Raw genomic sequence first — 42,339 nt, forward strand, 5'->3', positions numbered from 1 at the left:
ATGGTGCGCCCGAGAGGATTCGAACCTCTGACCACCTGGTTCGTAGCCAGGTACTCTATCCAGCTGAGCTACGGGCGCAAAATGGCGGAGAAGGGGGGATTCGAACCCCCGATGCGGGTATAAGCCGCATACTCCCTTAGCAGGGGAGCGCCTTCAGCCTCTCGGCCACCTCTCCGTTTGCGGGGCTGATAATACTTCACAGGGATTTTTAGTCAAACACTTTTTTGGAGAAAACAGAGCGTTCGCTCAGCATTTGGCCAAAGAGTGGAATATTCAAGCAATATCGACACTTACCCAGTAGTTACGCGCTCTGCAGGCCGATTTGCAGGCCCCTGAAAAACAAAAGGCGACATCCGGGATGTCGCCTTCAGGCAGCCATGAAATGGCTTAGAAATTCGGTTGGCCCGGGACTTTCTCGGCCTGTATCCGCATGTAGATCTCTTCGCGGTGTACGGAAACCTCTTTCGGTGCATTCACACCGATACGAACCTGGTTCCCTTTTACGCCCAGTACGGTAACGGTTACTTCGTCACCAATCATCAGGGTTTCCCCTACACGACGAGTCAAAATAAGCATTCGCTTGCTCCTGTATCCTGTTTTGTATTTATATCGATATGCGCCATTATCTTACAAAGATACCGATATGGTAAATGGTTGAAACTAAATCAATCAGGGATTGTTTCCCAAGGGCTGCTCATGAGGCTCTTGATCCAACCCGAACGCCGAGTGCAACGAACGCACGGCCAGCTCCAGGTACTTCTCGTCAATCACCACGGATATCTTGATTTCAGAGGTGGAGATCAGCTGCATGTTGATCCCTTCCTCACCCAATACCTTGAACATGGTGCGCGCTACACCAGGATGATTCCACATGCCGACCCCGACGATGGAGACCTTGGCGATCTCTCCGTTGCCCTGCACGCAGGCGGCCCCCAGCTCGCTGGCGGTCTCCTCCAGCAAGGCGCGGGCCCGGCGATAATCATCGCGATTCACCGTGAAGGTGAAGTCGGCGGTACCATCCCCCATGGTGTTCTGCACTATCATGTCGACATCTATGTTGGCGTCGCTGATCGGATTCAGGATCTGCGCGGCCACGGTCGGCCTGTCCGGCACACCCAGAATGGTCAGGCTGGCCTCGTTGCGATTGAACGCAATGCCGGATACCAGGGGGGCTTCCATCCTCTCACCTCCATATGTGATTAAGGTTCCCTCTCCGTCGACGAAACTCGACAGCACCCTTAGCGGCACGCGGTACTTGCCCGCGAACTCGACCGAACGGATCTGCAACACCTTGGCACCGAGACTCGCCATCTCGAGCATCTCCTCGAAGGTGATGGTATCGAGGCGACGCGCCTTGGGCTCGATGCGCGGATCCGTGGTATACACCCCGTCCACATCGGTAAAGATCTGGCACTCATCGGCCTTGATGGCCGCAGCCACGGCCACGGCGGTGGTATCCGAACCCCCTCGGCCCAGGGTAGTGATGGCATTGTGCTCATCGCGCCCCTGGAAACCGGCAATCACCACCACCTTGCCGGCACCGAGTGCGGCTTCCACCTGCTCGGTGTCGATACGGGTGATGCGCGCCTTGCCATAGGCGGAGTCGGTGTGGATGCGGACCTGATCACCGGTCATCGAGACTGCGGGGCAACCGCGCTTGTTGAGCGCAATCGCCAGCAGTGCAATAGTGACCTGCTCACCGGTGGAGATCAGCACATCCATCTCGCGCCGGTTGGCATCCTGGTCCAGCTGCTGGGCCATGCCCAGCAACCGGTTGGTTTCGCCCGACATGGCGGAGACCACCACCACCACGTCATGTCCCTGGGCACGGGTCAGTTGAACCCGCTCAGCAACTGCCTCGATCCGCTCCAGAGTGCCGACCGAGGTGCCACCGTACTTCTGTACATAGAGTGCCACAGATCACCTCGCCCGCTTACAGGCGCTCTTCCAGCCAGGAGTGAACGGATTGCAGCGCCGCCGGCACCGCCTCAGGCTGGGTACCACCCGCCTGTGCCATGTCGGGACGACCACCGCCCTTGCCACCCACCTGCTGGGCCACCAGATTGACCAGCTCACCAGCTTTGACCTTGCCGGTCAGGTCATTGGTCACGCCCGCGATCAGGTTGACCTTGCCATCACTGCTGGTTGCCAGCAGCACGACACCGGATTTCATCTGGTTCTTCAGCTCGTCCAGCATGCCGCGCAGGGATTTGGGGTCGACCCCTTCCAGGGCGGCAACCAGCACCTTCTGGCCATTGATGTCGATGACCTGACTCAGCAGGTCGTTACCCGCCTGCGCCGCCAGCTTGGCCTTGAGCTGTTCCAGCTCGCGCTCCATCATCTTGGCCTTGTCCAGTACCTGGCGAACCTTGTCGGCGATGGAGAACTGATCGCCCTTCACCAGCGCGGCGGCCTCTTCGATCTGTTCACCCAGCTGGTGCATCAGATCGATGGCGCTCTTGCCGGTGACCGCTTCGATACGACGCACGCCAGCCGCGATGCCGCTCTCGGCAATGATCTTGAAGAAGCCGATGTCACCGGTGCGCTTGGCGTGAGTACCGCCGCACAGCTCGGTGGAGTAGTCGCCCATGCGTACCACACGCACATCGTCTTCATATTTCTCGCCAAACAGCGCCATGGCACCGGCTGACTTGGCCTCTTCCAGCCCCATCAGCTGGGTGGCCACCTCGTGGTTGGCACGGATCTGGGCGTTGACGAGCTCCTCGATCCGGCGAATAGTCGCCATAGTCAGCCCTTCGAAGTGGGAGAAGTCGAAGCGCATGCGCTCGGCGCCCACCAGGGATCCTTTCTGGGTCACGTGCTCACCCAGCGCCTGGCGCAAGGCCGCGTGCAGCAGGTGAGTCACGGAGTGGTTAAGGGCGATGGCCTGACGACGGTCGCCATCGACCACGGCCTCGACCTCGGCTCCCTTCTCCAGGGTACCCAGTTCCAGATAGCCCTTGTGGATGATCGCCTTGCCCGCTTTCTGGGTGTCGGTGACGGCGAAGATGCCGTCATCCACCTTGAGGATGCCGCTGTCACCCACCTGACCGCCGGACTCCGCATAGAAGGGGGTCTCCGCCAGCACGATCACGGCCTCTTCACCAGCGATGAGGCCATTGACCTCGACACCATCCTTGTAGATACCGACCACCTGGGTGTTCTGGCTCAGCTGTTTGTAACCGGTAAAGGGGGTCTCGAAATCGAGCTTCAGCACGTCGTTGTAGTTCACGCCGAAACTGGAAGCCTCTTTCGCGCGGGCGCGTTGCTTCTCCATCTCGGCCTTGAAGCCCTCTTCGTCGATGCCGATCTCGCGCTCGCGCACCACATCGGCGGTCAGGTCGGCCGGGAAGCCGTAAGTGTCATAGAGCTTGAACACCACTTCACCCGGGATCACCTTGGCATCACCGAGGTTGGCCAGGGCGTCTTCCAACAGCAGCAGACCTCTGTCCAGCGTGCGGACGAACTGCTCCTCCTCGATGCGCAACACTCGCTCGACCAGCGGCAGCTGGGCGATCAGTTCCGCCGCCACATCCTTCATCTGCACGGCCAGCTCGGCAGCCAGCTTGTAGAAGAAGACGTCGGTAGCACCCAGCTTGCGGCCGTGACGCACGGCGCGGCGGATGATGCGGCGCAGCACGTAGCCGCGACCTTCATTGGAGGGCATGACACCGTCAGCCACCAGGAAGGCGCAGGAACGGATGTGGTCCGCGATGACGCGCAAGGACTGGTTGCTCAGATCCGTGGTGCCGACGATCTCGGCCGCCTTCTTGATCAACGCCTGGAAGATGTCGATCTCATAGTTGGAGTGCACTCCCTGCATGATGGCGGAGATACGCTCCAGACCCATGCCGGTATCCACGGACGGACGGGGCAGCGGCTCCATGGTGCCGTCAGCCTGACGGTTGAACTGCATGAAGACCACGTTCCAGATCTCGATGAAGCGGTCGCCATCCTCGTCCGGTGAACCGGGAGGGCCACCCCAGATGTGATCGCCGTGGTCGTAGAAGATCTCGGTGCAGGGACCACATGGGCCGGTATCACCCATGGCCCAGAAGTTGTCGGATGCATAAGGAGCACCCTTGTTGTCACCGATGCGCACGATGCGATCGGCCGGCACGCCGACCTCTTTTTCCCAGATGTCGAAGGCTTCGTCGTCAGTCGCGTAGACGGTCACCAGCAGGCGCTCTTTGGGCAGCTTGAGGGTACCGGTCAGGAATTCCCATGCAAACCGGATGGCGTCCTGTTTGAAGTAGTCACCGAAGCTGAAGTTGCCCAGCATCTCGAAGAAGGTGTGGTGACGGGCGGTATAGCCGACGTTTTCCAGGTCATTGTGCTTGCCGCCAGCCCGCACGCAACGCTGGGCCGTGGTGGCACGGTGATAGGCACGCTTGTCGGCGCCAAGGAACACGTCCTTGAACTGGTTCATCCCTGCGTTGGTGAACAGCAGGGTCGGATCGTTGTGCGGTACCAGCGAGCTGGAAGAGACAACCTGGTGTCCCTGGGTGCGGAAATACTCGAGAAACGCAGCGCGAATCTCTGACGTGGACATGTACATGGAAAATCCTGCTTGATTCGAATACGGACTTTTAACCGCATTAATGTAAGTTTTCTGCAGGGTAAAGTAAAACGTGGGAACCCTTGGCGGGTGAAATAGCCCCCAAGGGGCCAGCGTTTAGCAGCAGCACCCGCAAGGACGTCACAACAGGGGGGCTTCAGGATGCCTCGCTCGACCACAGGGCCGCCATCGACAGACCCGGCGAAGGGCTGATATTCCCCACCAGCCGTACCGCACGCCAGTTGCTATAGGTGTTCAACCTCGGCGCGCCACTATTGCTCACCTTGCATGGCTGAGAGGGCGTAACGGGCTTGTTCCTGGGTAAAACCACGCCCCATCAGATATTTGAGCCACTTCATGCGCAGTTTGAAGTCGGCAAGGTCGGTCGCCTTTGCCCGACGCGACAACAACGCAAGCGCCAGTTCGAACCAATCAAGCTCGGGTTGATCCAGGGCAGCCTCGATCTGGGTGTCATCCAGCCCCTTGCGGCGCAGGTCGAAGCGGATCCTGAGCGGACCATGGCCTTTGGCCGCACCGGCCCGCACCGCCATGGCACCGTAACGATCGTCATTGACCCAGCCATAGCCACGGCAATGCTCGAGTACAACGGCGACCACCTCCTCCTCGAATCCCTTCTGACGCAGGCGTCTGGCCAGCTCGGACTCCGCACTTTCGCGGCGGGCAAGACTACGCATGGCAAAGGCGCGGGCGGCGACGACCAGCTCTTCAAAGGTCAATTCGACGGGCTCGCCCGGCTCGTTCACTGATTCATCCACCATAAACAACAAGGCCGGGTATCAACCCGGCCTTTCCTCATTCCTTATTCGAACTCTTGTTCGTTTTCGGCTTCAAACTCGGCGTATTCGGCAGCCGTGGCCTTCTCCTCCACCGGCGCGGCGCCGGAGAGCAGCAGCTCGCGCAGCTTCACTTCCACCTCGGCAGCCAGTGCCTTGTTTTCGGAGAAGAGCTTCATCACGTTGGCTTTGCCCTGGCCGATCTTCTCGCCGTTGTAGCTATACCAGGCCCCCGCCTTGTCGATCAGCTTGTGCTTGACGCCGAGATCCACCAGCTCGCCCTCCTTGGAGATGCCGGCACCATAGAAGATCTGGAATTCGGCCTGCTTGAAGGGAGGAGCCACCTTGTTCTTCACTACCTTGACGCGGGTTTCGTTGCCGACCACCTCGTCCCCTTCCTTGATGGCGCCGGTACGACGGATGTCCAGGCGCACGGAGGCGTAAAACTTCAGAGCGTTACCACCGGTGGTGGTCTCCGGGCTGCCGAACATGACACCAATCTTCATCCGGATCTGGTTGATGAAGATGCACAGGCAGTTGGCGTTCTTGATGTTGGCGGTCAATTTACGCAGCGCCTGGGACATCAGTCGGGCCTGCAGGCCGACGTGGGAGTCACCCATTTCGCCTTCGATTTCCGCTTTCGGGGTCAGGGCCGCCACGGAGTCGACGATGATGACGTCGACGGCATTGGAGCGCACCAGCATGTCGCAAATCTCCAGTGCCTGTTCACCGGTATCCGGCTGGGAGATGAGCAGGTCGTCGACGTTGACGCCCAGCTTGGCGGCATAGATAGGATCCAGTGCGTGCTCCGCATCGACGAAGGCACAGGTTTTGCCCTTCTTCTGGGCTTCGGCGATCACCTGCAGGGTCAGCGTAGTTTTACCGGACGATTCCGGACCGTAGATCTCGACGATACGACCGCACGGCAGACCACCGATCCCCAGCGCCACGTCCAGAGAGAGAGAGCCAGTGGAGATGGCTTCGATATCCATGGTCTTGCTGTCGCCCAGACGCATGATGGAGCCTTTGCCAAACTGCTTTTCGATCTGGCCCAGCGCAGCCGCCAGTGCCTTCTGTTTGTTCTGATCCATGCCAATCTCCGCTGGGAATCGTGAGTAAGAAGTGAAGTTGGGCTAAGTATACTGTTTATGCATACAGTATCAAGCCCAATTTATTTGAGCAGTGCCAGGAGTCCGGACAAGGCCTGTCTGACCGCCTGCTGGCGCACCTGATGGCGATCCCCATCGAAACGGGCAAGCAGGGAGTGGTGACGACCGGTACGATCTGCCCAGGCAAACCAGACAGTGCCGACCGGTTTCTCCTCGCTGCCACCACCAGGCCCGGCGATACCGCTGATGGCCACGCAGATACCCGCATCGGAGCGGGCCAGGCAGCCCCGGGTCATCTCCAGCACCACGGGTTCGCTGACGGCGCCGTGGCGCAACAGGCTGTCGATGCTGACGCCGAGCATCTGTTGTTTGGCTTCGTTGGTGTAGGTCACGAAACCGCGATCGAACCAGGCAGAACTGCCGGCAGTATCCGTGATGGCAGTGGCAACCCCGCCGCCGGTGCAGGATTCCGCCGTGGCGGCCAGCCAGCCTCTGGCCAGCAGTGCCTCGCCCAGTTCCCGGGATAAGCGGGAGATCTCTGCTTCAAGTCCCATCATCGCCTCCTCTTCCAGCCTTTTCCAGGCGAAATATGGCGCTCATTATGCAGTTGCCCCGCCCCTCGGGCAACCGACCCCGGGGCCACTGCGTCAGCAAGTTGTCGTCGCTTAAGCTCCAGTACATGGCTGCTCGTTATCATGTTCCAACACCGCCATGCATGCGGTTTCCATCCCATCAGACCAAGGAGAAAGCCGGATGATGCATCCGTTCAACGTCGCCATGACAGCCCTCGCAATGTGTATCGCCACCCATGCCTTTGCCACCGAGGGCACCGCCGAGCTGCAGAGCGAGACCACCCTGACCCAGGAGCTGAACCTCTCCAGCGCCCAGGCGGAGCAGATCAAGGGGCTGCGCGAGCAGGTCACCAGGGAGCTGGGCTCTATCAAGCTCGACGCAATCGGCCAGGATGTCATCGTCAACATGATCAAGTCCGGCAAGTGGGATGAAGTGGCGGCGAGAAAGCAGTTGCAGACCATCAGCGACGTACAGGCCGAGGCCCGCTACCATCGCGCCCACTACCTCTTCGAGGTGAGCCGGGTGCTGACGCCCGAGCAGAAAGCCAAGCTGCACGAGATGCTGAGCGGCGACGAAGCCATGTACTGAGGGCGACACTCTCCCCGCTCTCCCATCCCCGCATCCGTGCGGGGATGCTATTTCTCCTCCCCCGTGCCTCTTCTTGGCCAGGCTCCATCCCAGGCCACTCTGGCCAGCATCAGCCGGATGCACAGATCCGCGACGGGACGCCAGCTTTGCCCCCAAGACGGAGATTCCTCCTCACCATCTTGCCTCGAGCATGTAGAATGGCCCCCAGATTCAGACCCATGACGGCAGACGTTTGCCCGCAAGAGCACCTTCTGGAATAGCACATGACAGCACAATACCAAGCGCCAGGCGCCAACTTGAGCGCCCACACCCCCATGATGCAGCAGTATCTGACTCTCAAGGCCGAAAACCCGGAGATCCTGCTGTTTTATCGCATGGGTGACTTCTACGAGCTCTTCTACGACGACGCCCGCAAGGCCTCCCAGCTGCTCGACATCTCCCTGACCAAGCGCGGCCAGTCGGCCGGCAGCCCCATCCCGATGGCCGGGGTGCCCTATCACGCCATCGAGGGGTATCTCGCCAAGCTGGTACAGCTCGGCGAATCGGCCGCCATCTGCGAGCAGGTGGGGGATCCCGCCACCAGCAAGGGGCCGGTGGAGCGCAAGGTCATTCGCATCATCACCCCGGGCACCGTCTCCGACGAGGCGCTGCTCAGCGAGCGGCAGGACAACCTGATCGCCGCCGTCTACCACGATGGCCGCCGCTTCGGTTACGGCACCATGGACATCGGCTCCGGACGCTTCTTCATCAACCAGTTCGAGAAAGAAGAGACCCTGCTGGCGGAGCTGCAACGCACCAATCCGGCGGAGCTGCTCTACCCCGAATCGTTCGCCTTCCTGCACCATGTCGAGGGTCGCCGCGGTCTGCGCTGCCGCCCGGAGTGGGAGTTCGAGCTGGGCACTGCCCGCAAGCTCTTGTGCCAACAGTTCGGCACCCAGGATCTGGTGGGCTTTGGGGTTGAGCAGAGCGAGACCGCCCTGTGCGCCGCCGGCTGCCTGATGCAGTACGTGAAAGACACCCAGCGCACCGCCCTGCCCCACATTCGCAGCGTGCGCCTGGAGCAGCCCGATCATGCGGTCATCATGGATGCCGCCACCCGCCGCAATCTGGAGCTGACCCAGAATCTGGCCGGCGGTCACGACAACACCCTCTCCGCCGTGCTCGATTGCACCGCCACGCCGATGGGCAGCCGTCTGCTCAAGCGCTGGATCCACCAGCCGATCCGCGATCGGGTGATCCTCAAAGGTCGCCAGAGCACCATCAAGGAGCTCATCGAGCAGAACCTCTATGACGAGCTGGGGAGCCTGCTGCGCCAGGTCGGCGACGTGGAGCGGGTGCTGGCGCGCCTCGCCCTGCGCTCGGCCCGCCCGCGCGATCTGACCCGGCTGCGGCAGGCTTTTGCTCAGCTGCCCGAGTTGCAGCGTCTGCTGGCGGAGAGCGAGCACGAGGCGGTGCAGCAGCTGCGCGAGCGGGCAAGTACCTTCCCCGAGCTGTTCGACCTGCTGGAGCGTGCCGTGATGGAGGTGCCGCCGGTGCTCATCCGCGATGGCGGCGTCATCCGTGAAGGGTTCAATCAGGAGCTGGACGAGCTGCGGGATCTGGCCAATGGCGCCACCGCCAGCCTGGCCCGCATCGAGGAGCGGGAGAAGGCGCTCACCGGCATCAACACCCTCAAGGTGGGCTACAACAAGGTGCACGGCTTCTACATCGAGGTGAGCCGTGCCAACAGCCACCTGGTGCCGGCCCACTACATCCGCCGCCAGACGCTGAAAAACAACGAGCGCTACATCATCGATGAGCTGAAGAAGTACGAGGACAAAGTGCTCACCGCCCAGGCCCAGGCGCTGGCGCTGGAAAAACGTCTCTACGAAGAGCTGCTCGACGCCCTGCTGCCCCACCTCGGCGATCTGCAGGAGTCTGCTGCCGCACTGGCGGAGCTGGACGTGCTGGCCAACCTGGCCGAGCGGGCAGAGACCCTCGACTATCGCTGCCCCACCCTCATCGACGAGGATCAGATCATCATCGAGGCGGGCCGCCATCCCGTGGTGGAGCAGGTGATGACCGACCCCTTTATCGCCAACCCGATACGACTGGAGCGGGAGCGGCGGATGCTGATCATCACCGGCCCCAACATGGGCGGTAAGTCCACCTACATGCGCCAGACCGCGCTCATCGTGCTGCTGGCCCATATCGGCGCCTTCGTGCCCGCCGACAGCGCCCGCATCGGCCCCATCGACCGCATCTTCACCCGCATCGGGGCGTCGGATGATCTCGCCTCCGGCCGCTCCACCTTTATGGTGGAGATGACCGAAACCGCCAATATCCTCAACAACGCCACCGCCCGCAGTCTGGTGCTGATGGACGAGATTGGCCGCGGCACCAGCACCTACGACGGCCTCTCCCTGGCCTGGGCCTGCGCCGAGCAGCTGGCAAGCAAGATTGGCGCCTACACCCTGTTCGCCACCCACTACTTCGAGCTGACCCGCCTGCCCGAGCTGATGAGCGGGCTGGCCAACGTCCACCTGGATGCGGTGGAGCACGGCGACACCATCGCCTTCATGCACGCGGTGCAGGAAGGTGCGGCCAGCCGATCCTACGGCCTGCAGGTAGCGGCGCTGGCCGGGGTGCCGAAATCGGTGATCCACCAGGCCCGCCACAAGCTGCATGAGCTGGAGAGTGCCACTCCGGTGGCCGCCGGCGAAAGCCGTCCGGCTCCGGTCACTCTCGCCCCGCAACCCCATCCTGTGGTGGAGGAGCTGGCAGCAGTACGCCCGGACGAGCTGACCCCGCGACAGGCCCTTGACCTGCTCTATCGACTCAAGCAGATGCTGTAACTACCGACCGCCGAACAGGCATGAAAAGGGGAACCGCGAGGTTCCCCTTTCGTTTGACCGAACCTGTCATCAGCCCGGACCGATGCGATCCATCAGGCTAAGATTGACCGACCCCGGATGGCGCTTGAGCTTCTGCCTGTATTCGAACTGGTGCTGGCTCTCCTGTTTGAGCCCCTGCATCAGGGAGTAGCACATGGCCAGCATGATGACCGAGAAGGGCAGCGCGGCGATGATGCTGGCGGCCTGCAGGGCGGCAAGCCCGCCGGAGACCAGCAGAATGGCCGCGACCAGCCCCTGCCCCAGCCCCCAGATGGCGCGGTGCAGCACCGGGGGATCCTGATCGCCGATGGAGAGCAGCGTCGTAATCACAAGCGTGCCCGAATCGCTGGAGGTGATGAAGTAGGTGCAGATAAGCAGGGTCAGCACCCCCTTGGCAATCCAGCCGAAGGTCTCCCAGTGCAGCAGTTCCACCGTCTTGTAGAGCGCCATGGTGACATCCTGATTGACCGCTTCCACCACGCCGCCGCCACCGAACAGCTCCAGGTTCATGGCAGTCCCGCCGAACACGGTGAGCCAGAGCATGCCGAGCAGGGAGGGCACCAGCAGGACACCGAGCACGAATTCACGAATCGTGCGGCCCTTGGAGATGCGGGCGATGAACATGCCGACAAAGGGTGCCCACGCAATCCACCAGCCCCAGTAGAACGCGGTCCAGCTAGACTGCCAGGCCGAGGTACCGTTGGCTTCGGTATTGGTCCAGAAGCTCAGCTTGACGATGTTCTGCAGGTAATCACCGATGTTCTGCACATAGGCGTTGAGTATGTAGGTGGTCGGCCCCAGCACCAGGAAGAGGCCCAGCACGAACACGCTCAACCAGATATTGAGTTCGGAGAGGATCTTCACCCCGCGCCCAACACCGGAGATGGCCGACAGGGTGGCAATCAGGCTGATGCCACCGATGAGCCAGAGCTGGTTCGCTTGTGACACGCCCATGCCGAAGATCTGGTTGAGGCCGGTGTTCATCTGGGAGACGCCCAGCCCAAGGGAGGTCGCCACCCCGAACACGGTACCGAACACCGCCAGCACGTCGGCGGCATGGCCCCAGAAGCCGTAGATGCGATCGCCAAGAATGGGATAGAGCACGGAGCGGATGGCCAGCGGCAACTTGCGCCGGTAGCTGAAGAAGGCCAGCGACAGGCCGACGATCACATAGATGGCCCAGGGGTGCAGACCCCAGTGGAAGAAGGTGAGGCGCATGGCGATCTGGGCCGCTTCCGGCGTCATGCCTTCGGTGATGAAGGGGTTGCCCTGCAGGTGATACATGGGCTCGGCGATGCTCCAGAACACCAGGCCTATGCCCATGCCTGCGCTGAACAGCATGGAGAACCATGCAAAGTAGCCAAACTCCGGTACCTGGTCGTCGTCGCCCAGCCGGATGCTGCCAAAGCGGCTGAACATCAGGTAGACGGCGAAGAACAGGAACAGGGCGACCACCAGGATGTAATACCACTTGAAGCCAGCAATGATGGTGTCCTTGGCCCCGGTAAACCAGGTGCCTGCGGTATCCGGATCAAAGACGCCGAACAGCAGGAAGAGGGTCACGACAGTGAGCGCCGTCATGGCCATGGTGGGATTGAGGCCTTTCAAAAGGCGCTGTCCCAATTACATGTTGAAAGGCTAACCTTGAAGTAGGTCATCACCCTGAGGGCCTCCATCATGGATACCCAAGCCTTTCAACATCTACTGTCTCTCTTTCCACAGCTCACCATGCGCCAGCGTCGCCTCGCGCAACATGAACTCACTACCCCTCACCCAATCACCTCGCTGGCCGCTCAACTCCCCGCTTGTCGATGTTGCCCTCACTGTCAGGCCGAGGCTACGCAGTTGGCTCCCTGGGGTTGGAGTCGAGGGCTGCGTCGTTATCGCTGCAAGCAGTGTCTGCGCACCAGTTCCGTTCTCACCAAGACGCCTCTGGCTCGACTTCGCAAGGCACAATGCTGGGAAGACTACGCCCAGGCCCTCATCGACGGTCTGACCGTCCGACAGGCTGCCGTCCGCTGCGGAGTCTGTAAAAATACCGCCTTCTTGTGGCGTCACCGCTTCCTGAAAGCCATGGCGAGTCACCAGGCGGCACGGGAAGGGGGTATCGTCGAGGTTGATGAGACCTTCTTCTTGGAGTCGTTTAAAGGGCAACGTGGTTTGCCCCGCCCGGCCCGCCACCGTGGGGGCAAAGGCCGTACCCGAGGCACAGGGCCGGATTACATCCCGGTGATGGTGGTTCAGGACCGGGCTGGTCACCATGCGGATTTTCAGTTGGAGAAAATGAATGCCGAGACGGTGATAGCTGTTTTGACACCCCTTGTCTCGTCAGATGCGGTGTTGTGTAGCGACGGCGCCGGGGTGTATGCCAGTTTCAGCAAAGCGCAGGGAGTGACCCATCAGGTCGTGCGCAATCGCCAAGGCGAGCGTGTGGTTGGCGCGTACCATATCCTGCATGTAAACGGATATCACCGTCGGTTGAAAGAGTGGATGGAGCGGTTCCATGGGGTAGCGACCCACTATCTGAGAAATTATCTGGGTTGGCGAAGGATGTTGGAGCGCTACGGGCGGGAAGTGAATGTACCACGTTGCTTGCATGAGGCGCTGGGGCGCCCCATGCAACACGTAATTGGGACATAGCCTTTCAAAAGCCCTTTGGTTGCTCGCATCGGGCCTCCTTAGTCGTTGTTGAAAAAGTCTTCACCCACGTGATCGCCGGCACCGCCGATGGCGCGATAGGCCAGACGACCTGCCACCTGCTCACGGTGATCCACCAGGGTCACCGACGGCTGACCGTTCACTGCGTGGCGTTTGCCAAGGAAGATAGCCATGGGCACCCCCAGATTGGAGACACCGCTGGTGATCCAAAGGCGGTTGAAGTCATAGGAGCCACCGATGAACTCCAGCTGTGCCAGTCCATTGTCCAGACCCGCCAGATAAAAGTTCATGGCACTCTCGTCGGGGAAGAGGTGAACCAGCACATAGGCATAGCGCAACTCATTGACCAACTCCTTTAGACTAAAAGAACCTGTGTTGCTGCAAGAGAGCGGCAGCTCGCCATCGTAGTGGTGTACCTTGAGGTTGTTGGGGTCCTCGTCATAAGCAGGTTGATAACGCACAAACGCCGCGGTATCAGGCAATTCATAGCGAACTCTGACCACACGCAGGTCGGCAACCAGGGACTTGATATCCAGGTCGTCATGCATGATTTCACTCCTCAAATATCGGGTTGGAATGGGGCAATTGTCCGATAACCTAACACAATATTCATTAGAGCTAAAACCATTACATCAAAAACCATATTGACCTTGTTATGGATTAGGCGGAGAATTTCGCGCCTCTCCACAGCCCTGCGATGACCCAGACCCCATGGAAAAACATGATGAAGTGCTGATCGCCCTGCGCCAGATCATCCGTGCCATCGACATGCACTCCAAGCGCTTGATCAAGGAGGCCGGCCTGACCTCGCCCCAGCTCCTGCTGCTCAAGGGTATCGACGAGCTTGGCCAGATCTCCATGCGCCAGTTGGCGGATCACACCAACATGAGCCAGGCCACCGCCACCACCATCATGGACCGGCTGGAGAGCCGCCAGCTGGTGCAGCGCATTCGCAGCGAAACCGACAAACGCAAGGTGCATGCGACGCTCACTGACGCGGGACGCGCCCTGCTTGCCCAGGCTCCGACCCCCTTGCAGGAGAGTTTCATTCAACGCTTTCAGGCGCTGGAGAACTGGGAGCAGGGGTTGTTGCTCTCTTCCCTGCAACGCATCTCCGCCATGATGAATGCCGACGGTATCGATGCTGCCCCCGTGCTGAGTGTCAGCCCCCTGACCGAAGAGCGGGCCTGAAATCCTGAAGTCCGTTTACATGTTTTCAGTTAACTTCTGGCACTCAGAACCCGATGTACCGCATCGGGGATTCTGCATTGCGAGGCCTAATGCGATCATTCTAGGTTATAACTACCCACCACCTTATGCACCATCTTCCTCGTCTACACCAGGTCCTACGGGCTTTGCTACAGCAACTCTCCTTTCAGTATCCCGTTCACCCGCTCTGCCAGCGCATTCTGATAACAGTCATACCCATCAGTCATCGAGTACTGTACTCCGTACCGTTCATACAGCGTCTGATTCAAGCCTGAGCAATACTGCACCCTGCCGTCCGAGTGATAGATAAACTCCCCGCTGCCACGCCGTTGCTTCAGTGCTCTGCGCCATCACAACCAACTCAGCATGCATCCCTGCGTGCACGTGATGCCCCGCTATCTTACGCGAGAAGGCATCCGTCACCAGGCTCAGGTAGAGTGGCCCGCTCTTTGCCGGCAGGTAAGTGATGTCGGCAACCAAGACCTGCCCTGGCGCCACCGCAGTGATTTTCACCGGGCCGGGTTTGAGCAAGTTGGGATGGCGATAGAAACGCTGAAAACTGTGGAGCGTCTTGTGATAGGCCCGTTTGGGCTGCACCAACAGACGGTGCTCGGCCAATATCCTAAACAGTCTGTCCCACCAGACCGTCAGCCCAGCATCGTCTTGGCCCTGCAGCAGATAATGCTACTTGTGGATGCCCACCCGTAGTGAACTTTGCGCACAAAGCTCACTACCTGCTGCCCTTGTGCATGACGCAGGTCGGCGACCCGATTGCGATTGTAGTCAGCCTAACGGTTTATTCCGAGGAACCAGCAAGCACTGAAGATGGTCAGCTTTTCGACATACCGCTGCGAGAGAGCTTACCAGGTCGTTTTTTACGATTGAGGCGCCTTCAAAGAACTGAGCCTCCAGGCTCATCAGCGCCAGCTACTCGAGCTCCTTGATACGCTGTTCAGACATTTGGTTGTCGGGATCAGGCATGATGTGATCCTGCCAGCTCTAATCGATGCTCCCTGGCTCCAACCCTGCAGACCATGCTTATGCAACCATACCAGAATGGTCGAATTGCCCTGAATGCCATATTGGAATTGTGTCTACTGGTAGGTGAGTTCACCTTTTTCAATCTGCTCGACCAGGGACAATTTAAACCTCAGTGAGTAATCGCGCTGTGTGCGTTTCACACCTTGTCCCATCGAGATCTCCATCTATTCGGGGAAGAAGGTATAAGCCATATTCAGGACGGGGACAATGGGAAAAGAAAAAGCCCAGCATTGCTGCTGGGCTTTTTATTTGGCTCCTCCTGCTGGGCTCGAACCAGCGACCTGCGGATTAACAGTCCGTCGCTCTACCGACTGAGCTAAGGAGGAATTATTCGTGGTGCCCAGAGACGGAATCGAACCGCCGACACGGGGATTTTCAATCCCCTGCTCTACCGACTGAGCTATCTGGGCAAATGGTGCCGGCTACCGGAATCGAACTGGTGACCTACTGATTACAAGTCAGTTGCTCTACCTACTGAGCTAAGCCGGCACACTTCAAACCATTGTGCATGAACACGTTTTTATTTCATGGCACTAAAATATGGTGCCCAGAGACGGAATCGAACCGCCGACACGGGGATTTTCAATCCCCTGCTCTACCGACTGAGCTATCTGGGCGTGGGCGCTATTAAACGGATTTTAGGGCAGGTGGTCAACGGGAAATTTCACTTTTCGTCTCGTTCGTCTCTTTTTTGCGCAGCATCATCCATTTTCATCACTTCTGCTGGCGGGACCGCTCCCCGGCGCCCCCAGAGGCGGGACTCCTCCCCCTTGAGCAGGCGGGTAATGTTCTCGTGATGACGGATCAGGATGAGACAGGAGAGCAGGGAGACCGGCAACGTGTATTCCGGTTTGAGCAGATAGGTAAAGAGCGGAGTCAGCAACACGGTCACGATGGACGCCAGTGACGAATAGCCGCTCACCAGCAGCACCAGCAGCCAGGTGGTGATGACGGCGCCCCCCATGGCAAAGCCGATGGGCAGCATGGTACCGAGGGCGGTGGCGACGCCCTTGCCGCCACGGAAGTGGAAGAAGAGGGGGTACATGTGGCCCAGACAGGCGGCCACCCCGATAAAGCCGAGGTAGACGGGCTTGATCTGCAGATACCAGGCGAGGTAGACGGGGGCCATCCCCTTGAGCACGTCGAGAAGCAGTACGATCAGCGCCGCCATCCGGCCGCCGAGGCGCAACACATTGGTCGCCCCCGGGTTGTGGGAACCATGGTCACGGGGATCCGGCAGACCCGTGATGCGGGAAACCAGCACGGCACTGGACAGCGAGCCGCCCAGATAGGCCAGAATAATCATCAAAATCGTCAGGGCCGTCATCTTGGTCGTTTTTACCACGATATGAATGGGGTATGATGCGGGCCACATTCCCAGGCCCGGGCTTGCCCGAAAGCGTGTCGCCCAAACCGGCCGCCAGCGGCAATCTGCTTGCCGGGCCTGCATCCCTGCGCTGTTTTCACAGCCCATCAAGAGTAAAGAAGAAGTACTGTCATGGACAAGGTGTTTATTCGCGGACTCGAGGTTTTGACCACCATAGGGGTATATGAGTGGGAGAAGGGCATTCGCCAGAAGCTCTGTTTCGACCTCGAGATGGGGTTTGACAACCGCCCAGCCGCCGCAACCGACGATATCAATCTGGCGCTGGATTACGCCACCCTCTCTCGCAAGATCTGTGATCACGCCCAGGGCAAGATAGTGGAGCTGGTCGAGACCATGGCCGAGCAGGTCGCCGCCCTGGTGCTGGAAGACGAGCGGGTACAGTGGGTCAAGGTGACCCTGACCAAACCGGGTGCCGTGCCCAATGCGGCAGGCGTCGGGGTCGAGATCCTGCGCCATCGCACGCCGGCTGCGAGCGCCAACTGATGACCCGCATCTATATCAGTCTGGGATCCAACATCGAACGGGAACGCCATATCCGCGCCGGCCTCGATGCCCTGCACGCCGAATTCGGCGAGTTGCAGGTCTCCCGGGTATTCGAGAGCGAGGCAGTGGGCTTCAACGGCCGCCCCTTCTACAACCTGGTGGTGGGTGCCGATACCGAGCTGCCCCTGGCGACCCTGTGCCAGCGGCTACGCGCCATGGAGTTCGCTCACGGCCGCGAGCCGGATGCCAAGAAGTTCGCCCCGCGCACCCTGGATCTCGATCTGCTGCTCTACGGCGAGCTGGTCTGCGAGACGCCGCTGGTGCTGCCGCGCGGCGAGATCCTCACCAACGCCTTCGTGCTCTGGCCGCTGGCGGAGCTGGCTCCCACATTCCGCCACCCCATCGATGGTCGCACCATCGGTGAGCTGTGGGCAGGTTACGACAAAGCCTCCCAGCGCCTTGACCCCATTCCCTTCCACTGGAAAGCGGGCGAATTGCAGCATCACTGAACAACAAGGGCACCCTCGGGTGCCCTTGTTGATGACTCCGCTGATGATGGATAAGAAACGGTGATTGGGCCTGCGCCGGTGCAAGTGGCAGGATGACCGCCATCACAGGAGAACCCCATGCCACTCGATGCCATTCACGACTTCAACCGTCAGTTGCTCACCGACCTGCCCCACCAGCGCTTCGAGCACGAACCCATCCTCGATTACGCCACCGACGAGCGGGTCAAGGCTCGCCTCGGCTGGCAGGCCGAGTTCAGCAAGACCCTTTTCCTCAAATTCAAGGATGGTCGCTTCGCCCTGCTGCTGACCCACAGAGACGGCCGGCTCGACAGCAAGGCGGTCAAGGCGGCGCTCGGTGCCAAACCCTCCATCTGCACCGCTGACGAGATGCAGACCGAGATTGGCTGCCTGCCGGGAGCCGTCTGCCCCTTCCTGCCCCGCGCCGACATCCCCCTGCTGGTGGATCCCGTGCTCATGAATCACCATGCCTTTACCTGGACGCCGGGCCACCCCGAGCAGACTTTCCTGCTGGAGACCACCCACCTGGCCGGACTGCTGGCCCGATTACCCTGCGACGTGAGCTACCTGCCCGCCCCCTGAGCCTGGGACTCAGCGCTTTTCCCGCGCCAGCTGGGCGAAGATCAGCGCCGCCAGCATGGACATCAGGCCGATGCACAGATAGGTGAGGTGGAACCCCTCCAGCCAGTGGCCACTCTCCTCGGGCTGGCCGATGGAGAAGAGTCCCAGCAGGCTGGCGGCGATGGCCACCCCCAGGCTCATGGAGAGCTGCATCACCACCGACAGCAGACCGTTGCCGCTGCTGGCGTGCTCGCTGCTGAGATCCTGCAGGGTCAGGGTGTTCATGGCGGAAAATTGCAGGGAGTTGATGGCGCCAAAGACCGCCAGCCACACCAGCAGTACGCCGTGGGGCACCTGGTTGTCGATGAAATAGAAGCTCGCGATCATGGCCCCGAGCGCCAGGGTGTTGCCGATCAGGATGCGGCGATAACCGATGCGCGGAATGAGCTTGTTCACCAGCGTCTTGGTCAGCATGGCGCCGATCACCGTGGGGATCATGGTCATCCCCGCCTTGCTCGGGGAGAAGCCGAGCCCCAGTTGCAGGAAGAGCGGGGTGAGAAACGGCATGGCGCCGCTGCCGAGGCGGGCAAACAGATTGCCCCAGATACCGATGGCGAAGGTGGACGTCTTGAACAGCGCCAGACTGAACAGGGGCTGCTCCGCCGTGGCGGCATAGAGCCAGTAGCTCGCCATGGCGGCCAGACCGAACAATACCGCAAACAGGGCCCAGCCGGTTGAGATGCTGTGCTCCCCCAGGCCTTGCAGACCGACGGATACCAGCACCATGCCGACACTGAACAGCACAAACCCCTGCCAGTCAAACCTGGCGGTGTGCTGGCGAAGGTCGGGCATGAAGTGCCAGCTCGCCACGAAGCCGAGCAGGCCCACCGGCAGGTTGATGAGGAAGACCCAGTGCCAGCTCGCCACCTCCACCAGCCAGCCCCCCAGAGCCGGGCCGATGAGGGGGCCGAGCAGACCGGGGATGGTGACGAACGACATCACCCTCAGCAGCTCATGCTTGCTGTAGACCCGCAGCACCGCCAGACGCCCGATGGGCATCAGCAAGGCCCCCCCGACCCCTTGCAACACCCGGGCGATCACCAGCATGGGCAGGGTGTTGGCGATGGCACAGGCCAGGGAACCCAGGGTAAACAGCAGGATGGCGACCAGATAGACCCGGCGGGTGCCGAATCTGTCCGCCAGCCAGCCGGAGGCGGGAATGAGCAGGGCCACCGTCAGCATGTAGGCGATGATGACGGACTGCATCTGCAGCGGACTCTCGCCCAGGGCCTCGGCCATGCTGGGCAGGGCAGTGTTGAGGATGGTGCCATCCAGGGTCTGCATGAAAAAACCGACCGCTGTCAGCCAGGGCAGCCATTTGCGCTGGGCGGGCGTCACCATCGGGGAGCTGTCAGGCATGGTTCTGTCTCTCCTCATCACATAAGACCCGCACGAGCGCGGGTCATATCAGCATATCAGGCATCCGGCTGGCCGAGCATGGCCTTGAGGTGCTCTTCCAGGCTGGGTTCGGGGGCCTTGAGGGTTGAGAGGAACAACTGCTCTATGCCTACCCTGTCCTGGCTCTTCACGATGAACACCAGCCGGGACTGGGCCTTGCCTTCGGGCCACTCCCCCAGCGCCTGCAACGGATAGAGCTGGCCGTGCACGCCGTGGATCACCACGGGCTGGCTCTCCCCTTCCAGTTGCAATATCCCCTTGAGACGCAGCAGGGCATCACCGTATTGCGCCTGCACCGCATCGATGGCGGCCAGCAGGCGGGAGGGCTTGAGCGGCTCGCCGATGCGCAGGGAGAAACTTTCGATATTGCCGTGCTCGAAGCGGGTGGGCGCGGCCGTCCCCACCTTGGCGGCAAACGGCGTCATCTTCGGCTGCATGGGCGAAGCCAGCCCCTGTTTCGGGGATTCGGTACGCAGCCAGGCCAGCAACTGGCGCACGTCGCGCCCCGCTGCCTCGTTGTAGGCGCCGAGTTTCTCCAGCACCGCAGGTGAGAGCACCCCATTGCTGACCCGCTGGATGGGGGCTGCCGGATTGAGGGCCGCCAGTTGGGCTTCCACCCGAGCAAGGGTCTCTTCATCCACCAGATCGCCCTTGCTCACCACCAGCAGATCCGCCAGCGCCACCTGTTTGACCGCCTCATATTGAGCGGCCAGCTGCTGCTCGATATGACCGGCATCCACCACGGTGACGGTGCCGTCGAAGCGGTAGCGCTGGGCGATAAAGCCCTCTTCCCTCAACGTGAACAGCACAGGGGCCGGATCGGCCAGACCAGTGGTTTCGATGATCAGCCGTTTGAAGGGTTTGATTTTGCGCTGGATGGCCTTCATGAAAAGCCCCTGCAGCGCCTCCACCAGGGAGCCCTGCACCGAGCAGCAGATGCAGCCGGAATCGAGCAGCACCACCTGCTCGTCCACCTGCTGTACCAGATGGTGATCCAGCCCCACGGAGCCGAACTCGTTGATGAGCACGGCGCACTCCCCGAGCTCGGGCTGCTTGACCCAGTGGTTGAGCAAGGTGGTCTTGCCGCTGCCGAGAAAACCGGTCAGCAGGGTCACGGGGATGCGGGTGTCTTGCATGTCTGTCATCGGGTTGCCCCCCCTCTGATCGGCAGGAGGATGAGTAAGCGAGTGTCTTGCATATCGGTCATGTCAGATCCTTACCGGTTGGCGAACAGGTCGCCGAGCCAGCGGTTTTCGAAACGGCCATGGGGGTCAAGCTCCCGCTTCAGGGCCAGGAAGTCGTGCCAGCGCGGCAACAGGGCCGGGAAGTCGTAGAGGTCCATCGCCAGGTGCTTGCCGAAATGGGGAATACCGCCGAGCGGCACCAGCAGTTGCTGCAACTCGCGCATCTGCTCCATGGAGCCCCCGACGAAGGTCCCGTCTGCCGCCAGATAGACCAGAAAACCTATCCAGCACACCGACTTGTCATGGGCGGCACTGAGCCAGGCCACGGAGGGACCGGTGCAGCGCAGGATGAAGGGGTAGTGCAGCACGCCGGGGTTCGCCTCCTGCCATGCCTGCAGGACTGCAAGGGCCTCCCCCATGCGTTCGAGGGGCACGGCCACCTCGCAGTTGATCTGGGGCGCCGGGATCCCCTTGCAGAGGATCTGGTAGACGTTGCCCACCAGATCCGAGGCGTCCTTGAAGCGGCGCACCGTCTCGAAGTGCTCGCCTGCCCTGGCCTCGTCCTTGGTGTCTCTGGCCATCTTCTGCAGGGTCGCGTCTATGGTGGCATTGAGCGCCAGGTTCATGCGCTCGTCCATGTCTCCCTCCAGCACCAGCGGCTCGCTGCCCCCGGCCCGGTAGCGGGCCACCTCGTCATCGGAGGCGGGATCCACCAGCCAGATGTGGCTCTCGCCGGTCCAGGCGAACCACCAGCTCTTCACGAAGGCGTGTTCCCGGTTGAGGCGCTCGTTGTGTTCCAGCAGGAAGGGGTAGTCGGTGGTGAACTTGGTGCAGCGCATGATGCGGTTGGGCACAGTGTTGAGGGTCACATCCAGCAGGATGCCGAGCATCCCCATGCCCATCACGAAGGCGCCGAAGCGCGGATCGGTGCGATCCACACGGATGATGTCGCCGCTCGCCAGCATCACGGTCAGGGCAGCCACCGCATCGCACAGGGCGGACTGGTGCAATCCCTGCCCATGGGTGCCGGTGCTGAGCGCACCGCCCAGGGTCTGGATGCCGATGACGCCGGGGGATGCCGGCAGCATGCGATCCATGGCGATGAGGTCGGCATAGACGGTATCAAGCGGCGTCCCCGCCAGGTAGGTCACCGTATCGGCAGTCTTGTCGAGCTGGCCGCGCAGGTGGTGCAGGTCCACCAGCAGCGCCTGGCTGCCTTCCGCGTAGACGCTGTGGATGGGTTCGAAAGAGAGGCCGGAGCCGATGAGCCGCAGCTTGCGCTCGGGGTATTCCCGCAGCAATTGCTGCAGCTCGTCACGGGTCGTCGGGCGCCACACCTGATCAAGGGCGCCGAGGGGGTTGGTTCTGGACCAGTTGAACAGCACCTCCCGATTGCCAATCGCCTTGATGCTGTGAAATGCCTGGAACCTGACCGTCATACCGCGCCTCATCTGACTTCAAAATGAGCGCCAATTCTACCGAAAAGTGGCTGCCAAGGCATGAAAAACAAGACCCTACAGTCGGGGGTGGATAGGGGGAGCGCCCCTCCCCGCCTCAGCGCGTCTGCTGGGTCAATGCCAGCAACATGCCGAATCCCACCAGCAGCCCCCCGAACACCCGATCGATCCAGTGGCGTACCGCCAGCAGTCGGTCCCGCACCGCAGGGGTGGAGAAGAAGAGCGCCACCGCACCAAACCAGAGGGCGTGCGCCAGCGCGATGAAGGCGCCATAGCCGATCTGGACCGCCAGCGGCGTCTGCGGCTGCACCACCTGCATGAAGAGACTGACAATGAAGATGGTCGTCTTGGGATTGAGCACATTGGTCAGAAATCCGGTGCGCAGCGCCCCCAGGCTGGAGAGGGCAGGCTGACAGATGCTCTCTTCATCGGCAGCCGGTTTGGCCCGCAGCATCTTGATGCCGAGGAAGATGAGATAGGCGGCCCCTGCCAGCTTGATGAGGTTGAACAGCCAGAGGGATTGCTGGATCAGCAGGCCCACCCCCAGCAGGGTGTAGGCCACGTGCACGCAGACCCCGGCCGCGATGCCGATCGCCGTCAGCACGCCGGTGCGGCGCGAGAGCAGTAGGCTGTTGCGCGACACCATGGCAAAGTCGGGCCCGGGGCTGATGACGGCAAAGAGGGTAATGGCGACAACGGCTAACAGTTCGGTCATGAAAAGAGTCCTGATTAGAGAGGATATCGGCTATTTTATTTACCAACAACACCAATAACGAACGATGATTTCTGACATGAATGGTGAAAAAAACTCACAAAAAGCCCTCTCGCTTCCCTCCCTTACCGCCCTGCGCTGTTTCGAGGTGGCTGCCCGCACCGAGCATTTCGGCCGCGCCGCCGATGAACTGCATCTCACCCATGGCGCCATCAGCCGGGCGGTACGACTGCTCGAGGAGGATCTGGGGGTCATGCTGTTCGAGCGGCGCCAGCGCCGGGTCTTTCTGACCGACGCGGGTGAACGGTTCTATCAGGCGGTCAGGGAGGGGCTGGGCAGCATCCGCCAGACGGCGCAGGCCCTGCGCCAGCAGAGCCGTCCCCAGTCGCTGGTGCTCTCCTGCGAACCCACCCTCCTGATGCGCTGGCTGATCCCGCGCTGGCCCGCCTTCCAGGCTCTGCACCCGGAGCTGGACGTACACCTGATGGCGGGCGGCGGCGCCCTCAGCTTTGGCAGCGGCATCGATCTCGCCATCCGGCGCAACGACTTTCACTGGCCTGCCGAGCTCTACAGCCAGTTGCTTTTCGAAGAGCGGACCGGCCCTGTCTGCCCGCCGGGCAAGGTGGCGCACTTTTTTGAACCCAGGGGGGATGTGCAGGCCCTCAGGCCAACGGCCCCCCGTCTGCACACCAAGACCCGTCCGGGCGCCTGGCTGGAGTGGCAGCAGCACGCAGGTATGTCCGCCGACGAGGAGGTGCCGGGTCAGACCTTCGAGCACTTCTATTTCAGCCTGCAGGCGGCAGTCGCCGGGCTGGGAGTCGCCATCGGCCCTTACCGGCAGGTGTGCGACGATATCGAGGCCGGCCTGCTGGTGGCACCGCTCGGCTTCGTCCCCGACGGCACCGGCTATCACCTGCTCGCCCCCGCGCCACCCGAACCCGGCAGCCCCCACGACATCCTGGTGAACTGGCTGCACAGCCTGGTGGGCGCGGCCTAGCCCTGGGCGGTGCGCCCGGCGGCGACCTGTATCTCTCCCGCCGTCAGCTCCCGGCAGAACTGGCGTATCGGCATGGGGCGGGCAAACAGGTATCCCTGCAGATACTGGACCCCCTTGCCTCTCAGATAGGCGGCCTGCTGCTCCGTCTCCACCCCTTCGGCCACCAGGGACAACCCCAGCCGTCCCCCAAGGTCGATGACGTTGTCCACGATGTGCTCGGAGAGGGACTCCGTCCCGATACGGCCGATGAAGGAGCGGTCGATCTTGAGATAGTCCACGTGGAATTGCTGCAGATAGATGAGGCTGGAGTGGCCGGTGCCAAAGTCATCGATGGCGAGCTGCACCCCCATCTCGTCGAGCTGGCGAAACAGGGAGAGGGTCTGCGGGCTGGTCACCAGCAGCTCCCGCTCCGTGAGCTCCAGCACCAGCACCACCCGTCCCGGAACGAAATGGCCGAGGAAGTCGCGGCACTCCGCCACCAAGGAGAGGTCCCGGCAGTGGATGGCACTGATGTTGAAGCTGATGTGAAATGCCTCGGGCAACTGCTCCTGTACCGGGTGGAGTGTCTTGGCCACCGTCTTCATCAGGTTGACCGTCATGGGCACGATCAGGCCAGACTCTTCCGCCTGGGGGATGAAGAGATCGGGGCGGATCAGCCCCTCGGTGGCATGTTGCCAGCGCATCAGTACCTCGGCTCCCACCATCTTGCCGCCCTTGCTGGCGATCAGCGGTTGCAGATAGGGGACAAACTCCCTGGCTCGCAGCCCGCGTCTCAGCTCGTCCGTCAGGGCCCCCGGCCGCCCAAGCAGCCACCACACCAGCAGTGAGAGCACCAGCGAACTGGCTCCCAGCCAGATCAGCTGCAGATGGCGAGCCTCCCACAGGGCACGCCAGTAGATCGGCATGGCATAACCGGCGTGGATGGTGAAGGGGTAACGCTGGGAGGCGAGTATCAGGGCAAACTTGCTGTGCAGTTTCGGCGGATCGCTTTGGAAGTGGCCGGACTCATCGAGCCAGGCGGACCCCACCTGCAAGAACAGCTCGCTGGGATCGCTGCTCAGGGTAAGCATGAAACTGAGCTGACTGCTGTCAATGGCGCTCAGTGCCGCATCACGCCCCCGCTCCTGACGCACCACCAGCAAGGGGTGATTCTTGCGCACCAGGTTGCCGCTCATCAGCAGCAACTTGCGATCCGTGTAGCGGGAGCCGTCATCCACTTCCCTGGCAGGCCCGAACAGCGAGGTGCAGTTGATGATCCCCTGTCGCACCAGATTGATGGAGCGCAGGAACGGCTCCAGCGCCACTCGCTTGCGCAGCAGCAGCAGGTTGTCGCTGCAAGGTCGACCGGCCAGCGGCAATACCTCGAGGTTGGCCCGCTCGGCCTGATCCAGCATGCGCTCCAGCAAGGTTCTGGCCTTGCTGGCTGACGCACTGGCATCGTTCTTCAGCTCCTGCTCGTAGCTGTCATGCACCATCCACCCTCCCACCACCAGGGGCAGGGCTAACACCAGCAGGGCACAACCAAGGCGCCACTTCATGCGGGCCAGATCAATCCGGAACAGAAACATAGCAACCACGCCGCAATGCGCGGGCCCGCTTCGCAGGTACCGCGGTATAAAAATGCCCACCAGGAAACGGTGGGGCCATCATGGCCAGACAACGAAAGCGCAACGCGCGTACCAGGCAAATCGACGACGCCGTTGCTGGGCATGGCGGGTCATTATCGCGCAGCCCCCTGAAATGGAAAATGCCGCGTCGAGACGCGGCATTGTTATTTTCAGTGGTCAGACCGGCGAGTCTCAGACCGCTTGCTGCAGGATCACCGCATCGGCCTTCTTGGTGTAGGAGGCGATCTCGTTGAAGTTCAGGTAGCGATAGGTGTCGGCAGCAGTGGCGTCCAGGGTCTTGGCGTACTGCAGATACTCTTCCACGGTCGGGATCTTGCCGATGATGGCGGCAACCGCAGCCAGCTCGGCAGAGGCCAGATAGACGTTGGCACCCTTGCCCAGGCGGTTCGGGAAGTTGCGGGTGGAGGTGGAGACCACGGAGGCCCCTTCCGCTACCCGCGCCTGGTTGCCCATGCACAGGGAGCAGCCCGGAATCTCGATGCGGGCACCGACCCGACCAAAGATGCCGTAGTAGCCCTCTTCGGTCAGCTGATCCTTGTCCATCTTGGTGGGCGGCGCGATCCACATGCGGGTCGGCAGCTCGCCCTGATACTTCTCGAGCAGTTTGCCGGCGGCGCGGAAGTGGCCGATGTTGGTCATGCAGGAACCGATGAACACCTCGTCAATCTTGTCACCCGCCACGTCGCTCAGCAGACGGGCATCGTCCGGATCGTTCGGCGCGCACAGGATCGGCTCCTTGATGGTGGCCAGATCGATCTCGATGATTTCGGCGTACTCGGCGTCCTTGTCCGCTTCCATCAGTACCGGGTTGGCCAGCCACTCTTCCATCCCCTTGATGCGGCGGGTGATGGTGCGCACGTCGCCGTAGCCTTCGGAGAGCATCCACTTCAGCATCACGATGTTGGACTTCAGATACTCGATGATCGGCTCTTTATCCAGCTTGATGGTGCAACCAGCGGCAGAGCGCTCGGCGCTGGCGTCCGCCAGTTCGAACGCCTGCTCCACTTTCAGGGTCGGCAGACCTTCGATCTCGAGGATGCGGCCGGAGAAGATGTTCTTCTTGCCCGCTTTCTCGACGGTCAGCAGCCCTTTCTGGATGGCGGCGTAGGGGATGGCATGGACCAGGTCACGCAGGGTGATGCCCGGCTGCAGCTCGCCCTTGAAGCGCACCAGCACGGATTCCGGCATGTCCAGCGGCATCACGCCGGTGGCGGCGGCGAAGGCCACCAGACCAGAGCCAGCCGGGAAGGAGATACCGATGGGGAAACGGGTGTGGGAGTCACCACCGGTACCCACGGTATCCGGCAGCAGCATGCGGTTCAGCCAGGAGTGGATGACGCCGTCGCCCGGACGCAGAGAAACACCGCCGCGGTTCATGATGAAGTCCGGCAGGGTGTGGTGGGTCTGCACGTCGATGGGCTTGGGATAGGCCGCGGTGTGGCAGAAGGACTGCATGGTCAGATCGGCGGAGAAACCGAGGCAGGCCAGGTCTTTCAGCTCGTCGCGGGTCATGGGGCCCGTGGTGTCCTGGGAGCCGACCGTGGTCATCTTGGGTTCGCAGTAGGTGCCCGGGCGAATGCCCTTCACGCCACATGCCTTGCCCACCATCTTCTGGGCCAGGGTGAAACCTTTGCCGGTATCGGCCACCGGCTGCGGACGGCGGAACACGGTGGAGAACGGCAGACCCAGCGCCTCGCGGGCCTTGTCGGTCAGGCCACGGCCGATGATCAGCGGAATACGGCCACCGGCGCGCACTTCGTCGATCAGCACCTCGGTCTTCAGTTCGAACCGGGCCAGCACCTCGTCGGTACCGTGGCGGGTGATCTTGCCCTCATAGGGGAAGATGTCGATGACATCGCCCATCTCCAGTTTGGAGACATCCACTTCGATGGGCAGGGCACCGGCATCTTCCATGGTGTTGAAGAAGATGGGGGCAATCTTGCCACCGAGGCAGACGCCGCCAGCACGCTTGTTCGGCACGAACGGAATGTCGTCGCCCATGAACCAGAGCACGGAGTTGGTGGCGGATTTACGGGAAGAGCCGGTACCGACCACGTCACCCACGTAAGCCAGCGGGAAGCCCTGCTCTTTCAGGGAATCAATGGTCTTGATGGGGCCGATGACGCCATCCTTGTCCGGGGTGATGCCGGGACGGGCGTTCTTCAGCATCGCCAGGGCGTGCAGCGGAATGTCCGGGCGGGACCAGGCGTCCGGCGCCGGCGACAGATCATCGGTGTTGGTTTCGCCGGTCACCTTGAACACGGTGACGGTGATCTTCTCGGCCAGGGCCGGGCGGTTCAGGAACCACTCGGCGTCGGCCCAGGATTGCAGCACCTGCTTGGCGTGGGCATTGCCCGCCTTGGCCTTCTCTTCCACGTCGTGGAAGGAGTCGAACATCAGCAGGGTGTGGGAGAGACCCTTGGCGGCAAGAGGAGCCAGGGTCGCATCGTCCAGCAGGTCGATCAGCGGCTGGATGTTGTAACCACCCTGCATGGTACCGAGCAGCTCGACGGCTTCGGCGGCAGTCAGGATGGGGGAATGGGCCTCGCCCTTGGCGACGGCGGTGAGGAAGCCGGCTTTCACATAGGCCGCTTCATCAACACCCGGGGGAATGCGGGAGGACAACAGTTCTTTCAGAAAGTCCTGTTCGCCGGCGGGCGGATTCTTGATCAGCTCAACCAGGGCGGCAACCTGCTCTGCGTCCAGAGGTTTGGCGACCACGCCTTCGGCGGCACGTTCTGCGACGTGTTTACGGTATGTTTCAAGCACGACTAATTCCTCTTTGGTCTTTTTTTTGGGGTTCGCCCAAGCTCGCGGCGATCGTCCTTGCGGGACACCCGTAGGGTGCCCCCCACTATATAAGTTTTAACGACTAATTAAAATCCAAACCCTGTGCAGTTATTCATCAAACCAGCATAACCATATAAACCTATTAGGTTTTTTTAGAGTGACAAGCCGCCCACCCAAGGTGAGTTAACAAAAAGGCAGCATTTCGCCCTTATTGGAACGTAGTGCCCAATTGCAGATAGAACATGTCGTGCCCCCCCTCCGCCATGCCATAGCCGAGGAAGATGGGACCGAGGAAACTCTCCACCCCCATATAGAGGGAACCCGAGGTATAGGAGGATTCGATGCTGATGTCCTCTCCCTTGTCCCAGACCCCCCCTTGCTCGAGGGAGCCCCCGAGGAACAGGGGCGCCTTGAAGGCACCGAAGTCGTTGTCCGCCACCCGGTAGATGTAGCGCAATCCGCCGAACAGGCTGTATCGACCGCTCAACTGGTAATGCTGGAAGCCGGACATGCGGAACAGCCCCCCCAGATCCTGCACGAACAGCGGTACCGTCTCCTGGGAGCTTGAGCCGCCCCCTTCCAGCATCAGGTTGAGGCTGTGCCTGTCCCAGGACCAGGGCTTGATCATCACCAGCCGGTAATTCACCCCCTCGGCCTGCTCGGAGGGGCCGTCCGAGGGGTCGAGATCGACGTAGGAGTAGCCCCCCTTGATGTCCCAGTAGACCCCCTGATAGGGGAAGTAGCGGCTGTCGAGGGTGTCGTGCTCGAAGCGGATGTAGGGTCCCCAGGCAGAGGCATCGGCATCCGCGTTGGTGAGGTTCTGGATCTCCACGCTGCCGATCTTGCCCTCCAGCCCAAGGGAGAAGCGGCTCCAGGGCTGGCGATTCCAGCCGACGGCAAGATCCACGCTGGTGAAGCTGTACTCGGAGTCCAGATAGCTGACCCCGGACGACGACCTGCTCTCTTCCGGGAAGAAGACGCGTCGCTGGGTCTTGTCGTAGGCCAGGCTCGTCTCGCCGAAGTAGGTCTGGGAGGGCTCCAGCGGGGTGTAGAAGTCGGTCTTGAGGTGCTTGGCGGTCCCGAGGGACGCCTCGGTCAGCCACTCGCCTCCCCAGTCGTTGACGTTGGTCAGGGTGTAGGACATGCCGACGTTGTAGTTGGAGCTGCTCTCGAAGTCATCGGAGAAACCGAGCTGGAAGTTGAGATAACCCGGCCCCCAGTTCTTCTCGCTGGCGTCCACCACCAGCACGTTCTCTCCGTCCCGCTCCTCCACCTCGTAGGTGATGCGATCGAACGACTCCAGGGCGTAGAGGCGACGGATCCCCGCCTCCAGGCTCTCGTAGGTCTGCACCTTGTCCGGGCGCACGTTCAGCATGGCCCGCACCGTGTCGTCGGAGAGGCGCGACTTGTTGATGATCTCCACCTTGTCGATGTAGTAGGCGGGCTGGCCACTGCGCTCGGCACGCCGGCTCAGCTTGCCGTTGCGATAGTCGGCGTAGGCGGCGGGCGAGAGAGAGAGCGCATCGAGCCGGGCCGCAGCACTGTTGGCGACCGCCTCCCCGATCTTGATCCCCTCCGGCATCAGGGCGAAGTCGGCGATCCCCATGTTGCCGAACTCGGGGGTCAGCAGGATGTCCCTGGGGCCCAGCAGCGCCTTCTGCTTTTCGGTCCCCACCTGGGTCATGTAGGTGGTGAGCTGATCGATCATGGCCAATCCCGACTTGAGGGACTCCCGGGTACGCAGCTTGGCGCCGATGTCCACCGCGATCACCACGTCGGCCCCCATGGCCTTGGCCACGTCCACCGGCATGTTGTTGACCGTGCCACCATCGGCCAGGATGCGGCCGTCCCAGTCCACCGGCTTGAGGGCACCGGGAATGGACATGGAGGCCTGCATCGCCTTGGCGAGGCTGCCGTGATCCAGCACGAAGGGGGTCACCGTCTCCATGTCGGTCGCCACCGCGCGATAGGGGATAGGCAGGTTGTCGAAGCTCTTTTGCGCCGGCAGGTTGGAGGTGGCGTGGCGCAGCAGGCTGGCCATGGACTGTCCCTGGAAGAAACCGTCCGGCAACTGGGTCTGGTCACCGTTGACCCCGATGTCGGTGCGCAGCTGGTATTTCTCGGTCTGCTGCTTCTTGCGCAGGGAGAGCTCGTCGCGTCCCACCTTGTCCTGATAGCCCTTGTTCCAGTCGATGGCCAGCGTCGTGCGCTCCACCTCCTCGGCGCTAAGCCCCATGGCATACATGCCCGCCACATAGGAGCCCATGCTGGTCCCGACGATGATGTCCACCGGGATGTGCTTTGCCTCCAGCACCTTGAGCACCCCGATATGGGCCGACCCCTTGGCCCCGCCGCCGCTCAGTACCAGGGCGATCTTCGGACGATCCATCTTGGTTGCCCCCGGGTTTTTGGCAGAAGGCGCGGGATCATTGGCTCCGGCCGCCGCCATGAACGGCAGGGTCGCCAGCAGGAGCACGAGCAGATGGGTCCATCCCCGATGAAAGATGCGCATATGAAAGTCCATAAATCCGGTGCGAGTCGAGCGGGCAGGCCGCCAGTCAGGTGCAGCCTACTATAAGTGCAAGCACTTTAACCGCAAGCCGGGGTGCTGGCGAGGGGTCGCCCCGCTTGCGACGATGTCTCGGCAAAATCGGGCGCCAATCCAGTCCAATCCGGGTGTGAGCGCAAACGTTAATCGACAATAAACGCCCCCGCCGCCTCAAGAGCGCGCCAAATCAGCCGCTATTATGAGTTCAACCCTGGTTCACACTTCCGAGTCACCCTTATGTTCGCAAGCCTGACACTGAAACAGAAAATTCTGGCCACCGTCATCCTCGCCGTGGCCCTCTCCTGCCTGCTGGTGGGCTATTTCAGCCAGCGTTCTGCCCAGCAGCTGATCGAGAACCGCATGTTCGAGCAGGAGCTGCCCAACCTGACCCAGCGCATCGGCAAGGAGATCGAGAAGGATCTCACTTCGGTCGCCAATGCCGCCAGACAGCTTGCCAACGACCGCTTCGTGCTGGACTGGGTCGAGCGCGGCATGCCCAAGGAGCAGGAGTCCATCCTTATCAACCAGCTCACCATGGAGACCGCCGATATCGCCCATCACCTGACCGAGTCGAGCCGCAACCTGCAGCACCTCTCCGGCGAGCTCGACAAGCTGGTCGGCAACTTCCGGCTGTAACTTTTGACTCCCATTTCATCACCCGACAGAGGGCGCAGCGGCGCCCTCTGTCGCCACCACGGCAAGCCGTGACGCAGGCGCTTTTGCGCCACCTCCACCGGCTTCTGAAAATGCCCCATAATCAGGAAAATGAGAGGAGGAGTTATGGGCAAGCTGGTCGTGATGATAGTGCTGGGGGGGCTGCTCAGCGCCTGCAGCAGCGGGCCCGTGCGGGTGCACGGTGCCGACGTGAGCGTGGACGATACCCGGATCCGGGTCAGCGACGGGGATCGCGGAGGCTACGGTACCTTCTGCCCACCGGGACAGGCCAAGAAGGGGCGCTGCTGACCGCTGGGTGCCGAAAGACAGACAACAAAAAGCCGCTCCATGGAGCGGCTTTTCTTATGAAACGGGCAGAAGATTATTTTTTCTTCTTGGCCTTGGCGTTCGGCAGGTCGGTGATGGAGCCTTCGAACACTTCGGCAGCCAGACCCACGGACTCGTGCAGAGTCGGGTGAGCATGGATGGTCAGCGCGATGTCTTCAGCGTCGGCACCCATCTCGATGGCCAGACCGATTTCACCCAGCAGTTCACCGCCGTTGGTACCCACGATGGCACCACCGATGACGCGGCCGCTCTCCTTGTCGAAGATCAGCTTGGTCATGCCGTCGGAGCAGTCGGACGCGATGGCGCGACCGGAAGCAGCCCACGGGAAGGTGGCGACTTCGAAGTTCAGACCCTGTTGCTTGGCTTCCTTCTCGGTCAGACCCACCCAGGCCATCTCTGGCTCGGTATAGGCGATGGACGGGATCACTTTCGGGTCGAAGTAGTGCTTCTTGCCGGCGATGACTTCGGCCGCCACGTGGCCTTCGTGTACACCCTTGTGGGCCAGCATGGGCTGACCGACGATGTCGCCGATGGCGTGGATGTGGGCCACGTTGGTACGCAGCTGCTTGTCGACTTCGATGAAACCGCGCTCGTTGACGGCAACACCGGCCTTCTCGGCATCCAGCATCTTGCCGTTCGGCACACGGCCTACGGCAACCAGCACGTTGTCGTAGCGAACCGGCTCGGCCGGGGCGTGCTTGCCTTCGTAGGAGACGTACAGGCCGTCTTCACGGGCTTCAACGGCGGTGACCTTGGTCTCCAGCATGATGTTGAATTTCTTGGCAACGCGCTTGGTGTAGATCTTGACGATGTCTTTGTCGGCAGCCGGTACCAGCTGGTCGGCAAATTCCACCACGTCGATCTCGGAACCCAGGGAGGAGTACACGGTACCCATCTCCAGACCGATGATGCCGCCACCGATGACCAGCAGCTTGCCAGGAACGGTCGTCAGCTCCAGCGCATCGGTAGAGTCCCATACGCGGGGGTCGTCATGGGGGATGAACGGCAGCTTCACCGGACGGGAACCGGCGGCGATGATGGCGTTGTCGAAGGTGACGGTGGTCTTGCCGTCGGCGCCTTCCACTTCCAGCGTGTTCGGACCGGTGAACTTGCCGAAGCCGTTCACGACCTGGACTTTACGCATCTTGGCCATGCCAGCCAGACCGCCGGTCAGCTGGTTGATGACCTTCTCTTTCCACAGACGCACCTTGTCGATGTCGGTCTGCGGGGCACCGAAGACGATGCCGTGCTCGGCCAGCGCCTTGGCTTCTTCAATGACTTTGGCGACGTGCAGCAGTGCCTTGGACGGGATGCAACCCACGTTCAGGCAGACGCCACCCAGGGTGGAGTAACGCTCGACGATAATGGTATCCAGACCCAAGTCAGCCGCACGGAAGGCAGCGGAATAACCGGCAGGGCCAGCACCCAGTACTACGACCTGGGTTTTGATTTCTTTACTCATCATGACCTCTTTGTCGTTCTTATATCCCCGGACAGCACAGTCTTATGCCAAACAAGGCCGCTGCAGCCGTGAAAAAAACGGGGCAAGTTTACAATCCTGTTAACGAAATGAGAAGCAAAAAGGGCGGGCTCTGGGCCCGCCCTCTCACTTACAGGACCAGTCGACGAATGTCGGACAACACACCACTCAGGGTGGTGATGAAGCGGGCACCGTCGGCGCCATCGATGACGCGGTGGTCGTAGCTCAGAGCCAGCGGCAGCATCAGGCGCGGCACGAACTCTTTACCGTTCCACTTCGGCTTCATCTCGGACTTGGAGACGCCCAGGATGGCCACTTCCGGCGCGTTGACGATCGGGGTAAAGCTGGTACCGCCGATGCCACCCAGGCTGGAGATGGTGAAGCAACCGCCCTGCATGTCGGCAGCGGTCAGCTTGCCGGCACGGGCCTTCTTGGAGATCTCGGCCAGATCGCGGGACAGCTCGTGGATGCCCTTCTTGTTGACGTCGCGAACCACCGGAACCACCAGACCGTTGGGGGTATCCACCGCCACACCGATGTGGATGTACTTCTTCATGATCAGCTTGCTGCCGTCTTCGGACAGGGCGCTGCAGAAGCGCGGATGGGCTTCCAGGGCCTTGGCGGCCGCCTTCAGGATGAACACCAGCGGGGTGATCTTCACGTCCAGCTTCTGCTTCTCGGCCAGGATGTTCTGCTCTTTGCGGAACGCTTCCAGATCCGTGGTATCGGCTTCGTCGAACTGGGTGACGTGGGGGATCATGGCCCAGTTGCGGTGCAGGGCAGGACCGGAGATCTTCTGGATACGGGTCAGTTCCAGCTCTTCGACAGGGCCGAACTTGCTGAAATCAACCTTCGGCCAGGCCACGACGCTCATGCCGTTGCCAGTGCCGGTGCTGGCAGCCGGAGCGGACTCGGCGCGCTTGACCGCATCCTTCACGTAAGCCTGCACGTCTTCTTTGACGATGCGACCCTTGCGACCGGAGGCTTTCACCTTGGCCAGGTTGACACCGAACTCGCGCGCCAGACGGCGTACAGCCGGGGAGGCGTGGACATAGGCGTCGTTGGCGACGAAATCGGAGGCGGCAGCAGCCTGGGCAACCGGCGCAGGAGCGGCGGCAGCCGGAGCGGCAGCAACAGGTGCTGCGGCAGGAGCCGGAGCAGCCACGGCAGCCGGAGCGGCACCCGCCACTTCGAATACCATGATCAGGGAACCGGTGGAGACCTTGTCACCCGCCTTCACCTTGATCTCCTTGACCACACCGGCGAACGGCGCAGGCACTTCCATGGAGGCCTTGTCGCCTTCCACGGTGATCAGGGACTGGTCGGCTTCAACCTTGTCACCCACGGCGACCATGATTTCGGTCACTTCCACTTCGTCACCACCGATGTCCGGCACGTTGACGTCCTTGGCACCGGCGGCAACCGGAGCAGCGGCAGCCACGGGGGCAGCAGCAGGAGCCGGCGCGGCAACAGCGGCCGGGGCAGCGCCCGCCACTTCAAAGACCATCACCAGGGAGCCGGTAGAAACCTTGGCGCCGGCGGCAACCTTGATCTCGACCACGCGACCGGCGAACGGTGCCGGCACTTCCATGGAGGCCTTGTCACCTTCCACGGCGATGATGGACTGGTCGGCTTCAACCATGTCGCCCACGGCAACCATGATCTCAGTCACTTCGACTTCGTCACCACCGATGTCCGGCACGTTGACGTCCTGGCGAGCGGCAGCAGCAGGAGCAGCGGCCGGCGCGGCAGCAACCGGGGCAGCAGCCTGGACCGGAGCAGGTGCGGCAGCCCCCTCGGATTCGAAGACCATGATCTGGGAACCGGTGGCAACCTTGTCGCCCACCTTGATCAGGATCTCTTTGACGATACCGGCGGCGGGGGCCGGCACTTCCATGGAGGCCTTGTCACCTTCCACGGCGATCAGGGACTGGTCCAGCTCGACCTTGTCACCCACGGCCACCATGATCTCGGTGACTTCAACTTCATCGGCACCGATATCCGGCACCATAATCTGTTTGGACATTGCGCTTTATCCTCTTGCGTGCATCCGCGTGGCAGCCTGGGCATCACCACGCGCATCCCGCGTTATCCGTTTAAACCCAGGCAAGGTCGCGCCGGATACCCGGCGCGACACTCAATCCTCTTACGCGTACAGCGGGTTGACCTTGTCGGCATCGATGCCGTACTTGGCGATGGCTTCGGCCACAACCTGCTTGTCTACCTCGCCGCGCTTGGCCAGTTCGGTCAGGGCAGCAACCACTACGTAGAACTCGTTCACTTCGAAGTGACGACGCAGGTTGGCACGGCTGTCGGAGCGGCCGTAACCGTCGGTACCCAGTACACGGTAGTTCTCGGTCGGAACGAAGGCACGCACCTGATCGGCGAAGGACTTCATGTAGTCGGTCGCGGCGATGGTGGCTTCGCTGCCCAGTACCTGAGCGATGTAGGGCACACGCGCTTCGGCGGTCGGGTGCAGCATGTTCCAGCGATCCGCGTCCTGACCGTCACGAGCCAGTTCGTTGAAGGAGGTGACGCTGAACACGTCGGAACCCACGCCGTACTCGCTGGCCAGGATCTGGGCGGCGGTGCGCACGTGACCCAGGATGGAACCACAACCCAGCAGCTGTACCTTGGCCTTGGTGCCGGCCACGGTTTCCAGCTTGTAGATACCCTTGCGAATGCCTTCCTCGGCGCCTTCCGGCATGGCCGGCATGGCATAGTTCTCGTTCAGGGTAGTGATGTAGTAGAACACGTTCTCCGGGTTCTCACCGTACATGCGGCGCAGGCCGTCCTGTACGATCACCGCCACTTCATAGGCGTAAGACGGATCGTAGGAGATGCAGTTCGGGATGGTGTTGGCCAGGATGTGGCTGTGACCATCTTCGTGCTGCAAGCCCTCTCCGTTGAGAGTGGTACGACCGGAGGTCGCGCCCAGCAGGAAGCCACGGGCTTGCTGGTCACCGGCTGCCCACGCCATGTCGCCGATCCGCTGGAAGCCGAACATGGAGTAGTAGATGTAGAACGGGATCATCGGGCAGTCGTTGGTGCTGTAAGAGGTCGCAGCAGCCAGCCAGGAGGACATGGCGCCCAGCTCGTTGATACCGTCTTGCAGAACCTGACCCTGCTTGTCTTCCTTGTAGTAGGAGACGATGTCGCGGTCTTGCGGGGTGTACTGCTGACCGTGCGGGCTGTAGATACCGATCTGGCGGAACAGGCCTTCCATACCGAAGGTACGGGCTTCGTCAGCCAGGATCGGGACGATGCGCTTGCCGATGGACTTGTCTTTCAGCATCACGTTCAGGGAACGCACGAACGCCATGGTGGTGGAGATTTCGCGCGCCTGTTCACCCAGCAGCGGACCGAAAGCATCCAGCGCCGGGATTTCCAGCTTGGTGGTGCTCTCGCGCAGACGGGTCGGTACATAGCCCTTCAGCGCGGCACGGCGGGCGTGCAGGTATTTGTGCTCTTCGGTACCCTCTTCGATCTTCAGGTACGGCAGGTTTTCCAGCTGCTCGTCGGTGACCGGCAGGTTGAAACGATCGCGCAGGTGACGCACGGAGCCCAGGTCCATCTTCTTGACCTGGTGAGCGATGTTCTTGCCTTCGGCCGCTTCACCCATGCCGTAACCCTTGATGGTCTTGGCCAGGATCACGGTCGGCTTGCCCTTGGTCGCTGCAGCCTTGGAGAAGGCGGCGAACAGTTTGCGAGGATCGTGACCACCGCGGTTCAGGGCGAAGATCTCCTCGTCGGTCATGTCTTTGACCAGCGCGGCGGTTTCCGGATAACGGTTGAAGAAGTGCTCGCGCACGTAGGCACCGTCGCGGGACTTCATGGTCTGGTAGTCACCATCCACGGTCTCGTTCATCAGCTGGATCAGCTTGCCGGAAGTATCTTTCTTCAGCAGCTCATCCCACTTGCGACCCCAGATGACCTTGGTCACGTCCCAGCCAGCGCCGGCGAACAGGCCTTCCAGCTCGTTGATGACCTTGCCGTTGCCGACAACCGGACCATCCAGACGCTGCAGGTTGCAGTTAACCACAAACACCAGGTTGTCGAGCTTTTCACGCACTGCAACGGTCAGGGCACCCTTGGCTTCCGGCTCGTCCATCTCGCCGTCACCCAGGAAGGCGTAAACGGTCTGCTCGGAGCAATCCTTGATGCCACGGTCGGTCAGGTACTTCAGGAAACGCGCCTGATAGATGGCGGCGATGGGGCCCAGACCCATGGAAACGGTCGGGAACTGCCAGAATTCCGGCATCAGTTTCGGGTGCGGGTAGGAAGGGATACCTTTGCCATCCACTTCCTGACGGAAGTTGTCCAGCTGCTCTTCGGTCAGGCGACCTTCGGCGAATGCGCGGGCGTAGATGCCCGGGGAGATGTGACCCTGGAAGTAGACCAGATCGCCACCGTCCTTCTCGTTGCGGGCACGGAAGAAGTGGTTGTAGCAGACTTCATAGATGGTCGCGGAAGAAGCGAAGGAAGACATGTGACCACCCAGGTCCAGGTCTTTCTTGGAGGCGCGCAGCACGATCATCATGGCGTTCCAGCGGATGATGGCGCGAATGCGGCGTTCCATTTCCAGGTCGCCCGGGTAAGCCGGCTCGTCGCTGGACGGAATGGTGTTGATGTAGTCGCGGTTTGCCTTGGCAGCCACGTCCACACCGCTTGCGCGGGCTTTCTCGGCCAACTGTTCAAGGATGAACTGAGCGCGTTGCGGACCCTCTTCACGCAGCAGGGATTCCAGAGAGGCAAGCCACTCCAGCGTTTCTATCGGGTCCACATCGTTCTTCAGGATATCAGACATGGCTGGTTCCTATGTTGTTGTGATTGCACGGCATTGCACGGCGAAGGGCGCAAGCATTCGACAATTAAGAAAGCCTTGTGGGATTAGTTTTCCTGCTGACGGATCCGACGCATGGATCGCTGGATCCGGCTGTCTTCCCTCTGCATATCCAACAAGGTGTCCTCGATAAAGGCCAGGTGCTCATGACAAGCAGCCCTGGCCCGCTCCGGAGCCCCCGACAGGATAGCCTCGATCAGGCTCGCACGATGGCGACGGATCTTGGCGACCACTCCCGGACGGCGATTCAAAATTTCGTTATTGCGTAAAATGTTCTGCTCGAGCATGGGGCCCATGGCCCGCAACAGGTGCAGCAGCACCACGTTGTGGGAGGCCTCGGCCACGGCCAGATAGAACTGGGTCACGGCGGCCGATTCGACCACCAGCGACCCTTGCTGACCGGCTTCTTCGATGGCGGCTTGCGCCAGGCGAATCCGTTCGAAATCAGCCTCGGTGCCCCGCAGCGCCGCATAGTAGGCACAGATGCCTTCCAGCGCGTGACGAAACTCCAGCAGGTCGTACTGGGCTTCCGGGTGAGTGCTGAGCAGTTCGAACAGGGGGTCGGCGATCCCCTTGCTCAGGGCATTTTGTACGTAAGTGCCACCGCCCTGACGACGATACAAGAGTCCTCTCGCTTCCAGGCGCTGGATGGCTTCGCGCAAGGAAGGGCGCGACACCTGAAACTGGATGGCGAGTTCCCGCTCGGGCGGCAACTTCTGGCCCGGCTGCAGGCTGCCTTCCAGAATCATGCTTTCCAGCTCGGCGACGATGGCGTCGGCCAGCTTGGGCTGAGTTATCTTGATATAGGGCATGAGGCTACTTTGTTAAATTGGTATTACCAATTTTATGGTTGGGGCGAAAATTAGCAGAGGGCTTGAAAAAAGTCCACCCAAAAGATGATCTGAATCAAGAAGCTCGGTTGCCACTTTGGGGGTAAAAACGCGGAATCATGATATAGCTCATAGAAAATGGTCTGACCAATATTTGTCAGCTTGCTCACCGATAACATTTGGCCAACAACATGAAAAATGGCTTGCCAGACAAGGCAAGCCATTGATTCTAAAAACACAAAATAATTTTTAGATTTTTCACTCAAAGTGAAGCTTTTCCCGATAGCGAGGCCATTCGAAACTGTCACCCGGATCCGTCTTGCGGCCCGGCGCGATGTCGCAGTGACCGACAATACGGTCCGCCGTGATGGCGGGATAACGGTGAACAATCGCCCGACTGAGGTCCGACAGCACCTCGTATTGCTTGTCGCTGTAGGGAAGCTCGTCGGTCCCTTCCAGTTCGATCCCGATGGAAAAATCGTTGCATGCCTCCCTCCCCTCCCAGATCGAGACTCCCGCATGCCATGCCCTGGCGCCAAAAGGCACGTACTGTACCAGTTCCCCATCGCGGCGGATCAGGCAGTGGGCCGAGACCCTCAGTTGGTGAATACCGGCGAAATAGGGGTGAGCACCGGGATCGAGGCGCCCCAGAAACAGATCGTCGATAAAAGGGCCACCAAACTGCCCGGGGGGCAGGCTGATGCCGTGTATCACCAACAAGGAGACATCCTCCGGGCTGAGCCTCTCATTGTGATGGGGGGAAGGCACCTTGCGGGCCTGCTCGCACCATCCTTCACGATCGATGGAAAACAGGGTTGTGGGTTGTGTCATCGTCTGCTCGACTCACAAATGGAAGCGATGTGCCTCTGGCGGGATGGGAAAACTGGGAACAAGTCTCTGAATTCATGGATAACGCTATGTTAGGCTGAGCCATTCACTCGCGCGATATGGGACACACTATGCACCCGATGGCACGCCGTCTCTGGCTGCTCGCCTGGCTCTCGCTGCTGGGTCTGCTGACCCTCTACTTTCACGGTCGCGAACAACCGTCGGTGACCGCCAGCGGCGATCTGCTGCTCAGGGCCGATGCCAGCGGCCATTATCGACTGGAGGGTGCCATCAACGACCAGCCGGTGCAACTGCTGCTGGACACGGGCGCGACCAGGGTGACCATACCGAGCCAGGTGGCCTCCCGCCTCGGCCTCGTCGCCACCGGCCGCAGCCGGGTCAACACGGCGGCCGGAGAGATCCAGGTCGAAACCAGCCGGATCGAAAGTCTGGCGATGGGTCCGCTGACCCTGTACGATTTGTCAGTCTTTATCAATCCGGCAGCCGACGGGGACGAGATCCTGGTGGGCATGAATGCCCTGGGCCGGCTGGAATTACGCCAGAAAGACAGGCAGTTGCTTCTCAGACCCTTGCAGGAATAAGGCATGTTACAACAGGACATCAGCCGCGCCGTGCGCGCCGCACTTCTCGAAGACTTGGGCGATGCCCTCACCGCACTGGATCAACCGGATGCCAGCGCCGACATCACGGCCCAGCTGATCCCGGCGGATCGCATCTCGACGGCGCGAGTCATTACCCGCGAGGCGGGCGTCTTCTGCGGCCAGCCCTGGGTCGACGAGGTGTTTGCCCAGCTCGGTGGCGAAGTGAAGGTCGAGTGGAAAGTGCAAGATGGTGAACGCCTTGCCCCCAATCAGGAGCTGTTCCGCCTCCATGGCCCCGCCCGCGTGCTGCTGACCGGCGAACGTAACGCCCTGAACTTCGTGCAGACCCTCTCCGGCGTCGCCACCCTGACCGCCCGCTATGTGGCCGAGCTGGAGGGAACTGACTGCCGGTTGCTCGACACCCGCAAGACCCTGCCCGGCCTTCGCACCGCCCAGAAGTATGCGGTCACCTGCGGCGGCGGCAAAAACCACCGCATCGGCCTCTATGACGCCTATCTCATCAAGGAGAACCACATCCTCGCCTGTGGCGGCATTCAGGAGGCCATTGCCGAGGCTCGCCACCTCAATCCGGGCAAGCCGGTGGAAGTGGAGGTCGAATCCCTGGCCGAGCTGGAGCAGGCGCTGGCAGCCCGGGCCGATATCGTGATGCTGGACAACTTCGACATCCCCATGATGCAGGAAGCCGTTCGCCTCAATCAGGGCAGAGCCAAGCTGGAGGTCTCCGGCAACGTCACCCTCGATACCCTTGCCGGATACGCCGCGACCGGGATCGACTTCATCTCGGTGGGCGCCCTGACCAAACACGTGCGGGCACTGGATCTCTCGATGCGCTTTATGGAAGGCGCGGCCAAGGGCTGAGCGGGTCAACACCACTCTTTGGGGCCAGAAATATTACAGGGCTCGAAACTTGCAAAAGGCGCCATCGGCGCCTTTTCTTTATGCAGGATCCTACGACATAAGGAGTGTGAAGATGGGCCCTCCCCAACCTTGAATAGTGCCAAGAGACACCATTTAATCTTTGATTTTTCTACAACTTTCACTAAATGACACAAAAGTGGTTAACAAGGGCCCAGCCTCTGTTGCCAACCCGAAACGCTCGGATAAGATACCAACGTGGATAGCATTCCACCGGCGCTTATCAGGAACCATGGAAAAAAGGATATTTGACATGAAAAGACAGTCAGGGTTTACGCTAATCGAATTGATGATCGTCGTTGCGATAGTCGCCATCCTCGCCGCTATCGCCTTGCCGGCGTATCAGACTTATACACTTCGAGCGAAGTTTTCGGAGGTTATAGCCGCTGCTGGTCCCGCAAAGACGGCCTTTGAGGTATGTGCTCAAGGGTTGGATGTTGCACCTGCAGATATTGACACAAGCACCGCTGGCGCAGGTGCCGAGTGCGTGGATGCAGCAAATAGCGCTTTGGCATCTGCCATTGTAAATTCCAATACGGACAGAATAAATATCTCTTCAGCAGCAGGCGATACGTTGGCGGAGGCAAGTGGAGCCAGAGGGGTATACAGGGTGAGAGCGTGAACATCCTGTTAAATTTCAGAGAGTTTTTGCAGGCCAGCTGCGAGCACAGTGTCCAGATAGT

At 61.1% G+C, this 42,339-nt stretch carries 34 protein-coding genes, 6 tRNA genes and 1 pseudogene; 13 read left to right on the forward strand and 28 right to left on the reverse strand.

Annotated features, from left to right (window positions below):
- Nucleotide 1: 1 nt before the first annotated feature.
- From OKB81_RS04340 to pncC, 8 genes are all read right to left on the reverse strand, one after another.
- Nucleotides 2–78: transfer RNA gene (locus OKB81_RS04340), tRNA-Arg, on the reverse strand.
- Nucleotides 79–82: 4 nt separating this feature from the next.
- Nucleotides 83–175: transfer RNA gene (locus OKB81_RS04345), tRNA-Ser, on the reverse strand.
- A gap of 212 nt (nucleotides 176–387) precedes the next feature.
- The gene (gene csrA, locus OKB81_RS04350) at nucleotides 388–576 is read right to left on the reverse strand and encodes a carbon storage regulator CsrA (protein ID WP_005315760.1); all 189 of its coding nucleotides are present in this window, start codon (nucleotides 574–576) and stop codon (nucleotides 388–390) included.
- Nucleotides 577–669: 93 nt separating this feature from the next.
- Nucleotides 670–1,917, reverse strand: coding sequence for an aspartate kinase (locus OKB81_RS04355; RefSeq protein WP_010672822.1), 1,248 nt, complete (start codon nucleotides 1,915–1,917; stop codon nucleotides 670–672).
- Between the two features lie 16 nt (nucleotides 1,918–1,933).
- The gene (gene alaS / locus OKB81_RS04360) at nucleotides 1,934–4,558 is read right to left on the reverse strand and encodes an alanine--tRNA ligase (RefSeq protein ID WP_102949060.1); all 2,625 of its coding nucleotides are present in this window, start codon (nucleotides 4,556–4,558) and stop codon (nucleotides 1,934–1,936) included.
- A 272-nt stretch (nucleotides 4,559–4,830) separates the two neighbouring features.
- Nucleotides 4,831–5,337 (reverse strand): regulatory protein RecX, encoded by a 507-nt coding sequence (locus OKB81_RS04365; RefSeq protein ID WP_160837309.1) that lies wholly within the window; start codon nucleotides 5,335–5,337, stop codon nucleotides 4,831–4,833.
- A gap of 41 nt (nucleotides 5,338–5,378) precedes the next feature.
- Nucleotides 5,379–6,443, reverse strand: a complete 1,065-nt coding sequence (gene recA / locus OKB81_RS04370; protein ID WP_043154135.1) for a recombinase RecA — start codon at nucleotides 6,441–6,443, stop codon at nucleotides 5,379–5,381.
- An 80-nt stretch (nucleotides 6,444–6,523) separates the two neighbouring features.
- Nucleotides 6,524–7,015, reverse strand: a complete 492-nt coding sequence (pncC, locus tag OKB81_RS04375; RefSeq protein WP_029313644.1) for a nicotinamide-nucleotide amidase — start codon at nucleotides 7,013–7,015, stop codon at nucleotides 6,524–6,526.
- A gap of 199 nt (nucleotides 7,016–7,214) precedes the next feature.
- On the opposite strand from pncC, the gene OKB81_RS04380 reads away from it, so the two are divergent.
- The gene (locus tag OKB81_RS04380) at nucleotides 7,215–7,622 is read left to right on the forward strand and encodes a Spy/CpxP family protein refolding chaperone (protein WP_160837311.1); all 408 of its coding nucleotides are present in this window, start codon (nucleotides 7,215–7,217) and stop codon (nucleotides 7,620–7,622) included.
- Nucleotides 7,623–7,885: 263 nt separating this feature from the next.
- The gene (gene mutS, locus OKB81_RS04385) at nucleotides 7,886–10,456 is read left to right on the forward strand and encodes a DNA mismatch repair protein MutS (protein WP_160837313.1); all 2,571 of its coding nucleotides are present in this window, start codon (nucleotides 7,886–7,888) and stop codon (nucleotides 10,454–10,456) included.
- 69 nt (nucleotides 10,457–10,525) lie between these two features.
- On the opposite strand, the gene OKB81_RS04390 is transcribed toward mutS, so the two are convergent.
- Nucleotides 10,526–12,082 carry a BCCT family transporter gene (locus OKB81_RS04390; protein ID WP_160837331.1) on the reverse strand — a complete coding sequence of 519 codons (1,557 nt, stop codon included), beginning with the start codon at nucleotides 12,080–12,082 and terminating at the stop codon, nucleotides 10,526–10,528.
- 90 nt (nucleotides 12,083–12,172) lie between these two features.
- On the opposite strand from OKB81_RS04390, the gene OKB81_RS04395 reads away from it, so the two are divergent.
- Nucleotides 12,173–13,135: an IS1595 family transposase gene (locus tag OKB81_RS04395; protein WP_160837315.1), complete on the forward strand. Its 963-nt coding sequence runs from the start codon at nucleotides 12,173–12,175 to the stop codon at nucleotides 13,133–13,135.
- Nucleotides 13,136–13,173: 38 nt separating this feature from the next.
- On the opposite strand, the gene OKB81_RS04400 is transcribed toward OKB81_RS04395, so the two are convergent.
- Nucleotides 13,174–13,701 (reverse strand): hypothetical protein, encoded by a 528-nt coding sequence (locus OKB81_RS04400; protein WP_010672814.1) that lies wholly within the window; start codon nucleotides 13,699–13,701, stop codon nucleotides 13,174–13,176.
- A gap of 163 nt (nucleotides 13,702–13,864) precedes the next feature.
- Here OKB81_RS04400 and OKB81_RS04405 point away from each other — a divergent pair, with 163 nt between their 5' ends.
- The gene (locus OKB81_RS04405; RefSeq protein ID WP_010672813.1) at nucleotides 13,865–14,344 is read left to right on the forward strand and encodes a MarR family winged helix-turn-helix transcriptional regulator; all 480 of its coding nucleotides are present in this window, start codon (nucleotides 13,865–13,867) and stop codon (nucleotides 14,342–14,344) included.
- A gap of 170 nt (nucleotides 14,345–14,514) precedes the next feature.
- Here OKB81_RS04405 and OKB81_RS20855 read toward each other — a convergent pair.
- From OKB81_RS20855 to plsY, 6 genes and pseudogenes are all read right to left on the reverse strand, one after another.
- A pseudogene (locus tag OKB81_RS20855) lies at nucleotides 14,515–15,555 on the reverse strand (IS3 family transposase); the annotation flags it as partial.
- Between the two features lie 98 nt (nucleotides 15,556–15,653).
- Nucleotides 15,654–15,729: transfer RNA gene (locus tag OKB81_RS04420), tRNA-Asn, on the reverse strand.
- A gap of 8 nt (nucleotides 15,730–15,737) precedes the next feature.
- Nucleotides 15,738–15,813, reverse strand: a tRNA-Phe gene (locus OKB81_RS04425).
- 3 nt (nucleotides 15,814–15,816) lie between these two features.
- A tRNA-Thr gene (locus OKB81_RS04430) sits at nucleotides 15,817–15,892 on the reverse strand.
- Between the two features lie 52 nt (nucleotides 15,893–15,944).
- Nucleotides 15,945–16,020 (reverse strand) — tRNA-Phe (locus tag OKB81_RS04435).
- A gap of 47 nt (nucleotides 16,021–16,067) precedes the next feature.
- The gene (gene plsY / locus OKB81_RS04440) at nucleotides 16,068–16,730 is read right to left on the reverse strand and encodes a glycerol-3-phosphate 1-O-acyltransferase PlsY (protein ID WP_029314836.1); all 663 of its coding nucleotides are present in this window, start codon (nucleotides 16,728–16,730) and stop codon (nucleotides 16,068–16,070) included.
- Between the two features lie 171 nt (nucleotides 16,731–16,901).
- On the opposite strand from plsY, the gene folB reads away from it, so the two are divergent.
- The 3 genes from folB (at nucleotide 16,902) to OKB81_RS04455 (ending at nucleotide 18,382) form a co-directional block, all read left to right on the forward strand.
- Complete coding sequence (gene folB, locus OKB81_RS04445; protein WP_010675798.1) at nucleotides 16,902–17,273, forward strand: dihydroneopterin aldolase; 372 nt, start codon at nucleotides 16,902–16,904, stop codon at nucleotides 17,271–17,273.
- The gene (folK, locus tag OKB81_RS04450; RefSeq protein WP_041211771.1) at nucleotides 17,273–17,782 is read left to right on the forward strand and encodes a 2-amino-4-hydroxy-6-hydroxymethyldihydropteridine diphosphokinase; all 510 of its coding nucleotides are present in this window, start codon (nucleotides 17,273–17,275) and stop codon (nucleotides 17,780–17,782) included. The genes folB and folK overlap by 1 nt, the downstream gene beginning before the upstream one ends.
- A gap of 117 nt (nucleotides 17,783–17,899) precedes the next feature.
- Nucleotides 17,900–18,382, forward strand: a complete 483-nt coding sequence (locus OKB81_RS04455; RefSeq protein ID WP_042864868.1) for a YbaK/EbsC family protein — start codon at nucleotides 17,900–17,902, stop codon at nucleotides 18,380–18,382.
- Nucleotides 18,383–18,391: 9 nt separating this feature from the next.
- Here the strand turns inward: OKB81_RS04455 and mdtD are convergent, their stop codons facing one another.
- The 4 genes from mdtD to OKB81_RS04475 form a co-directional block, all read right to left on the reverse strand.
- Nucleotides 18,392–19,780, reverse strand: coding sequence for a multidrug transporter subunit MdtD (mdtD, locus tag OKB81_RS04460; RefSeq protein WP_270805133.1), 1,389 nt, complete (start codon nucleotides 19,778–19,780; stop codon nucleotides 18,392–18,394).
- A 56-nt stretch (nucleotides 19,781–19,836) separates the two neighbouring features.
- Nucleotides 19,837–20,964: a CobW family GTP-binding protein gene (locus tag OKB81_RS04465; protein WP_029314837.1), complete on the reverse strand. Its 1,128-nt coding sequence runs from the start codon at nucleotides 20,962–20,964 to the stop codon at nucleotides 19,837–19,839.
- A gap of 71 nt (nucleotides 20,965–21,035) precedes the next feature.
- Nucleotides 21,036–22,442 (reverse strand): D-arabinono-1,4-lactone oxidase, encoded by a 1,407-nt coding sequence (locus tag OKB81_RS04470; RefSeq protein ID WP_151027291.1) that lies wholly within the window; start codon nucleotides 22,440–22,442, stop codon nucleotides 21,036–21,038.
- Nucleotides 22,443–22,557: 115 nt separating this feature from the next.
- Complete coding sequence (locus OKB81_RS04475) at nucleotides 22,558–23,175, reverse strand: LysE family transporter (protein ID WP_010675804.1); 618 nt, start codon at nucleotides 23,173–23,175, stop codon at nucleotides 22,558–22,560.
- Between the two features lie 76 nt (nucleotides 23,176–23,251).
- Here OKB81_RS04475 and OKB81_RS04480 point away from each other — a divergent pair, with 76 nt between their 5' ends.
- Nucleotides 23,252–24,169: a LysR family transcriptional regulator gene (locus tag OKB81_RS04480; protein ID WP_160837317.1), complete on the forward strand. Its 918-nt coding sequence runs from the start codon at nucleotides 23,252–23,254 to the stop codon at nucleotides 24,167–24,169.
- On the opposite strand, the gene OKB81_RS04485 is transcribed toward OKB81_RS04480, so the two are convergent.
- The 3 genes from OKB81_RS04485 to OKB81_RS04495 form a co-directional block, all read right to left on the reverse strand.
- Entirely contained in the window at nucleotides 24,166–25,737 is a 1,572-nt protein-coding gene (locus OKB81_RS04485) for an EAL domain-containing protein (RefSeq protein ID WP_041213989.1), read from the reverse strand. The two genes, OKB81_RS04480 and OKB81_RS04485, sit on opposite strands and share 4 nt — an antisense overlap.
- Before the next feature lie 231 nt (nucleotides 25,738–25,968).
- Nucleotides 25,969–28,566: a bifunctional aconitate hydratase 2/2-methylisocitrate dehydratase gene (gene acnB, locus OKB81_RS04490; RefSeq protein WP_049636528.1), complete on the reverse strand. Its 2,598-nt coding sequence runs from the start codon at nucleotides 28,564–28,566 to the stop codon at nucleotides 25,969–25,971.
- A 229-nt stretch (nucleotides 28,567–28,795) separates the two neighbouring features.
- Nucleotides 28,796–31,099, reverse strand: a complete 2,304-nt coding sequence (locus OKB81_RS04495) for a patatin-like phospholipase family protein (RefSeq protein ID WP_160837319.1) — start codon at nucleotides 31,097–31,099, stop codon at nucleotides 28,796–28,798.
- Nucleotides 31,100–31,372: 273 nt separating this feature from the next.
- Here OKB81_RS04495 and OKB81_RS04500 point away from each other — a divergent pair, with 273 nt between their 5' ends.
- A complete protein-coding gene (locus tag OKB81_RS04500; protein WP_160837321.1) occupies nucleotides 31,373–31,771 on the forward strand; it encodes a hypothetical protein in 399 nt (132 codons plus the stop codon).
- Between the two features lie 144 nt (nucleotides 31,772–31,915).
- Entirely contained in the window at nucleotides 31,916–32,098 is a 183-nt protein-coding gene (locus OKB81_RS04505) for a hypothetical protein (protein WP_017779057.1), read from the forward strand.
- Nucleotides 32,099–32,171: 73 nt separating this feature from the next.
- Here OKB81_RS04505 and lpdA read toward each other — a convergent pair whose 3' ends face one another.
- From lpdA to ampD, 5 genes are all read right to left on the reverse strand, one after another.
- Entirely contained in the window at nucleotides 32,172–33,599 is a 1,428-nt protein-coding gene (gene lpdA, locus OKB81_RS04510) for a dihydrolipoyl dehydrogenase (RefSeq protein WP_010675812.1), read from the reverse strand.
- A gap of 148 nt (nucleotides 33,600–33,747) precedes the next feature.
- The gene (gene aceF, locus OKB81_RS04515) at nucleotides 33,748–35,643 is read right to left on the reverse strand and encodes a pyruvate dehydrogenase complex dihydrolipoyllysine-residue acetyltransferase (protein ID WP_160837323.1); all 1,896 of its coding nucleotides are present in this window, start codon (nucleotides 35,641–35,643) and stop codon (nucleotides 33,748–33,750) included.
- A gap of 120 nt (nucleotides 35,644–35,763) precedes the next feature.
- The gene (aceE, locus tag OKB81_RS04520; RefSeq protein WP_104452205.1) at nucleotides 35,764–38,424 is read right to left on the reverse strand and encodes a pyruvate dehydrogenase (acetyl-transferring), homodimeric type; all 2,661 of its coding nucleotides are present in this window, start codon (nucleotides 38,422–38,424) and stop codon (nucleotides 35,764–35,766) included.
- A gap of 83 nt (nucleotides 38,425–38,507) precedes the next feature.
- Nucleotides 38,508–39,272: a pyruvate dehydrogenase complex transcriptional repressor PdhR gene (pdhR, locus tag OKB81_RS04525; RefSeq protein ID WP_010675815.1), complete on the reverse strand. Its 765-nt coding sequence runs from the start codon at nucleotides 39,270–39,272 to the stop codon at nucleotides 38,508–38,510.
- A 276-nt stretch (nucleotides 39,273–39,548) separates the two neighbouring features.
- Nucleotides 39,549–40,121 carry a 1,6-anhydro-N-acetylmuramyl-L-alanine amidase AmpD gene (gene ampD, locus OKB81_RS04530; protein WP_053288099.1) on the reverse strand — a complete coding sequence of 191 codons (573 nt, stop codon included), beginning with the start codon at nucleotides 40,119–40,121 and terminating at the stop codon, nucleotides 39,549–39,551.
- A gap of 128 nt (nucleotides 40,122–40,249) precedes the next feature.
- On the opposite strand from ampD, the gene OKB81_RS04535 reads away from it, so the two are divergent.
- The 3 genes from OKB81_RS04535 (at nucleotide 40,250) to OKB81_RS04545 (ending at nucleotide 42,278) form a co-directional block, all read left to right on the forward strand.
- Entirely contained in the window at nucleotides 40,250–40,720 is a 471-nt protein-coding gene (locus tag OKB81_RS04535) for a retropepsin-like aspartic protease family protein (protein WP_160837325.1), read from the forward strand.
- Between the two features lie 3 nt (nucleotides 40,721–40,723).
- Nucleotides 40,724–41,599 (forward strand): carboxylating nicotinate-nucleotide diphosphorylase, encoded by an 876-nt coding sequence (gene nadC / locus OKB81_RS04540; protein ID WP_160837327.1) that lies wholly within the window; start codon nucleotides 40,724–40,726, stop codon nucleotides 41,597–41,599.
- Nucleotides 41,600–41,909: 310 nt separating this feature from the next.
- Entirely contained in the window at nucleotides 41,910–42,278 is a 369-nt protein-coding gene (locus OKB81_RS04545; protein ID WP_160837329.1) for a prepilin-type N-terminal cleavage/methylation domain-containing protein, read from the forward strand.
- Nucleotides 42,279–42,339: the final 61 nt, after the last annotated feature.

The sequence above is a fragment of the Aeromonas sp. QDB56 genome (genome assembly GCF_027705505.1).
Classification (GTDB): Bacteria; Pseudomonadota; Gammaproteobacteria; order Enterobacterales; family Aeromonadaceae; genus Aeromonas; species Aeromonas caviae.

Excerpts from the sequence above, each read along its gene's own strand:
- csrA (WP_005315760.1), bottom strand. The coding sequence starts at position 576 with ATGCTTATTTTGACTCGTCGTGTAGGGGAAACCCTGATGATTGGTGAC.
- alaS (WP_102949060.1), bottom strand. The coding sequence starts at position 4,558 with ATGTACATGTCCACGTCAGAGATTCGCGCTGCGTTTCTCGAGTATTTC.
- OKB81_RS04365 (WP_160837309.1), bottom strand. The coding sequence starts at position 5,337 with ATGGTGGATGAATCAGTGAACGAGCCGGGCGAGCCCGTCGAATTGACC.
- recA (WP_043154135.1), bottom strand. The coding sequence starts at position 6,443 with ATGGATCAGAACAAACAGAAGGCACTGGCGGCTGCGCTGGGCCAGATC.
- pncC (WP_029313644.1), bottom strand. The coding sequence starts at position 7,015 with ATGGGACTTGAAGCAGAGATCTCCCGCTTATCCCGGGAACTGGGCGAG.
- OKB81_RS04380 (WP_160837311.1), top strand. The coding sequence starts at position 7,215 with ATGATGCATCCGTTCAACGTCGCCATGACAGCCCTCGCAATGTGTATC.
- mutS (WP_160837313.1), top strand. The coding sequence starts at position 7,886 with ATGACAGCACAATACCAAGCGCCAGGCGCCAACTTGAGCGCCCACACC.
- OKB81_RS04390 (WP_160837331.1), bottom strand. The coding sequence starts at position 12,082 with ATGGCCATGACGGCGCTCACTGTCGTGACCCTCTTCCTGCTGTTCGGC.
- OKB81_RS04395 (WP_160837315.1), top strand. The coding sequence starts at position 12,173 with ATGGATACCCAAGCCTTTCAACATCTACTGTCTCTCTTTCCACAGCTC.
- OKB81_RS04400 (WP_010672814.1), bottom strand. The coding sequence starts at position 13,701 with ATGCATGACGACCTGGATATCAAGTCCCTGGTTGCCGACCTGCGTGTG.
- OKB81_RS04405 (WP_010672813.1), top strand. The coding sequence starts at position 13,865 with ATGGAAAAACATGATGAAGTGCTGATCGCCCTGCGCCAGATCATCCGT.
- plsY (WP_029314836.1), bottom strand. The coding sequence starts at position 16,730 with ATGACGGCCCTGACGATTTTGATGATTATTCTGGCCTATCTGGGCGGC.
- folB (WP_010675798.1), top strand. The coding sequence starts at position 16,902 with ATGGACAAGGTGTTTATTCGCGGACTCGAGGTTTTGACCACCATAGGG.
- folK (WP_041211771.1), top strand. The coding sequence starts at position 17,273 with ATGACCCGCATCTATATCAGTCTGGGATCCAACATCGAACGGGAACGC.
- OKB81_RS04455 (WP_042864868.1), top strand. The coding sequence starts at position 17,900 with ATGCCACTCGATGCCATTCACGACTTCAACCGTCAGTTGCTCACCGAC.
- mdtD (WP_270805133.1), bottom strand. The coding sequence starts at position 19,780 with ATGCCTGACAGCTCCCCGATGGTGACGCCCGCCCAGCGCAAATGGCTG.
- OKB81_RS04465 (WP_029314837.1), bottom strand. The coding sequence starts at position 20,964 with ATGACAGACATGCAAGACACCCGCATCCCCGTGACCCTGCTGACCGGT.
- OKB81_RS04470 (WP_151027291.1), bottom strand. The coding sequence starts at position 22,442 with ATGACGGTCAGGTTCCAGGCATTTCACAGCATCAAGGCGATTGGCAAT.
- OKB81_RS04475 (WP_010675804.1), bottom strand. The coding sequence starts at position 23,175 with ATGACCGAACTGTTAGCCGTTGTCGCCATTACCCTCTTTGCCGTCATC.
- OKB81_RS04480 (WP_160837317.1), top strand. The coding sequence starts at position 23,252 with ATGAATGGTGAAAAAAACTCACAAAAAGCCCTCTCGCTTCCCTCCCTT.
- OKB81_RS04485 (WP_041213989.1), bottom strand. The coding sequence starts at position 25,737 with ATGTTTCTGTTCCGGATTGATCTGGCCCGCATGAAGTGGCGCCTTGGT.
- OKB81_RS04495 (WP_160837319.1), bottom strand. The coding sequence starts at position 31,099 with ATGCGCATCTTTCATCGGGGATGGACCCATCTGCTCGTGCTCCTGCTG.
- OKB81_RS04500 (WP_160837321.1), top strand. The coding sequence starts at position 31,373 with ATGTTCGCAAGCCTGACACTGAAACAGAAAATTCTGGCCACCGTCATC.
- OKB81_RS04505 (WP_017779057.1), top strand. The coding sequence starts at position 31,916 with ATGGGCAAGCTGGTCGTGATGATAGTGCTGGGGGGGCTGCTCAGCGCC.
- lpdA (WP_010675812.1), bottom strand. The coding sequence starts at position 33,599 with ATGAGTAAAGAAATCAAAACCCAGGTCGTAGTACTGGGTGCTGGCCCT.
- aceF (WP_160837323.1), bottom strand. The coding sequence starts at position 35,643 with ATGTCCAAACAGATTATGGTGCCGGATATCGGTGCCGATGAAGTTGAA.
- aceE (WP_104452205.1), bottom strand. The coding sequence starts at position 38,424 with ATGTCTGATATCCTGAAGAACGATGTGGACCCGATAGAAACGCTGGAG.
- pdhR (WP_010675815.1), bottom strand. The coding sequence starts at position 39,272 with ATGCCCTATATCAAGATAACTCAGCCCAAGCTGGCCGACGCCATCGTC.
- ampD (WP_053288099.1), bottom strand. The coding sequence starts at position 40,121 with ATGACACAACCCACAACCCTGTTTTCCATCGATCGTGAAGGATGGTGC.
- OKB81_RS04535 (WP_160837325.1), top strand. The coding sequence starts at position 40,250 with ATGCACCCGATGGCACGCCGTCTCTGGCTGCTCGCCTGGCTCTCGCTG.
- nadC (WP_160837327.1), top strand. The coding sequence starts at position 40,724 with ATGTTACAACAGGACATCAGCCGCGCCGTGCGCGCCGCACTTCTCGAA.
- OKB81_RS04545 (WP_160837329.1), top strand. The coding sequence starts at position 41,910 with ATGAAAAGACAGTCAGGGTTTACGCTAATCGAATTGATGATCGTCGTT.